This is a genomic window from Bacillus cereus group sp. Bce041 (genome assembly GCF_052646455.1).
Map to the genome: position 1 here is coordinate 1 of NZ_JBQXON010000021.1, position 50,564 is coordinate 50,564.

Sequence of the window (50,564 nt, forward strand, 5' to 3'; positions counted from 1 at the left end):
AGAGCTGAAAGGGAACGCTCCTAAACCCAAAGAGAGCGCTCCTATTAGAAAAAGGAACGCTCCTAAATCTAAAGGGGCTCAGCCAGGCAATAAAAATGCCGTGGGTAATAAGGGAGGTTCAGCTCCTTTAGGTAATAAAAATGCCGTGGGTAATAAAGGTGGTGCTGCTCCATTACGTAATGGTAATGCAGTAAGAACTGGAGAGTATCGCAGCCTATGGCAAGATGCCCTGGATGAAGATGAGAAGCAACTACTCCAAATCGAGGAGATTGATCCAATACAAGAGCTTGTTGATGCGATCCAGCTCTATACTTATCGAGAAATGTTTATCATGAAGCGTATAAAGGCAATACGTGAAGGTTTAACACCTGTTCAGAAACGCACTTTAACAGCGCGCACTCCTATAGAAAGAGAAATACAGGTAGAAAATCTATTAAGTGATGAATATAGAACAATGACTATTACGGATTACGAAATGGTTGAGCAATCTATAGAAGAGACTGAAGGTGACCGTATTGCTGCTGTTTTAGCACATGAAGAAGCTTTAACACGAATTCAGGATAAAAAATTAAAAGCAGTTGAAAAATTGGATTCAATGGCCAATATTACGCCTCGTAAATTGGAAATAGAAGAAAGAAAGCTTGCTATTTTAGAAGAAAAATGGGAAAAGGAAAAAGGCAGTACAGGAAATCAACAGCAACAGACAAAAGCATGGGCAGGAAGTTTGGAAAATATCTTTGCAAAAAGAAAAGCGAAAAGGAAAGAATCCTAGTCGCTTAATCACGCTCCCTATACAACGCTTCGATTGCGTTTTGCTTGTCTTCTGGTCTGACGCTACGATAACGAGTAATCATTGCAGGGCTTTCATGTCCTGTTAAGGTTTGAATAGTTTTATCATCAATACCAGCATCAACGAGATCAGTAACAAATGTATGTCTGAATTGGTGAGGATTTACTCCGTAATCATTGCAAATGTGCTGAACCCGTCTTTTACTAATTCTGGTTTGCCTGTTACTTAGGAAGAGAGCTTCTGCGGTACTTTCTCTAGACTTCAAGTAGTCTGCAATAGCATAACGTGCTTCTTTATGTAACGGGATGATGCGCTCTTTATTCCCTTTACCTTGACGTACTCGAATAGTTCCTTGTCTTTCAGAAAGTTTAACATCGTCTATATCCAGGGCAACTAACTCTGCAATTCGAATTCCTGCATAAATACAAGTTAGGAGAATGGCCTTATCGCGTTTGTTACCGCTACGGTCCACTTCTCTCATAATACGAAGTACTTCTTTTCGTTCTAATGCAACAGGAGCTTCACGGTATAAGTTAGGTGCTTTAACTATACGAATATCTTTAATACAATCTGTTTTCTTAGCGAACTGAGAGAATGCTCTAATTGCAGCATAATGGCCATTAATGGTAGATGCACTTTTCTTTTGTGAAGTAAGGTCATCTAAGTATTGCTGAACATCAGAACGAGAAAAATTATATAGATCAGTTTCAACTGCTCCTAGCCATTTTTCGAAGTGAAGCAGCTTGTAATGGTAGCCACGAATTGTTTCGGGGCTTTTTCCATGTTCTTTTTCGTAATTGATAAATGAATCTAGTATATGCATAAAAACACTCCTTTTAATTACACGCCATATTTTATGGTAGATAAATGCAGGCATATGATTGGTAAACCTGCATTGTTATGTCAGCTATTATCTATATTATAGCGTGTAATATAAATTACACGCAATTATAATTTTGAAAGGGATGATTTAATCATGAAGGTTAAAGTTTCAAGTATTAACGATAAAAGTAATTTATCGGATATATTTTTTGGGAAGCGGTACTCGGCAGATGTAACTTTGAAAGAAACGGTATTAGGACAAGAGAAAAGCCACAAAGAATATCTGGAGCTACCAGATGTTATTAATGTGAAAGTATCAGCCTTATTTAAGGAAATAGAAGAATATATCGATAATTCACGTGAAGGTGGAAGTTTAGAGGTTAGATTAGATTTTTGTAAAGATGAGACTGCGGTAGGATGTCATATTTATTACGGTGAAGATAAGATAACCACATATCACGTTGTAAATGGTTTATTTGAAAAAAGTAAATCGTCATTAGCGTATGGTATTCTAGATCAAATTAAACGTTGGTTCGGTTGGGGAAATGATTCGAAACAAAAGTTAATACTGTATATCAATCTGGATGACTGGGAAGAAGAAGTTATTGCGATTCTTAGAGCGTATTCGGATATTCAGGTTGTTGATATGGGTACTCCTGAAAAAGAATAGCAAGTGGGAGGTTCATAAAATGATTAAAGCAATAAGCATTGATACTTTAGTAAATCGTTACTATGAAAAGGTTAAAAGGTTCGTCATGCGCTCAAAAACGATTTCGCTTTATGAAATAGACCGGGAATTCCAAGTAGGACATGTAGTAGCAGCTTATATTATAGACCGCTTAGAAAACGAAGGTGTAATTGCTCCTTATGAAACTTGTATGCCAAGAAAAGTATTATTGAGGAAATAAACAGTGATAGATTTTAATGGTTTGGCTACAGAAGAGGAAGTACTGCAGGACATCATTACGCAGCTACTAGAAATATATGTAGATGATCCGGTGGCGTTTGTAGAAGATATTCTTGGAGTTGAACCTGATCCTTGGCAAAGAGAAGTGCTGTATGATATAGCAAATGATTCACATGTAAGTGTTCGTTCTGGCCAAGGGGTAGGAAAAACTGCAATGGAATCATGGATCTGTATTTGGTTTCTTTGTTGTAGGCCATATCCTAAAATAATATGCACTGCTCCTACAAAACAGCAATTATATGACGTTCTTTGGGCCGAAATTGCAAAATGGCTTAACAATTCTCAAGTGAAAGACTTGCTAAAATGGACGAAAACCAAGATTTATATGAAAGGTTATGAAGATCGTTGGTTTGCTACTGCAAAAACGGCTACACGTCCTGAAAATATGCAAGGTTTTCATGAAGATTACATGCTATTTATTGCAGATGAAGCTTCAGGTATAGCTGATGATATTATGGAAGCGATTCTCGGTACATTATCAGGTTCAGAAAATAAGCTTTTTATGTGTGGAAACCCGACTAAAACTAGTGGGGTATTTTTTGATTCTCATAATAAAGACAGAGCACTATATAAGTCACATAAAGTATCTAGTGAAGATTCTCCTAGAACAAGTAAGAAGAATATCGAAATGCTCAAGAAAAAATATGGAGAAGGTTCCGATGTATATCGTGTTCGTGTTGAAGGAGAATTCCCACGTGGTGAAGCAGATGCATTTATTTCATTAGAAACTGCAGAAGCAGCACGAATGAGAGAAGTATACAAGGTTGAAATTATTGAAGATGAGGAAGAGGAAGCTACGGTAAAAGAGCTAATCCCTGATACTGCAGTTATAGAAATTGGCTGTGACGTTGCTCGTTTTGGTTCAGATGAGACGATTATTGCAACAAGGCGAGGATGGAAAGTGCTACCGCTGCAAGTCCATCATCAAAGAGATACCATGTACGTTACCGGATTATTAATACAAGAAGCAAAGAAGTACTTTTCATGGTGTGAAAGAACCGGAAAACGTATTCCAATTCGTATAGATGATACTGGAGTGGGTGGCGGTGTTACAGACCGTTTAAAGGAAGTTGTAGCAGAAAATGATTATCCGATTGATGTCATACCTATTAACTTTGCGTCTAAGGGTAATGCGGAATATGCCTGTATTGTCAGTGTTATGTATGGCCATTTCAAAGATAATTGCCTTGAATTTGTATCTATACCGGATGATGAAGATTTAATTGCTCAATTATCTGTAAGGAAATATCAAATTAATAGTGATGGACGTATAAAAATAGAACCTAAAAAGGCTATGAAAGACCGAGGGTTAAAATCACCCGACCGAGCAGAAGCGGTAGTAATGGCGTTTGCACCGTTCTATCCAAAAATTAGAGATCGTTCGAAACGTCCTCAAAGAAAGAGAAAAGGAAGGGAGGGTAAAACAGCGTGAGTAAAGTAAGGGCGAAGGTAGTTAAGGTTGATGGAGCATCGACAACTACTAAACAGATATATGACGATGCATTTAGTGGTATGTACGATACAGATGGCATTGTACCACCGCCACACAATATTAAAGAGTTAAAGAAAATCGCCGAATATTCTAGTATTCTGCAGCAATGTGTAGAGGCGATGACTACTAATATATCTGGTTTTGGGTTATCACCAGAATATTCTTTTGACTATAGAGCGGCCAAAACTGAAATTCAAAAGAAAGCAGATGTAGAGTGGGAAAAACTAAGATTCTTCTTAAAATATCTTAGTTTTGATGAAACACCAGAAACAATCTTATCCTGGTCTTTATCAGACATGGAGAAGACAGGAACCGGTTATATGGAAGTATTGCGGAACGGAGCAGGAGAGCCTTGTTCTATTGTATATATGGAATGTGAGGATGTACGAGTAACAAAGTATACTGATCCTGTAGATGTTACGTTTGTTGTGATGCGTGAGAATAAGCCTGTAAAAATGAAAGTCCCTAAGAAGTTTCGTCGGTTTGTTCAGTTGAAAAACGGAAACAAAACATTCTTTAAAGAGTTTGGTGATCCACGTTTTATGAATTCGCAAACAGGTGAATTTACAACCGAACATAATGAGGGAGATGAGGCAACGGAAGTTTTACAGCTGAAGATAGGTCCTACTCCATACGGTAAGCCTAGATATTTGGGTCACCTCGTTTCTTTGTATGGAGCAAGAAAAGCAGAAGAATTGAATTACTACTATTTTAAGCAAGGACGTCACGTACCTGCTGCTATCGTTGTAGAAAATGGTCAATTATCAGCGGAGTCGTATGATGCTGTAGAGAAGTATATGAATGAAATACAAGGTGTAGAAAACTCGCATCAATTCTTATTGTTAGAAGCAGAAGGTTTAGATCAAGAAAAGATGCGCGGTGAAGAGGATATAACGCCTGTAAAAGTGCAAATAAAATCCTTGGCAGAAATGCTGCAGCAAGATGCATTGTTCTTAGAATACGACTCAAAGACGCGTGATAAGTTACGCTCTGCGTTTAGGTTGCCACCGCTATATACAGGTGAGTCCCAGGATTATAACAAATCAACTGCGCAGACTGCAAAACAAGTTACAGAAGAGCAAGTATTCGGACCACAACGGAATATAGTTGGCGGTAAGTTAACTACGTTATTCTGTCAAGCGTTAGAAATACATTACGTCTCTATTATATTAAAAGGGCCTAATACTTCTGATCCAATCGAAAAAGCAAAAGCGTTAATACCATTAATCAATAATGGGTCGCTAACTCCTAATGATCCACGCGATTTAGTTGGGGAAATTTTAGGTAAAGAATTAGAGCCACTTACTTATGAGGGAGCAGATGAAAAACCATTCCAATTAATAGCTGGAACAAATAAAGTGCCTAATCCGATCACTGTAGATCCCACGACAACTCCTATAATGAAATCATTTGATCCTACAGTTGTAGATTTGTTAAAAGGAGTAAGGGATGCATTAGAGGACGTGAGAGATAAATGGAGTCAATAAATCGCGCTTTGTACGTACTAAATACAATATTGAAAGAAGCGGATACTGATGGGGATATATCAGATGATTTACCGGATGATATGCCTGGTGCGGACAGTCTGCAGAGTTTCTATGAAGAGTACGAAAAGAAGTTGGCCAAGCTGCTCCGGAAGCAACTGAAGTATTATTGCAAAGCTTTAAACGCATATGGAGCAGAGGATATTGTTTCAGAGGAGATTCTGAATCTCTTTGAAGAAGATTTGTTTATAAATGATACATTTGAAAATGATATGGCCAATTTATCAAATGAGGTTCTGCTTCCTATTATCATTGCCTTATGTGAAATCATAATGGAATCCCTTGATCCGGATATTTTATTTGAAGAATTATCAGAGCAAACGGAAGCAGATGTTACAAACTGGGGAATAACGTTAGCTGCATTTCTCTTTCTTGCTACGAGGAATGGTATATTAGGTGCTATTTCAGTTGCAATAAAGGGGAATTTAACTATTTCTGCGCTTATAACTGCATTGCAGGACCTAATGGTATTTAGTAGAGGTAGGGCTTCCGGTGTAGCTAAAAGCGAAGTGTTAACAGCTCTGAGTTTTGCTCAACAAGAGAGTTATGGTCAAAGTCCAGCAGTTACAGGAAAGATGTGGGTACATACTGATCGGCAAGAAGGTAATCCGCGTGCAAATCATCAAAAAATGGACGGTGTTGAAGTCCCTGTTGATGAAGAGTTTGAAATAGAAGATTCAGATGAAACGTGTATGTTCCCGCGAGAACCGAAATTAAGCCCTGCTGAAAGAATGCACTGTCATTGCGTTATATTCCCAGTTATAGACGGTCTTACAATTGTATTAAGTAAAGAAGATAAAGAAGCTCTAAGACAGCAGTATATTGCTGAAAGGAGATTGGGAAATTGAGAAAAAGCATATTAAGTGAATATCAAAAAGAAGTTGTAACAGGTGCAGTGCTCTTTGTAGTAGCGTATACATTCGGGTTACTGACAGGTCTATTCATTACAGATTGAAGGGAGGTGAGAAAATGACAGTACGAGAATTGAAAAATGCGAAAATAACGCATGTTTCTTATGTAGATAAGGCAGCGAATAAAAAACAGTTTTTCTTAACTAAATCGGCGGATAAAAGACCTACATTCCAAAAGCAAGTAGACATTATAACGAAAAGTGAAGACGAACAGAAGTTGGTTTATGGTGTCGTATATGAACCTGGTGTAGCAGATGCCCATAATGATTTCATGACTGCGGAAGAAATTGAAAAAGCTGCTCATGAATTTATGAAAGAGGCTCAAAATATTGATACTCAACATGACTTTACAGCAGGAGCAGGTGAAATAGTGGAAAGTTATATAGCTCCGGATGATTTAGAAATCAACGGTACCACTATCCAAAAGGGATCATGGGTTATTGCTACTAAGGCTAGTGATGAAGTATGGGAGAAAATCCAAAAAGGTGAAATCACAGGTTATAGCATGGCTGGTACTGCTGAAGTGGAAGATCAGGAAGATGTATCGAAATCAGAAGATGGAATTTTCAAGTCCTTTATGAAACATATGGGGGCTTTTTTTAATGGGCAAAACACAGCTGCTATTGAAAAAGGTGAAGTAAGAGACAACTACGCTAGAAATCAACAATTACGTAATGTATGGGCTGCTTGGGACAGTATGGAGAGTGCTTATTACAGTTCTAGGTGGGATAACTATACAAATGAAGCGGTTGATTTTGAACGCTTACTGGAAGCCATTCAAGATTTCACAGAAATTATCCAAGAAATACGAGATGGTGGCGATGTGGCCATTGCGAAAGCACTAGAAATGAGACCTGCTACAACTCTTACAGAAGAAATTGAGAAGGCAGGAAGAAAAGTTAGTGCTGCTTCTATGGCAGATATCGAAACCGCTCAAACAGCATTACAAAACATTATTGACCGCGTAAGCGATAAGGAGGAAGACGAATTGAAATTAGAAGATATTACAAAGGCTATATCAGATGCTGTAGAGCCAATTAATCAACGATTACAGGCATTAGAGAAAGGGGATACAGAGGAAACGCCTGAAGAAGAAAAAAATGAGGAACTTACAAAGTCTATTACTGCAGCAATTCAAAAAGCTGTAGAGCCAATTGAGAAACGATTAGGCGATATTGAAGTTGCACGCGGTATTTCTAAACAAGAAGAACAGCATGAAGAAGAAATTCAAAAATCCAATTCTCTATGGGATGGCGTGCTTTAATACACAAATATAAGGAGGAATTCACTATATGTTAGACAATAATAAAATTATCGAAAAAGCAGCTATGACATTATCAGATTTAGCGACAGGAGGGCGACTAAATACAGAACAGTCAAGTGCTTTCTTGAAAATGGTTCAAGCAGCACCAACAATCATTAAAGATTCAAGATTTGTTCCTATGGAATCAGACTCTCGAAAAGTTGAGAAGTTAGGCTTTGGATCAAGAATTTTACGTCCTGGTGTTGAAGGAAAAGCGTTAGCGGATAAAGATCGTTCTGTACCTCAAACCAGCACAGTGAAATTAGAAGCAAAAGAAGTAATTGCAGAAGTTAATATTACGTATGATACATTGGAAAACAACATTGAAAAAGGTAAATTGAAGGAGACGCTTATGCAAATGATTGCAGAACGTGCTGCTCTTGACTGGGAAGAATTAATTGTGAATGGTGATGTTTCTTCAAGTGATCCGTATTTAGCTTTAATCAATGGTATTCGTAAACAAGCTACATCTCACATCGTGGATCATAAAGGAGCTGAGTTTGTAAAAGAAGTATTCAAACACGGTTATAAAGCTGTTCCTACTAAATATTTACGTAATAAGAAAGATTGGAGATTCTATACTTCACAAGGAATTGAAGTTGAATATTTAGATACTATGTCCAATCGTCAAACAGCATTAGGTGACGCAGCAATCAACGGTGGCTTACCTTCTGCTTACGGTGTACCGGTGCAGGGGATTGCTATGTTACAGCCTTACGTAGCTGCAGAAAAGACTGTATCTGACATCATTCTAACGCACCCGAAAAACATCTTAACAGGTATGAGTCGTCAAATTAGCATTGAAGTAGATAAAGATATTCGTGAGCGTAAGTTTATCATTGTATTAACTGCAAAAATCGATGCTAAATTTGAGGAAGAAGATGCGGTAGCGAAAATTATCAATGTAAAAGAGTGAGGTGATTAGTTTTGTATTTTGCTAAGTTAGTAGGTGGCAAGACATATATGATTGATGGCCATATATTTACCGATGGTGTCGAAAAGGTAGTTAAGAAAGAGACATACGAGTATTTAAAAAATAATGATCTGTTCGAAGTTAGGGAAGGTGAGAAAGAAGATGCGCCTTCCCTTTTATCTGGCGAAAAACACACTGAATCTACGTTAAAAAAGCTTTCTAAAGCGGATCAGGAAGAAATTATTCGTTCTTTAACTCAGGGCGATTTTATTCAAGATACAAAAAATGAAAATGAGCGTATCGCTTTAATTCTTGAGTTGCAGGAGCAGGAGGCTTGATATGGCCATTATTACACCGGAACAGCTTATTGATTACACTGAATTCGATGAAGTGAAGCAGAGAAATCCAAAGCTGCTTCGAATGGATATTGTAGAAGCTCAGATCGATATTTTTTCATTAACCTTTGTTGATTTTCAAGATAAAGAAAAGTTTCCGGGGATCCCCGAAGAAGTTGAAATTGCCTGTTTGAAATTAGCGCAATACTACGCTTTGGTTAATTCTGATGAAGCGTCAGTAGAAGGTGTGCAGTCCCAAAGGATGGGGAATTATTCAGAACAAACAATGGGTTATGTAAAACCAAATGTTAAAAAGTTGTTGAATGAATGGATTTCAGAAAAGAAACGTAATGGAACAGTATCGTTACGTTTAAGGAGCCTTTAATTATGAGTAGTAGAGCTTTTAAGCGGCTTCTTATCCATAGCTGTACATTAGTTAAAAAGGGCGTCATTGTCGGTAAAGATGAAAACGGGCGTAATCAATATGAAGATCAAGAAATAACTGATGTACCCTGTCGATTGGATACTATCCGTAAAAAGATGGAGAAAACCGATAAGAGTATAGATACAGTAGAAAAAAACATTCTATTCATGCTTCCGTCTGGTGATGTAGCAGCTGCTGTACAAGTGAAAAATATAAGGATGAGAAAAACCCCTAATGATATTGTTCTAGCAGGGGTTTTTAGCATTCCTGAAAAAAATCCTATATACGGTAGGAAATCTATACATCACTATGAAATCGAACTTGAGAAGGTGAAAAAGTGATGAAATTAAAAGTTACGCATTCTTTTAATATGGGGCTTATTGCAAATCAACTGAAAGAGGCACGTAAGGCGGGTGTAGAGGCTGCTAGAGAACCATTTGCAGCAGAAGCGAAGCGCATCACAGTGGATGAGGATCATGTAGATTCTTCTCGCTATGTCAACTCTATTAGTGTATTAACTGACTTCCCTGCTACAAATAAGACTGGCAGAGGGACAATTAAGCCTACTGGTGACGATATAGTAAACATTATTACAGAAACACGAGATGTTACTAAATTGGAAACCGGAACTGCCGTTCATTATGCTCCACACCTTGAGAGAAGATATAACATTATCGGTCGAGGGTTAGATAATGCAGAAACAGATATGCATGAAGCTGGAGCAGAAGGAATTATAAAAGTATTTTCTAAATAGGTGTGTGATAAAAATGAGCTCTTATGTAAATCCCATACCACCTGTTCGAAAATTATTAGAAAAACACGGCATGACTTGCTATGGAAATAAATTCCCTGAGGATGCTGAGTATCCATGCGTTTGTATTCGTTTGGCAGGTGGAAACGGATATACACGTTTACAGCTCATTGCTCGATCTGAGGATGATGATATAGAAGCGATGAATTTAGCTATAAAAGCAATGAATACATTAGAACGCTTTATATCAGATGTGCAGGAACTGCAGGTTATCTGGTGTGAACGTACCAGTAATCCCGTTCCTTTTACAGATAAAGAATCAAATAAAGAGGAAGCCTGGTGCTATTTAAATTTAGAGCATCTAGGATCTTAAAGGAGTGATAGTATGGCTCAAAAAGCTGTTGCTGAAGAAAAGAAAGAAACCGTAACAGAAAAAGGAGATACGAAAGAAAAAAAGCAGCGCATTTTACTCTGTGAAGGTCCAGCAGAGGGGAATGGAGCTGCTTATTTAATTTTTCGTGATGATTTACAAATTCATACGAATACGGAACTAACTATAGGAAAAGACATTACAGAACATGAAGCAAAGCTGCTTCTTAGTGAAAATACATGGAAATTCAAGGAGGTAACTAAATAATGGCTGAATTATTTAAAGTTGATTCTACAAAAATCGTAGGTGGACCAGGACGTCTTGTAACTGCTGCATATGGGACAAAATTACCAGAGTCAATTGAGGACTTAATTGATCCTACAACATACGTTCTTAAAGCCGGTTGGGAAGATGTAGGAGCCACTCAGGAAGGAATTAAAGTTACACGCTCTTACGATGAGGAAGAAACGGAAGTTGACCAAATTCAAGGGCCAGCAGAAACAACTATTACAAAATGGAGTCATGATGTAAGTACATTACTGGCGGAGAACTCTATTGAAAATAGAAAGTTGGCTTTAATCGGTGGTGCGATTATTCAAAGTTCACCTAAATTTGGAACACCGGTTAAAACTAAAGGTGCTCTCGGTATTGGTGCAACAATCATTACTTTAGAAGTAGCAGTTGGAGCTGATTTCAAAGTAGGAGGATTCCTGAAAATAGGCAATGAAACAAAGAAAATCGTTGCAACATCAGGTAGCTCTATTACTGTGGAAACAGGTATCTCAGCTGCTGCAGAAGAAGGGGCTGATGTAACGCCAATTATTGCACTAGGAACGAAAAGAATTGGATATGGTACGGTTTCCGATGCTCCTATGCGTTCTGCAGCGTTAATTAGTAAACACGAAAAAACAGGTGCATTAACAATTGTAGTATTACGTAAAGTAAAAGTTTCTGGTGAATCTAAAGAGCAAACGTGGGGAAAAGAAAAACGAACAATTCCTTTATCTCTTAAAGCCTTTGCAGAAAGTAACGTTGCTACAGAAGAAAATGTTTATTACGAAATCGAACAAGTAATTTAATAGTTATATAGATGCTAGGAGGAGTACGGTATGGAAAAGATTTTTAAAGCAATTGATACAAATAAAACGATTGGGGAAGTAACACTATCTGATGGTAGTGTTCTTTCTTTACCTAAAATTACATTGAGTAAACTCTTTGAGATTGCGGCATTTATCTGCAAGGATGGTAATAGCTTGTGGAAAGATATTAGGGAAATATTCGCCATGAATGAATTAGGAGTAATGGAGCGCTTGGGCGCAATATTAAGTGTAATGAAGCCAGAGCACTTAGTTAAAATTCATTCTATTCTATTGGAAATTAACGCTGAAGAAGCAATATCCCTAGATCATGATGAAATTCTAGAAATTACTGTTGAATATCTTGAGAGTATTAACATGGGAAAGACCTATTCGTCGATCCAAAGGTTGGCCAAAGTGTTCAACAAGACTCTTCCGGATTGGGATCAGCTAATGGCCAAGTTGGACAGCCTAGTACCAGAGGAGGAGACGTCGGCTGGGAAGGATTCTTAGAAGCAATAGTTGACCAAATTGAATTCGTGTCATCTTACTATGGTTACACTGAAGAGTATGTATTAGATCACACTCTTTACTGGTTAAGGAGAAAGGTAGAACAGGCGTTACAAGAAAAATATGATGCGCATACTAATTCAGTGCGTGGCCAATTCCAAAGCTATTTGCTGCTCCTGGATTCATTATTTAATAAAGGAGCAGAATTTAATAAAATTTTACCTCCTACCCATGAGCAAGCAATTGCAAATAGTCAGGAAAATATTGATGATACGGTAGCGAATGAACAAGAACAGTACGATAAAACACAATGGTGGTTAACTCCTAATGAGGGTTAGCCTCTTTTTTGTGTAGAAAGGAGTGTGAAGTATGAGTAATGTTGGGAAAACAACCATTGAGATAATTGCAGATTCGAAAAAAGCTAGACAAGCATTTTTTGAATTACAAAAAGTAATGGATAAGGGTACTGCAGATTTCGGTAGACGATTAAAACGTAATAATCCATTTAAAATTCTAGAGCAAACTATTAATACAGCTTCTAAAAATATTGAAACTGGATTGAATAAGGTTGAAAGAAAGTTTTCTAGATTAGAGGCAGTGGTTGAGAAGGCTCAGAATCGTTTTGAGGCGTTTAAACCAAGAATAGATATAAATGGTCTTCAACAAGATTTAGCGGCTGCGCAGGACGGTATTAATAGCTTATCTGATTCTGTTAAAAACTTTGATACCGCTATCAATCTGCAAGTAGGAATTGAAGGGCTAGAAACTACAAACAATACACTTAATGATCTGGAAGAGCGTGTTACGAATTCAGTTAATTCTATTTCTCAAAAAATTGAAAGTGTAGCTGCTAATACAAATGGATTAGATTTCTTATCACAATTACCTGGCCAAATCGAAGAGAAAATAAATTCATCTATCCAAGTACTATCTACATTAGAAAATAAAGTATCTGCAGTTGTGCAAAGTATAAATACGACGATACATTCCATTTCAGATCCAGTAACCGTTAATGTTAATACAAACCAATTAGATCAATTAGAAGCAAAAATACAACGTTTAGAACGATTACAAGCCCAATTCGCTAGTACGCAAAGTGATACATTCCATGATTATTATGATTATTTAGATCGTGCAGCAACTCGTATGAGTCAAACTGACCAGCAACAACGAAGACATATGCAACAGCCACGTCAATACACTCCTACTTCTTCCATGATACCAACAGCGGGAGCCGGAGTTGCCAGTATTTCAGCAAGCGCTGCAGCTGCCGCCGCCGTAGCCGCCGCTACTGCCGCAGGTGCAACTGCAACCGCCGCTGCAGCAGCTGGAGCAGCGGCCGCTAGAGCAGCTAAGGCAGCAAGAAAAATGCAGCAAATACTTGCTAATATGCCAGAACATTTAAAGGCTTGGCATACTGAATTTATGCAGATGGAAAGAGACTTAAAGGCACTAGGTCGAGCAGCTCATAGTTTAGATCAAATGGCGGATGCCGCTGTTAGGAATAGAGTAAGTTTGGATCGAATGATGAGTGCGAATTCGGCAGCTAAAGGTGCTGCTAAGGACATTCAGAACTTGAATTCCCACTTGAAAGAAACGCAATTCGCTATTTTAGGTCTGAATAAAGAGGGTAAAGTACGTATTAGCGCTGAAGAATCGCAGGCTCAGTTAGCTAAATTTAGACAAGAAGTTGCTCAAACGCGAGCTAAATTACGAGAATTACGTGATGCGGGTGACATTTCATCTTATGAAGCAGGTAATAAGGCACTCCAGAAACAACTGAGTGAAATCAGAAAAGCTATGAGTGCTGCTGCTATGGGTGGTAATGAGTATAATGCTATGCTCCAACGTTTAGGTGTCCATACGCAAGATGCCGCTAATAGAATGGTTATTATGGCAGAAACACAACGTAATTCGTTCATGCATTCCATTCAAATGATGAATGCAATGAAAACGCAAAGTCAAAAAATGATGGATGCACTTGGTGATACAAGTCATATCCAAAGAATCGATAGAGCATTTTTACAAGTCGGCCACCGTTTAGAGACAATGGCGAAACATGGTAGTGCTGCTCATATTGCATTAAGTCAATTGGGACCAAACGCAAGCATGAAGGCTTTGCAAGATCGTGTTGCATTAATCAATATGGGTATTTTACGAATGCAGCAGGTTGCCATGTATGCAGGAATAGCATTACTTGGATTTACTGCAATTATGGCGAAGGCCGCTGTTGGTCCAAGTCCGGATGAAGTTCGTAAACAACAAGGTGAAATACAAGATGCCTATAATGAAGCGTATAACAAACGTTTAGAGGAGCTTACTAATTGGGCTGGTTTATTTGAAAAAGTTGAATTAAATGCAGTCAAACCAAAAGCTTTAAAAGAAAATCTCCAAGCTCAAGTTAGTATTTTTGAAAAATGGGTCGATAATTTAAAAGATCTTACACGACGTGGTGTAGATAAAGGACTAATAGCAGAGTTAGAAAAAATGGGCCCTAAAGCACTTGGAGAAATCGAAGCGTTAAATTCCATGACAGATAAAGAGTTAACTAGTTATGTTGAGCTATGGCGCAGAAAAGGGCAACTAGCCCGTGAAAAAGTAACTGATGAGCTATCTTACTTAAAAGAATCAACTCAACGACAGATAAGGGAATTAGAAGAGTCCTTAAAACCACTTGGGCTTTCTTGGGAAAAATTCAAAAACACTTGGTCTAAAGCAGCGGAACCATTTGTAGAAGTATGGGGGCAAGCAGCTGCTAAAGTTTTAGATGTTGGAACAGCTATCGGTGAACTAATTGTAAAATTAAATGATCTGAATCCTAGTATTTCTGCTGCAGCGGGTAACTTTATGTACTTGATGACAGCAATGACGTTCCTTTTAGCTCCTATGGCAATAGGTATTGGTAGAGCGAATGGGATGAAAGCAGCCTTTGCAGCTTTATGGGTGGTTATTAGTGATCTAGCTCTTGGTTTACTTCGTGTAGTTGGAATGGCTTCTGTCATATCGGCATCAATCGTTATTGTTGTCGGTTCTTTAATGAAAATGTGGGATGCTTCAGAAAAACTCCGGAATTCAGTCACAAACGGATGGGATGCAATAAAGTCTTCTTTCTCTGAAGGGTTTAATTCAGTTCAAAGTGACTCGGATAAAACTATAAGTGTTTGGCGTCAAATGGGAGATGCACTTGCTGGTGCAGTTGATTTTATGGTGATGTGTATTAAACCATTTGCAGAGATTTTTGGTGGTATGGTTGCTTCTACCATTGAATGGGCAGGAAAGTTATCTGGGACATTCTCTAAAGTCCCAGAAGGCGCTCAACACTACCAAGATTTAAAAGATAAAGCTATTCTGCACATGATGGAACTAAGAACAAAAACCGGTGAAGAAGCGGAAAAAGCGAAGAGTGAAACCATCCAAGCATTCCAGGAGATGACGAACGAGGTTATAAAAGAATTGGACGGGAAAAAAGGACAATTCGAAACAATGTTTGCTCAATTAATGGGTGTAGTGCCTGAGAGTGCTCAGAAAACGCTTGAAACAGTTAAAAATAACATTGTAGATTCCATAAACAAACAAATTGAAGCAGCAAAAACTGCAAATAAAGTTCTTATGGAAGGTGTGCAGAAGTACCAGGGCGACATCTCTAAGATGCCAAAAGACTTTGCTGAACAATATCGTCAGGCAATGGCAGTAGCAGATAATAATATAAAGTTATTCTACGATAAAGCAAGTCAATTAACTGGATTAGCCGATAGTATAAATAAAGGCGGACTTTTAAGCGTAGAAGCAGGTAAAAAGAAGTTCGGGGAAATAATGACCACCTTCAAAGAGGGTATGGATGGTTTAACAAAACAAACGGATGAAATGCGTGAACGAATCGAAAAAGAATACAATTTAGGAAAAATAAATGATGGTGACCGCAAAGCAACTTTAGATGCTATTGATCTATACGAAAAGAAACACGTTATGGATTTAATCGGTATCCGTAATGAGGGCACAAAAGCTCTAGAAAATAATTTGAAAGCTGAAGATGCTGCTCTTGTATTAGCTAATCCTCGTAAAAAAGAATTAGAAAAAGCTGCTTGGTACGAAAAATATAAAGAATTGTTATTCGGAGCAGAAACTTATGGTGAGGCCATGAGTCGCTTTAACAGTGAGCAAGACAAAGCGGAAAAATCACATAAAGAAGCCTTAGCTAATTATGAAAAACAGTATGGTCGAGAAAAAATCGAAAATATAAATCAATATACTGCTGAGTTATCTAAAGGTACTAAATCCTCAATTATGCTTGCTGAAACTATGGCAAAAGAAATTGATGGGAAGATGAAGGTTGATTTAGGACCTGCAGGAACATTCACGGTCAAATCCTTTGTTGATAAGCTGAAAAACGGTGAGTTACAGGCGAATGATGTAGCAGTAGCGAACGCTAATAAACTAAAAGATGTTTACAAAGTGGATTTATCCGAAAGTGGAATGTCTTCTATGCAGACCTTTACACAAGGACTTATAGGAAAAGACACTTCTGAAATTAAACAGGCATTAGGTGTAAAACTTGCTAATGATACTAATATCGATCTTGGAATTTATGGCCAAATGACAATTGGCACCTGGATGCAAGGGCTACAAAACGGAACTTTATCTTTTGATACGGTATTTCAGTATTTTCAGCAGCAAGTTAAGAATGGCGTAAAAGTAGATGCTACTGCAGAAGGACAAGCAAATATACAAACGCTTGTAAACGGAATGAATATCGGAGCCTTATCTGTAAGTCAGGTAGCGCAATTGATTGGTTTAGATATTAAAAGTAATGCAAGTGTTGATCTTGGAGCAGAAGGCACATTTACAGTCCAATCTTTAATACAAGGTATGCAAAGTAAGCAAATCGATGCCCAAACAGCTGCGATGATTATCAAAGAATTAATCGCTAACGGTGCGAAATTAGATGCTACGCAAATTGGTTCTGATATCTCTAATACGCTTGGTTATGGATTAGGTTCCAACCCTTCTCCTGTTAATGCAGCTAATCAACAACGAGGCGGAGTTGAAGGTGCGCTAGCCGGTACATCTGATGGTGGAGGCGGAGCAAAAAGCGGTACGAACCTTGGAGATGGAATACTATCTAAACGTGGTTACATAAAAGGTAGTGCTTTAGATGTTGTAGCTGCAGCCCAGGAAGGTATGAATACAATAAATGGTAATCCATCTGGTCAAAAAGGTGGAATTGATTTTGCACAAGGTATCGGTTCTCAAAAAGGTAATGCGCAGAATAATGCCCAACAAAACGTGAATGCTGCTCATGGAGGATTCGGAAATATTAACGGTGATCCGTTCGGTTTAAAGGGTGGTAGTGGATTTGCTAATGGTTTAATGTCTACTCGCGGTCAAGCACAAAATGCAGGTAGCGATGTTGCATCAGCGGGAGAACGAGGGTTAAAAAGTACTAATACAGAAAGTCTAGGTTCTCACTTTGCATCTGGTTTTTCTAGTGGTATCCGTAGTGGTAAAAGCCTTGCACAAAGCGCCGGAGAAGCTCTAGCTTCAACAGCGTTTGAGGCTGCAAGAAGATGGTTAGAAGTTCGATCTCCATCTCGTAAGGTTAAACGTGAGATAGGTTTTCATTTCGGAACAGGATTTGCAGCAGGTATTGGAGAGTCCACAAAAACTGTTGTAACTGCATCGCGCAATCTAGCGCAATCTGCATTTTCTATGCTAGATAGCTTTACGGGCGCTACAGATGGATCTTCTTTTGTAGAACCTTTTGTAAATAATGTAACGAATATGACCGACAGGGTTATGACACATGTCCAAACATTCGGAAATAAAATTACTGATGTAATGGACAGTGTAAAAGATACACTGAGTCAAAATATTAGTGGGAATATAAACTTTGATTTAGCTTCAGAAAGTATTAAGAAAACGTTACAAAATGCGCAGATGAATTTATCGGATCAGTTTATGCATAATCTTGACGGTAAAATTCCTTCTTTATCAGCAAGTAGCATACCGAATTTAAATGAAATTATCACTGCAGTGCAACCTGCAACTTCTCATAATAAAGAGATTAATCTAACGGTTAATCTTACATCTCTAATGGATGGCAGAGAGGTTGCGAAAATAACGGCTCCATATACTACTGAAATTCAAGAACGAGAAAAACAGCAAAGAGATCGATTTAAGGGGTGAGAATATGAGTGAATACCAAAGTTTCACCTTTAACAATCAACGAAAAGATTATATTGTAATGCCTGTCGGTCGAAAACGTCCTGCATGGGCACCAGTCAAACGTAATTTTTTAAATATTCCAGGTCATCCTGGATCTATATTACTAAATACTGAAATTGAGGCACGTCAAATAGACGTGCCTCTTATTGTTAAGGGAGAAAACATAGGAGATTTACAAAAAGTTAAAGAGGATTTAGCGGATTGGTTAGTCACTGAACGCGAATGCGAATTAGTGTTTGACGATGAGCCGGATCGTACTTATTTAGTTGTTGTAGACGGTTCGTTTGATGCTGAAGAGTTGGTTAATAGAGGGAAAGGAACAGTTACCTTTATTGCGCCTATGCCTTATAAGTTAGGAAAGGTAAAAAAACATAAATTTGCTAAAGAAGGGGTCGCAGAATTAACATCTTCTTTCGAAAATACTGGCACTGAGGAAACGCCGCCTCGTATTGAAATAAATGTTAAACAACCTGCTACATTTTTAGATGTATTCTTTGACGAATCTCCAGGAAATCGTAACTATTTTAGACTTGGACATCCTCTAACTGTAATGCAAAAGCCAGCTCAGCAAAGGGAGCGCGTCATGTGGGATGATATGTCTACTGTTATTGGTTGGACACCAATTAAGGGCACATTTGATGATATGCAAGGTACAGGAGAATTAAAAGTAAAAGATGGGACTGGCCTATATTGTCCTTATTATGGCGAAGAAGGAACAGCAGGTTTTCATGGTGGACTTGCTAAAAAAAATATCCCTGGTGGTCCACTACAAGATTTCGAATTAGAAGCCTGGGTACATTTACAATCTAGAAATGCAGATCAAATGGGACGTGTGGAAATCATTCTACTCGATGAAACGAGCAATATGGTAGCCCAGATTAATATGAACGATTTATATTGGGAGGCTGAAATTACTAAGGCGCATATGACGCTTGGTGATAATGCAGTACCTGGAAGTAGACGTCTTTTAGTTGAGACCACTGGTGCGTATTCTAATACATTTAATCAATTTTATGGTCGGCTGCGTATCGCTAGGAGAGGCAGAGAATGGTCTGTTTATGTAGCGCGTTTTAGAGACGGTACAGAGATTGATGATGCATCTTTAGTAGAGCGTTGGACGGATTCTGAGACTAATCCAAATCCTATGACGTCACGAAAAGTTGCACAAGTCATGATTGCAATTTGTCGTTGGGATAGAAATACACCGGTTTATACAATGCAAATTGACGACCTTAAAATTTGGAAGTTAAACAACATTGATACTAATGCTGTGCCGTACATTTTCGACACAGGAGATAAAGTGGTTATTGATTCAGAATATGGACATGTAACGATCAATGGTAAAAATGCTATTGATTTAAAAGAAGTAGTTTCTGAGTTTCCGCTGATAGTTCGAGGAGAAAATCGTATTGATATTAGACCTACGGAATTAGATGCAACAATTAGTTATAGGGAGCGATTTAAATGAAAAAGGTCAGTGGGCTATTTCATATCGTGGATTTTAAAACAGAAAAGATCATTGCAGTTTTACAACCAAAAGATTATTACGATGATTTAAGACATTGGGAATTAAAAAGTAATATTGATACCCTGACATTTAAAGTATTAATAGACAATCCTAATGCAGATGCCCTAATTCAGCAAAATTTAATTTTAAGACAAACTAGAGACGGTCGTTTTATTCCGTATGTTATCGAGGAAGCTATTCAAACAAAAGATGGAAGATTTATAGAAATCTTTTCATCTGCTGTATGGGTAGAAATTGCTCAATCAGGAATTATACGGCCGCAGCGTATCGAAGGTAAAACAGTCAATGAATTTATTGATATGGCTCTTATAGGTATGAAGTGGAAACGTGGAAAAACTGATTATGCAGGATTCCATACAATGACTATCGATGAATTCATTGATCCACTTACCTTTTTAGGAAAAATAGCTTCTTTATTTAAATTTGAAATACAGTACCGTGTAGAAGTTTTTGCTAATAAAATTGTCAATTGGTATGTCGATATGATAGCAAAACGAGGACGGTATACAGGTAAAGAAATTAACCTGGGAAAAGACTTAATTAATGTCCGAAGAATTGAAAATACCCGAAATATATGTACAGCTCTTGTAGGTTTTGTAAGGGGCGAGGGTGACAGTGTAATTACCATCGAAAGTATAAATAATGGACTTCCTTATATTGTAGATAACGAAGCCTTTCAGCGTTGGAATGTAAAAGGATTTCACAGGTTCGGATTTTACACACCCGAAACAGATAACCTGAATATGACACCACAACGTTTACTTACTTTAATGGAAATGGAAATAAAAAAAAGAAAAGCTGCATCTGTTTCATATGAAGTAGATGCACAAAACTTAGAACGTGTAAAAGGATTTGAGCATGAGCAAGTAGGTGAAGGAGACACGATAATTATTAAAGATCCAGGGTTCAAGCCTAAGCTTTATTTGGAAGCAAGGGTGATTGCTGGGGACGAGTCTTTTAAAGATCCTACTGCAGAGAAATATCTGTTTGGTAATTACAGAGAAATTACAGATCCGAACGAAGAAATGCGAAAATTATACAATAGACTCCTGGGGCAATTAAGTGGTAAGGCAAACAAAGAGTTGTTGGATCAACTAGAAAAATTGGTTGAAGAAAACGGAGAAACCATCGAAACCATACGAAAAGAATCTGAAGCAGTTAAAAAGTTGGCAGAAAAGGTTCAAGAAAACTTGAAGAATAATACTGTTAATATTATTGAATCTAAGCAGCAGCCTACAGAGAATCTTCAAATTGGTAAGACGATATGGCGAGATATTAGTAACGGTAAACCTGGTGTTTTAAAAGTATGGAACGGGAAAGATTGGGAGCTCCTTATTCCTGATGTGGAATCAATTAAAAAAGATACACTGGAGCAGGTTAATAAGGATATTAAACTTGCAAAAGAAGAATTAAATAAGAAAGTGGAAGAAGCGCAACAAGAAACCACTGGCCAATTTAATACAGTAACAGAGGATCTTTCAAAAGTTACAAGAACTATTTCTGATGTACAAAGAGAACAAGGTGAAATCGATAAAAAAGTAACCCAGTTTGTACAGGATTCTGAGGGATTTAAAACTTCTATTGAATCGTTAACGAAAAATAATACTGAGACTACAAATAAAATCAACACCTTAGAAAGTGATGTGGATGGAAATACGAAAGTTATTTCACAAGTTAAAGAAAGTGTAGCAAACATTAATGACGATGTAAGAAACTTGTTAATCGGTTCTAAATCTTTTGATGGTGCTTTGACCTTTGCACAAGCAGACAATCGTTGGTGGTTTAAATCAGCAGATAAAGTTAAAATTTCGAAGGATGTTTTTCAAGGTAATGCAGTTGTTGAAACCCAATCATCATGGACTGCTTTAGCTTATAACTTCAAGGATTTAGTAGATCGAAAAGTTGTAAAAGTAGGAGATAAAGTAACCTATTCAATTTTTACTCGTGTAAAAGGTTTACCGGATGGCCAAGATTTACAACACACTTTCTATTTTGCACCAGGTGCTACTGGAATTCGTCCAAATAAATCTACTAATCAATGGCAAAGAGTAAGCGTTTCGTTCACAGTGACAGCAAGTATGATGTCATCACCGGGAACAGATAACGAGAGTCATTTTCGTGTAGAGCCTGATGCAAATCCTCCTGCTGGTTGTTGGTATCAGCAGAGTTCACCACAATTGACTATAGGCAGTAAAGATTATTCGTGGCGACCTGCTCCTGAAGATATTGCAGATGGTAATGTTTTCACCAAGATAACAACCGAGATCAAAGAAGAAGCTGGGAGAATCTCTAAAAAATTGGAGCAGGTTGAATCGCGTACAGTGGGTGTTGAAAACTGGCTAATCAATACTGGGCGAAATCAAAAGCCACAAACACTTGGAATGTCTGGAGGCGCACTAGTCAACAAAGCTGCTCAATCGTTCACTGAGGATTACATGATCGTAGAATGTACAGATCATACCGACTCTTTCTACCAATTCCATCTAGATAATACTAAGATGGGTGACTACGAAAAAGAGAAAGATATGACATTTAGTATCGATATGCAAAACGATGTTCCTATTGATTTACTTGTATTCCAATTTATTAATGGAGTTTGGGCAGAAAACTTGTACAATAGATTCCCTGTCGCTAATTGGTCTAGAAGATCATTTACATTTAAAATTGATGCGCGGGCAACTGGATGGGGATTACGATTAAGATTTGAAAGAAACGAAAATTCAAAGGGTAAGAAATTTCGTTTCAAGAAACCTAAACTAGAAAAAGGTTCTGTTCCTACAGGTTTTACAAAATCGACTTATGAGTTGGATCAAAGTTTCGAGGGTGTAAAAGAGCGTATTGAAAAAACGGAATCTATCCTTAATGATGCTGGTGATCGTAACTATGTACGTAACGGAGATTTCACACACTATTGGGCCGATAATGAGCTGCAATGGGATAAGAACCTAAACGGTAATTTGCGCGCTGGTAATTGGGCAACAGGTTATAACGCTGGAACAACAGATCCTACAAAGGGTTATCATATGCACGTTAATGACCAAAAGTTTGGGTATCCCGTAGTTGCTGTTATTAACAAAAATGGTCAATTCGGTCAAGCTAAAAGGTGGCTTGGAATGCCTCAAGAAATGCCAGCTAGTTTTCGAAATGATTTCCAGCCAGGTGATACGTACACAATCGCCTTAGATGTATGGTCAGAAACAGCAAACAACAGACTAGCGGTAGGATTACACCACTTTATTGAGGGTAACAATTCAATGGGCTTTCATAGCGGGGGTACGCCAGAATTGACGATTGAACCTGTTAAAAAGTGGGTTCGAGTTCATGTAACAATGAAATTACATGATAAATCAGATATGAAAAAAGGCTTTAGTTTGTATATTTATGGTGATCGTTCTGCTGATGGTAGTGAGTGCTACTTCAAAAATGTATCCGTGTTAAAAGGATCTATGCCAAAAGCATTCGCTCCGTCTCCGGAAGATGGGGTAAAAGAAAATGTATTCAGCCAGAAAGTAACGGAGATTACGCGGAACGCCGAAGGGATAACAAGTGATGTAAAAAAAATACAGGAAATACAAACTCAGCAAGGGCAAACACTGACTCAAGCTACTACAACGATCCTGCAACAATCTGAAGAATTGAAGCTAGCAATGAAAAAGAAAGATGTTGAAGCTTATGTAGGTGGTTTAGGTACTGTCAACGAGTTGCGTGATGCTAATTTTACGTTAGGACCGAAATATTGGTTTTGGAATAGCGGTAATGGAGCTACTGGTGCTGTTGATACGAATTTAAAATACAAAGGTATGAATACATTTGCAATTACCGTTACTGGCCAGTCCCAAGATCGTTGGTGGGGACTTACAAGTCAATTTATTGAGTGTCAAGTTAACGAAGACTTTGTTGCATCAGGTTATTTCAATACTGACGGGAAAACACCTATTGATAGTGTCGGTGCATTTATTGAAATTGAATGGTGGACTGCTGACAAAAAAACTCGCATTAAGACAGCTAGAACGAATATCACTGTTGTAAATCATACATGGGTTCGTGCTGTATGCACAGATAAAGCACCAGCCAATGCAGCGTTTGTGAGATGGCGTTATTACGTTACAAGAAATGGGCGTTTATGGTGTGCTGCTCCTATGTTACAACGTGGCACTATAGCTACAGAATTTTGGCTACATCCGAAAGATCAAACGGATGCTGACAAAATGCTAGAAGATATAGCCAATAGAATAGCTACTGAAGATTACAATAAAAAAGTTACAGAATTAGAAAGAAGTATTAGTACTAATAAAGAGGGCGTTTCAATCATTTCCGAAAAACAAGAAACGTTTATAAATGAGACTTACGCCGCTTATGTAAAAGAAACGGGTTCTAAACTTAAGGTTCTTGATGAAGGAATCCTTGCAGAAGTTAAAAAAGGTAATATCATCGCAGCTATTAACTTTTCATCGGAAAAATTAGAAATTGATGTTTCGAAGGTAGCTATTAATGCCGATACAATGGTGAAATGGTTAACGGCAAAAGGTATTGATACGAATCTTATTAGAATTGATGGTGATAAGATAACCATTGATAAAGATGGTGTAACTGTTAAAATGCTAGACTTCCTATTCCAAGACGAATGGGGAACGAAAACAACTGCGGTATCAAGACGAAACCTAATAGCAGATCCTGACTTTTCTAGTGTTACAAAGAAAAACATCGGACATAACGATTATTATGGGTTTGAAGGTGGATACGGCCTTACTTGGAAGTCATGGGGAAATGTTGTAATAGAAAAGAATACGCATATATTCGATTACGAGCAAATGGTAAATGCTGCAAGGGTAGATATGTATAACTATCCCGAAACAGTCGTGAATAATGGGATACATCCTGGTAACGAATATACAGTTTCTGCTCACTTTAGAACAGCTATGATAAATGGTGTACGTAAAACAGGGAAACCTCGTTTACAAGTATGCTGCGTTAAATTCCGAGACAATGTAAGTTACGATATATGGAATGAACAAAAAATGGATTTTCCTGAACCGTCTACATTTTATGGAGAAATCAGAAGATACTCTTTCACTTTCAAAGTGCCAACAAACTATATTCCGCAACAGCACGCATTAATTATTAAAGTTTGTTCTGGAAATGCTGACATGAGACAAGGGACAGCAATTTGTGTAAGTGGTGTAACGTTATACAGTGGCAAATATGCATCTATGTATAATTGGGATCGTGCTGCAGCAGAAAGAGCAGATGGTATTCAGCCGTTTAACGCGCTTGCTGTAGGTGGTGTGAATAATAATATAGCTCCAGCAGCAGACGGACAAACATTTGATATAAGCACTGAAAAAGAAGTTAAAATCTATAGAAATATCCGAGCGATGCAGGGAATTAACTTAGGTGGCGGTGGATTCCAACAATGGGGGCATATACGTTTTACAGACGGTAATGCTGGAGCAGGTTTTTATACGAGTACTCCAAGTGGTTGGAAATTTAACGCACTTGGATAGAAAGGAGAAATAAGAATGAATGAGAATCAAATGATGCCACTTCAAGCAGGTGAAGGCTTTCCTTTTGTGGGGAGGCTGGTGGATGCAGAGCGCACAGAGACAGGGATTTTTGTTCAAATACCTGCTGATATGTTAAATAATGCAGGTCTTCTAAAAGGTGTTAGCAGGGTTGAAGTATGGAGAGAGATGGATGGGACAGTAAAGTTTCGAATTGCCACGCTGTGTGAAATATGTAAACGAGGGGCGCGTTTGTACCCGCTAGATATGGGATTTGCGAAAAAGAACATTTGTTTAGAGTGTTATGCATCAATTACAGGGAATTACCCATCTCAAGAACCGCCAACACCAGCTAGTGAAAATAACACAGAAACAGAGCAGGAGCAGCAATAGCTGGTCTTTTTTATTTTGCTTGAAAGGAGGTGAAATATGGATAGAATACAAGCTCTTATTAAAAGCATAAATATTAGTGATATCATCACCTCGACCGATTTTAGAGCTGCTTCAGTAGTAAGTGGTGGAATAGGCACGTTTTTAAGTCTGGTTTACGGAAAGACAAACTTGATTTGGATCTTCATCTTAATGATGGTTGTAGGTTTAGACTGGATTACTGGTAGTAAGGCATCTAAATTAGATGGAACATACTCATCACAATATGGCATTGAAGGCATCGCGCGTACCGTGGTGCTTTTTTTATTGCCGTGTTTAGCGCATATGTTTGATATCGCTTTTAAGCTACCTGATTTTTTCTTTTTTATGGTCACAGGTGGCTTGATTTATCACATTTTTAATAGTTTTACAGCAAACTGTGTAAGAGTCGGTTGGGATAAATGGATTCCGACCTGGTTGTTAGAAAGCGTTGCGAGTGAAATTCAAGCGAAAATACAACGTTCTGATGCGAGAAAAGATAAGGGAGGAAATGTAAATGAAACAGAAATTAAATAACCGTGGCTTATGGGTGGCACTCTTCGCGCTGCTAGGAATGGTTTTAATGGATACTGTTCCACATTTTAATGCAGGACGTTATCAGGAATACGTGGACATAATTCTAGTAGTCTTAATCGCTTTAGGGGTTATTTCTAATCCTGAGAGCGGGAAATGGTTCAGTGATACAAAAGAACCTCAAGACAATTAAAAACGTTGTACGAGTCTAAGAGAGACGTTAAAACACGTCTCTTTTTTCGATAAATAAAAAAAGAAAGAGGTAATTATTATGGGATATATTGTAGATATTTCAAAATGGAACGGTAATATTAATTGGGATGTAGCAGCACCACAATTAGATTTAGTTATTGCTAGGGTACAAGATGGTTCTAATGTTGTTGACCATATGTATCAAAAGTATGTAAGTGAAATGAAAAAGCGTGGTGTTCCGTTTGGAAATTATGCTTTTTGTCGTTTTGTATCTATTGCTGATGCAAGGAAGGAAGCGCAAGACTTTTGGGCACGTGGTGATAAAAGTGCAAAGTTCTGGGTTGCTGATGTAGAAGTACAAACGATGGATGATATGCAAGGCGGTACACAAGCATTTATCAATGAATTGCGTCGTTTAGGTGCTAAAAAGGTCGGTTTATATGTAGGTCATCATACGTATGTGTCATTTGGAGCAAGAAATATACAAGCAGATTTTGTGTGGATTCCTCGCTATGGAGAGAATAAGCCTGCATATCCATGTGATATTTGGCAATATACAGAGACAGGAAATATTTCTGGTATCGGGAAATGTGATATTAATAAATTAATTGGTGATAAACCATTGTCTTGGTTTGTGGGTAGTGCTGTATCAAACATCATTGCTAATAGCTCCGTAAAAGTGGAAGGCATTGGTATTGCAACATCAAAATACCCTGATGGATATGGTGTTAATTTATATGAGAACCCTGCTGATCCGCAGTATACAGGAAATATCACTCAAAAAATTCCATACCTTATTTTTAAAGGATATTGGGGTGGTGGAGATAAGGATATGATTTGCTTAGGTTCTGAGAAGCAGTGGGCAAAATTAGAGCATTTTGATGTAGAATGGTTCCATGCTTACTCAAAATATCCTCCTGGGTACGGAATTGCGGTACACAGTGAACCTGAGTGTATTAATCATATTGATGACATCGACGGAACGGTTCCATACCGTGTTTGGGGTAAACATTTAGATGCTATTGATATTGGTGGTAATAGATGGATTAAAGCGGAACATATAATGATAAAATAAGAGAAGCCGTCCTGAATGGGACGGCTTTTTTACTCTATTTTTGTTAGGTCGTCCTAACAAAAATAGAACAATGAATTATACATATAATAGACAGTTAAACATGTACGCTGAAGTTGGGATTTGTTTTGGTGTCCTGCAATGTTTAAAAGAAGCTTATATATCAAAGTATAAAGTCTATTTTTTATTTGTTAGGTCGGGATGACATTACATACCTAACAAATAAAAAATAGAAAAGTGATACGAAATATATAGTTATAAAAAAGTAATTTACCCCTACCTTTTTTCATTATTTTTTTGTTATAACTGTTGTCAGTTAGCAACTGTTATGGTATAATTATAAATGTAAAGGAGGTGACAACATGAAAGAGTGGTTGGAAAATATAAAAACAGTCCTCGAAATCATCACATTATCTTATGGCATCTACCAAATGACAAAAAAAGATAAGAAAGATGATAACGAAGACCAGTAAGAAAAGCGACTGACTGGTGTTACAGCACCAGTTGGTCATCTAAATTATAACACAAACTCTTTCGTGGATGAAAATGACAAAAACATCCAAAATAATCTTATTACTAGTAACCATGATTATAATTAACTCCGTTTTAAGTTGGATTGGAAGTACACTAACAATTGCAGCAGCGATTATTGTATCTTTATTTACACTATTGGCAATCGTCCGTTTGCGATGATTGCCAAATCAAAAAGCAGGTGAATGTATGGCAACGTACCATTTTAACAGTAGAGAAGAATTAATGCAGTTCATGGAAAATGATATTTTGACGGTTACAGAAGCAAGTGAGTTGATGGGTTTTTCACGTCAACGTTTTAATAAACTAGTATCAGAAGGACGGTTAATTCCAATTATGAAAGCCAAAAGTATGAAATCCCCTAATTTGTTCCTTCGATCTGATGTAGAGCAGTTGCACCAGGAGCTAAAAGCATTGAGAGGAAAATATAGACCGCACGAAGAAAAAGGAGCAAAATGATTTGCTCCTTTTTCATTTGAATTCTACATAAAATGTATTCTCAATTATTCCAAAAGCAACCTTACAAGGAAATGGATTTTTCCCTGCAGAAGCTGCCTGCATACAAGCAAGAACCCATTCTTCTAACTCTAAAGGTAGTCGGTATGCTTGGACAGTACTATCGTCATTTTTAATCGTGATAATAGGGGTGTTTACCCTCGTTGTGGTAAAACCATCTGTTGTTACCATCGCTAAAGCATCTCTAGCATGGAAGCCCGCACTTAAAACCTCATACACTATCCCATGCTGTTCATCTATAACCATAGGAATATTTAAAAAAGCATGGTTATTTATATCATCATGAATAACTGCTCCTGCACCATTTTTCCTTAATTGATTTCCTGACATTTTGTACACTTCCTTTACAACCAATCTAATGTAATTGTTTAAATCTATTCTATTTCAAATCTGTAAATTCATCTATCTTAAAACTGGTATTTAAGTTATAAGCATCTGTACAATATACAGTTCTACTATGGATATCTATACCTGTGACTGTTATGTATTGTTCATGTAAGAACCCGTTACGATAGTATTCAATATTAATTTCTTTATTGCAGTGTAGAGACTCATTTAATGCTCGTTCGATTTGCTGCTTTGTATCATCAGTAATAGTAGGTTTGGATACCTTGTATTGTTCTTCTAACATGCGATCAATTCCTTCAAACTGCTCCGTAATACTTGCAAACGGAAGCCACTTTACCATACCTCTTCCACGAATCTTTGGTGCTCCCCAGTTTTCCATGCCAAATCCCTCAATTCTTGTTATTTGTATACATTTTACACGAATGTATGTTCGATTTAAAGTGTGAAAAAGTTATTTGAAAAGATTTATTAAAACTCTTGTGATACTTGCAGCATGTTATTTGCGAGTTTGAAAAATCCTTGTGAAAAAACAAGGATTTCCCTCTTATTTTGGTTATATAAGAAGAGTAGAGACAAAAAAATTGTCTAAAAAGTTATAAAAATGTGATCAAAAACTTCATTTTTGTCGAAAATAAAAGAAGAGAGAGTTGCAAAAAAAATACTTTTTTTCTTTTCTTGTAAGGGTTATATGTGAACTGTAAGTAGATGAGATTTTGAAAGGGGTGTTGCCATTGCTCGTATTTAGAGTTTAGTAACAAGGAAGAAACATATTTTATAAGGGGGAAAAGAAATGAAAAAAATTGATTCAAATATTTTAACACAACTATATATTCTTTATGACATCTTAGCGAAATTAGCTCCGCTACATAGTTACGTAAATTGGTACATGCCAAAAGAGTTTGGTACTTATACCAATTCAATTGGTAGTCTAATTTCAACAAATTTGTTCACAGCAGTTTTAGTACTGGTTATCGTCTTTTTAATAGCAACAATATGTCGATTAAAAAAAGAGATTCGAAGCGTTGATAAACCAAAAGCGAAAACGCGATGTGAAAGGTATCAACGCTCCGTAAAGTGACTGGCATCACTTTAAACATATTGTTAACAACAATAACTTAACATAACCCTAAAAAATAAAAAAGGGAATTACACAGAAGTTAGCCTGCTGCGGGACGACTTCTGTGTAAATATATTAGATTAAAAACAATTTCTTCTCTTTAATAAACCAATCGGGAATTTCTTTCTTTTGGTTTAGAATGCTTTTTGGAATCCAATGTACTGCAACTGCAGTATTTTTCACTTCTACCACGTACCTAGTAGCTTTTTGGGTAGTTCGTAGTAGTTTTATATCAGCTAATAAATAATAGGATTCTAAAGAGTAGCGCTTTGTGTATCGAATAATTGATTTAGTACCAGGATCGATATTATTTTTAAAGCCGATTACTTTATAAATTGCATTTAGCAGTTTTCTAGTAATAGGTTGGCCATCTTTTGCAAAAGGAAGCAGCACATTATGTACATATGCTGCATACTCCCGTTTAGTAGACTTCAAAGAGTCTAACATTTCTTCCATTGCTGCTAATTCAGCATTTAATTTCATTACTTTACGAACCTGCTCCCAAACAATTTTTAGAGAAGCAGATAGATATTCTTTAGCCTTTCCACCAAAACGAACAGCACCTCTTTTTGCCATATACCATGCTTCTTGCATAAGTTCTTTATGGTTTATCGTGTCCATGTCTTATACCTCGCCTTAAAAGCCGAATACGAGGCCAGATACAAGATAAGTGAACGTTACTAGGAAAATAGCAAAGGAAATAGTTCCGTAAAACCAAAGGCGATCTGAAGCAGCCTCATCTATACCGAACCATTCGTTAACCGCATTGTATTTGTCAGATACAAAGTGATAGAACATTCCGAAAAATTCACTTTTATCTTTGCGTTGTGGTACAATAACCTCATTATTTGTGATTTTGTATAGGGTGTTTGCCATTGTAAATCATCCTTCCATTTCATAGATAATGTGTAGGGAAAGCTCTTTCGATGCCGCCAAGCTGGGAAGAGCTTTCCCTTTTTATTTAATTAGAAATCCATATCTTCTTTATCAGATGGATCAATACCACCTTCAACTACTTCTGCTTCAATAATTGTTCCCTCTGATAAAAATGCTTCTTCACTCTCTTTTTCATTTTGGAGATCCGTGTTTGGTTTTACCATAATCGAACCATTCTTTATTTCTTCTAAAGAAGATTCTATATTACTTAACTTATCCATGAGCATACGGATAAGTTGTTGATCTCTGTTTTGATTCTGGACTAAATCCACCACATATTCAGTTAAATTACGTTTAGAAGACTTTTCATCCAAAATTTCATAAACATCATCGGGCATATTCTTGCAGATTAACTGCATTTTTTTGCGTTTTTCCATTTAAAACACACCTTATGCTTCTACTTTTTTTGTTTCATCAATACTGCGTAACTCCAAAGCATTTAAATTTATTGTACGAGCTGTTGGAGCGAAGACTTCGTTATCTTCTTCCTCAATAATGTCACTTAAAAAGAAATGGTTATTTTGAGCAGCTTCTTCATTCATATGCTTTAATAGATTTTCCTTAATGTAAGGCTCTAAAATCGGTGCTTCTCCACCAAAGTATATGAATTTCAATACTTCATCACTAGATGCTGGGATGAATTCGTTTAAAACTTGAGTCACAAGTAAGCTAGCATACTCATTTAGCATTTCTGTAATCTTATCTGTTAAATCAGTTTCGTCCCCAGTATTTTCATTTTTCAACTTATAGGTCTTTTTGTTGTAATTTTTCACAATGAAGTTTTCGAATGTACGTAGGCTGCTAAATTGTTCTAATAATTTTTCTGTACGAAACTCTTCAATATGTCCTAAATACGGCTTAATATCTATTACTTTGAATGAGTCACGACTTGTTGGATTTGTTAGTCCAACACCTAATCCTACTGCATCAGTTGAACCACCACCGATATCGATTAAAACTACTTTTGCATTTTCGAATTGAGCTGCAGATTTTCGCTTTTCAATAGCAATTGCTTTTGCATTATCATCTTTTTTAACCATTCTATATTTAATGGAATGACGAGCAATTTCAGATTCAATTCTACATTTCGCTTCTTTTACATTAATTTTTAATGTTCGTTCCATTCCTGGTGTATGTACTGTTACAACGTGCTCTTTTAGGAAGCGATCCGCCATTTTATTTTGAGCAACACTGAATTTAGACTCTCTTTTTAACAGCCAAATCGGTAGCATCATGCTCATGTATTCTATTTCAATCTCATTACTTTCCTTGTTTCCTTTTAAAGCGTGGTAATAAGCTACAGCACTTAAAAATGATACATAAGGAATTGGGCTTTTTATTTTGTCATGCATACGTTTTACATGTACGTTGGATAGTGTTTGTGATACTGCTGCTTCCCCTACCAAGAAATACTGCTCTTCTCCATCAATCGTTGTAGAAATAAGCATTTTCTTTAAAAGGTCTTTTGGATCAGTGATAGAGTCCACGAAATGCGTTTCGGCTTTTTGTTTACTAATCGGCGAAACATTTGTTGGCATTTCAAAATAGTAACCTTCTAGCATGAAGTTGTTAGTACTATTACCGAAATCACCATTAAATCTTGAGATATTCATTTTTTCTCCTCCTAATTTTAAACAAGTAGGGTTTTAACACCACTTATAAGGTAATTTTACCATAATTAACCGTGAATGCAAGAATAAAATAAAATTAACACCACTTAAACACCACTTGATAAAAACATCATTTGATAGAATACTACGATTGAAATCATGACAAACTAAGAAGAATATATATTGTTAATGGAGGATTGGATATGACTAGGGATAAAGTAGAGGAAGTTGGACAAAGGTCCAAGTTAGAAGTAATAAATAATACTAATTTCGAACCGAATCCAGAATCAGGGAAAGGTGAAGGGTCAGAACTACACTTGAAATGGGGAGGGGATACACGTCCAGAAAATCAAGAAACAGATCTTCCGGTTGGACAGTCTGATACCAAAGAGTCAAAGTATGTACATAATGGTGGTAATATTAGAACTTTTATTGTAGGAGTTTCGAAAGGCGATATACCAATTGGAGGGTTTATTCATTCTGTTAAGAATCCTCCTGGAGGTGCAGGTAGCGAAAATACGACATTACACGTTCAATACGTAGGTGATGAAGTTGTTGTTTATAGAAATTATTTTAATACTACTACTGACGAAGTTATGCGAGAAGATATTGGAACAATCAGTTTAGAAGATTGGAAAAGCTAATTAGGTTTATATGAAAAAGAATCCATTTTAATAATGGATTCTTTTAATTATGACCATAACTGTTGGTAATTATCTTTTAATGTGTGAGAACGCCAAAAAACAATATAACGATGCATCGCTTCAATACTCTTCATTCCAAGTAAAACTTTTATTTCAGCAGCACTAACACCATTTCTAAGCGAATCCAATATGTGACGATTACGTAGTGTGGTGGGGGAGAGGTGGTGAACATCAGCACGCTTAATCTCTTTTTGGAACATACGTTGAATGGCGATTTTTGTTAGTTTTTTTGGGGATTCCGTACTGTAATCCCATTGAAACGTACTTGTTGCATGGTGGAATGTTACGAAAAATGGATCATTTGTATTTTGGCGCGGCCGCACGGATTCCGGTATGTCCTTGTAGGTGGAAACGAGCAATTGACGATCTGTATTATTTAATGGGATTGCTCTTTTAATTCCACTTGCAGATACAGGCATTAATGTACCCTGGCCAAAATTAATATCTTGCATAGTTAATGTGGTGAGGTCATGAATAGAAAAGCCGTAGTAAATCATTAAGCGGACCAAGAATAGATTTCTGTTCATAATATATTTTCGTCCTGCTACCTGGTAATTGGTTAAGCCATCAAAACTACTCATAGTGCATAGTAACTTTTCAATCTCGTTATCTGGAGCAAAGTTATCTAATTTTAGCAACACCTCTTTGCCACGATCTACAGATTCTAAAAACACACCATGATAATCTAAAAAGTTAATAATCACGCTCATTATTCGTTTTAATGATGCAGTAGAGCGGTTTTGCATGTGTTCTGCCGATTTGCAGTATTCCTTAAATTGCTCCGTTGTTATTTCACGATAAAAGGGCGATTTTAATGCATCCTCACTGTTTTCAGTCCATATAGCTAATTGTACTAAGTCATAATGATAACGACGCATGGTAGAAAGTTTACGCCCGTTTCCTTGCATATATAACAGATATTCGTGTATAGCTTCTTCCCAGGTCATAATAAAAGTCTCCATTCTGTATAAATATCGTGTACCACTATTGGTGAAAGAAAAACAACAAGGCGTCCACAAGGGATTCCTGCTGCTTCACTTATTTTAGTATTCGTTTGTACCACGGTTGTTTTTCTGCCGTGGCTGCTGCTTCCTGGAACTTTATGAGTGTATCCATTTTTTCTGTAAGTTCCTGGAGTTGTCCCTGGAGTTCCTGATTCCGCTTATCCGATTGTTGCAATTGCTCGTGAATTTTCTCTGCGCGTTGATCAGATTTGATAACTTGTTCAGCTAATAGAGCATTTTGTTCGTATAAACTGCTTTGCTGACTAATTATAGTTTCTAAATTTTTCAGAAATGGCTCTATCTGTGCTACTGAAAAATTATTCACCACTTCACCAGCATTCTCTGCATCATGGTAAACGGGCATAGATCCTTGCAGCTGTTCTAATATCTCGTGTGTTTGTACACCACTTGCATATAAATCTTTTATCTTTTTTAGTATTGGTAGTCCTTCACTAAAGATCATTTTCTTTCTACCTACTAATTTCACTTTAAAAAAATCCGGATACGTGTGTAAATACCTTGAAATCGAAGTATGACTAATCCCTAGCGTATCAGCTGCATCTTGTATGGAATACCATTCTTTCACCACCACACCATCACCTCACCAGTACTAATTCGACGTGCGCGGCCAATGTCTTGCTAAAAAGTTGCAATTAGTTAACAAAAACACAAAAATAAAGCCCTACTGTAATAAATACAATAGGGCTATCGTAGTACGCTAATACTACGAATTAATACAGTCTGTATTATAGTTATGGATGCAATCACCATTAATTAAAAATATACTATAACGGCTATAAACGTACAATTGCCCTAGAATAAATTCAGTTTTTCTAATAACCAGTCTTGAACTTCTTCTTTTAAATCAAGCCCTACAGCAATAGATCCCAGCACTACACCTTTTCCAATAAGATTTATATCTACTGACATTGCTACTTTCCCAGTTTTAATTTCATATGTAACTGTTTCAATGTGTTTTTTAGGAACACGAACAAAATTAATTAGACCTGAGGATTCTACATACCTATCTGTAATTTTAATTTTATTATCTTTCCAAGAAAACTCCGTATCTGTTATTGTTTTAGGATTTTTAGTTCCGAATAAGCCCATAAGTAATAGACCTCCCATATAGTATTATTACAATCTTAGCATATGGGTAGAGATACTTATAGTCTGCTTTAGGCATACAAAATAAACATATTACCTGGCCTATTTTTTAGATAATACTTTTATTTTACGAGTTCATTAAAGGAGATTCTTTTAAAATATTTGCTGCTTCTTGTAAGGTAAACCCCATTTTTGTATAAATTCCTAGTGTATTAAAGTTATCTAGGGTCAACTCCGATACATTAATTTCCTTTTGCAAATAATTAGCTTTTTGCAATAAGAATTCTTTTAATACATCGATATCTTTTTGTTCTACTTTACCTTTCTGTTCGATACTAGCAGCTGTTTCCTCAGCTGCTTTTTGTTCATGAACCCATTCTGGTACCATTTCAGAACGTTTAAGATTTTTAGTTTTTGGTGCTGTTTTTTTACTTTGGTGCTGCTGTTTCTTTTTGATATCTGTATACTCCGATTCTACACGCTTAATATCATCGAAAGTTTTCATACCTTGTTTTTCCCAACGACTTATAATTCCTTTAATAGTAGCAATATATTTATTGGTATTTAAATCTGCTAATCGTTTAATAGATTCATTTACAATATCTTTTCCGTATTGATCAGTAAGAGACTCTAATTCTATTTGCACATATTTTGTTGGTTTACTAGAAATAGATTCCTTAAAAAAATCAATAGGAGACATATTGATACTTACATACTTACTAAATAAAGATAAAGGATTCTTTGGTAATGAATTCTTTGGTATTGGTTGGGACATTTTGTCCAAATGCATTATCCCATTTTGTCCAAATGTATTAGAATGCTGTTTTGTGGGTTCAGTCCCATTTGAATCATTGCTATTATACATTTGGACATTTTGTCCTAATGGTTCTGTTTTTCCTTTTTCTGATTCTACTATTCTAGCAAGCTGTTCTTTTTTCTTTTTCGCTTTTTCTTTTTTTTCTGCATCCTTTTTGCACTCGATTTCATAGTAGTTTTTTTCAGGTAAACTTAATAACACTTCGTAATCAATTCTATACCAAAGTGTGCGATCTTCTTTCATTTGGTTGAGTGTATCAGCAACCAAGACACCCATTTCTCGTAGCTTAGTGAATTTTCGAGTCAGGGTTTTTCTAGGAATCCATGTAAACTGTTCTTGCCATTTTGCGATGCTATTATAAACCCACATATGGCCATTTTTAAAAGTTCTATCATCAGAGAGTTGTTGTTTTGTGGTAATCCAATAATGGACCTGCTGAACGATAAGTGCCATATCACTATCATTAAGTTTTCTAGCAAGTGCAGGTCTAACTAAAAGAGGGGTTTCATCAAATAGAATTTGATGAATACTATTTGAAGTATTTGAGTTTGACATAATAAAAAACCTCCAGTTTGTTCCCCGGTAAAAATGGGTGCAGCAAACTAAAGGTTATATCTAGACGATTTTTTCAAAATGTGATAATATCGTTATAGATAGCATCACATTTGAATACGTAAGACATAACCTCTGCTGTTCCGAGTTTTCTCTGGTGTTTTGAGTTGGCCGCTCTACCATCGAAAACTGTATGCCGGGGTTTTTTTCTTTTTTATATTAATATTTTGTTTGATTTTTATATGTATCTAGCATCAATCATAGCAGAATTATGTAGAAAAAAGAAGGGTGAACCAATTGGTAACACTCACTTATCTATTAAATCTGATCAATAATGCTAAGAATTTTATATCAACAGTATATAGCAAGATGTATGCTTTTAGCAACGTCAATAACTCGAAAAGAGAGGATGATCTATTAGATCGGCCTCTCTTTTTTTCTTTTTCTATAAAATAATATCATAAAACAAAGAACAGGTGTTCTCTTTTTTGATTTATTTTGGTAAAATGAAGAAAGTTAATCAACATAAGTAAAAACGTCGTTAACATTAAAATTTCGTGAGGAACCACGTTCGGCAGCTATTTTATTGAGCGCAGAAATGATTAATTCTAATGTATTGATATTAATACGACTACTTTGATTACTTACCATATCAGCAATAGTATTACTTCTAACCGTAGAAATGACCGAAAGGCGGTATGGTGATATATCTAATTCGTTTAGCGTTTGTTCTAACGTAAAGTGAATTCGTCCCATTCTATACTTCTCCTTACCCTCGTTTTGTTAAATAAATTATACTATACATGTTTAGTGTTTTTCATATTTTGTTTGAAATTTAGCAAATATAGGGTATACTTTCCTTAGGAGTTTAACGCTAGGAGTAAGTGTATAGGAGAGTGAGGTTTGCCGTGAATACTTTATCTCTTTTAAGTGAAATACATGCAGATATGAAGAAAAAAGGGATTAACGATATTCAAATATCAGATAAGTTACAAGTAACGAAAGGTTTAGTAAGTCAGTATTTTAAAGGTAAGACGAAAATCAGTTTTATGAATTTCGTTAAACTGGTTCGTCATGTATATGAAGATAGCGCATTAGTTCAAAAATATATTCTACGTTTTTGTGCAGATACAACAAAACCTTTGAATTTATGTATTGCAATGGAATTTGCTAGTGCAAATAGGAACATTGAGTTATTAACCTTCTTAGTTCAAAAAGGAAAAACATTTAATAATAAAATGGTTAAGGAATGGGCATCTCATTATGATTTTCTTTGTGAGCGTTCGAAAGGGAATTTGATAGGAGAAAAATTATTTAAAAAGATTTCCAAAAGCTCTATAAAGACAACAAAGGATGAAATGAAAGTTTTAAAATCGATCATATTAATGTATTCATTTTCCGATATGCAGGAGTTCACAAGTTTAATAAAAACTGTTCCTGAGATAACTGTAAAAGAAGGAATACAAAATGCGCAGAAAGAAGAAACGGAGAATGAAGATGTAACTGTAGAAAATCTGAAAGAGAGCTATTTTAAAGATGCCTATGACATCCGAATGAAAGAATTACAACTAGTGGCAAACCTCATGGATAATAATATAACTGCAGCAAGAAAGATAGGGGAATCAATCATTCAAAATGATATCTCAAAAGAATTCCCAAGATTTTTAGCATCTACATACGAATTTCTCGGTATTTCTTATTTGTTTGAAGACACGTATAAAAGTCAAATATTAGTGCAAAAAGCGATAGAAGTTTTAAAAACTGAAAATACAGATATTTACAATGATAAAATAGCAGAGTGCCAACAAACATTAGATTTTATAAGAATAGATTGTGGAGTAGATTTAGATAAAATCAATCCTGTAGACATAGGAGAAAAGGCACATTTAGCAATTAAGAGAGGTCTCGTCGAAGAAGGCATTCGTATTCTAGAGGAAATTAAAAGAGAAAACGGAACATGGACAGCTTTCCAATGGTACTATATGGGACTAGCAACTGGTGAAGAATACTATTTCCGTCAGTCCACCTCATGCTTTGAGCAACATGGTAATAAGTTTTATGTGCAGTTGCCGAACCGTTTTATAAGGGAAAATCGATAAAATGGTAATAAATCTGTTGAAAACTGGAATTTCGATGTTACAATAAGAATATATTCAACGCAATATTTTATATTTTCCAGTCTTGGGCAGAGGTGAACATAATGAAAAAGATACTAGCAGCGCTTATTGCTTTATCAGTCGCTTTAGGAGTAATTGGTAGTACAAGTGCAGAACATGCTTCAAAACAAGAAGGTAAAAAACAAGCCTCTTATATGGCGGCTGATCCAGGCGGAAGCGTGGGTTAAGTTAAATAGCAATTCTTTGAATGACACCGTGAAATGCGGTGTCATTCAGTGTTTTAAGGGATGTTTAAGTTTTTTACAAATGGAAAAACACTAAACTTTTTTGGATAACAACAAGGGGGATTCAAATGGAAAAGATAATAGAAGCGTTAAAAAAAGCAGCTGCTACTCAAGAAGGATTGAAGCAAGAGATAGATTTACATAACGTTTTATCTGAATGTGCGGGAAAAGGGGATATACCTTTGGGATTATATAAGCAAATTGAAGAATATATGAAAGAAACCGCATAAAAAATTATGCGGTTTCTTTCATTCTGGATGGATTGCTTGGAAATATCCATTTATTATATTAGCAATTTGCTCTTTCTGTTGAGGAGTTAGTTTCTTTCCGTCCCAATTTAAATTAGTAGCAGACAAAATAGCACGTAAATTATCGTTCAATGGTTCTTCAATATCAGAATATCCACTTAAATAATTTGGAGTTGTCTGCAAAATTTCAGCTAATTTGGCCATTTTCTCCGGAGGCGGCGTTCTATGGCCTTGTTCGTAATTTGTATATGTGCTTCTTGCAACTTCTACATATCTGCAAATTTCATCGACTTTTAATTTATGTTTTTTTCTTAAATATCGTACTCTCGAAGGTATGAAACCTTTTTCTTTTTCCGCTTTTCTCGCTTCATTAAAATCAACGTGTTGATCGGAGTTTTGAGAGATTGAGTGTTTATCTTTGTCTGTATTGTTCACATCCACATCTCCTTTCACTGTATATGCCATAAACTCATTATCTTCTTTTTGTCTACTAATTGCAACATTACGTTAAATTTTCCAAGAAAAAATATGCAAAAATGCATAAAGTGGTTGTTATATTCCATAACATGGTATATAATCAGTTTGAAAATGTTGCTTATAGCATACAAAAAGTGAGGGAGATAGATGGACAAGAGAGATAAGGTTCTCCTCATAAAAGACGCGAGGAAAAAGAAGGGTTTAAAACAGTGGGAAATAGCTGAAATGGTTGGTATTAACAGGGCTTACTATGCTGGTGTAGAAGGGTTAAAGAAAACACCTAGCTTAAAGGTTGCGGCGGCCATATCAGATGTTTTGGGGATAGATATAAAATTTTTTTTGAAATAAATTTATGCTTAAAGCAACATACTCTATTTGAATACATAGGAGGCGTTTAAGTGGAGAAAGCGACACTAATGCAGTTGTATCAGATTATACGCTTTGAGTCTTGTGGAAGTAACACTAAAGTAGCAGCGATTAAAGAATTGGAAAGAAGGTTGTGGCATGCTCGATGCGGTTCAATGGGATATATGTGACTATATTCCAAAGTCTGATCTTGGGGGAGATGTTCATATGACCAGAGAGGAAATGATTATCCTACTTTCTTTGAATGGTAACTATAGTGAGCAGTATTTAAATTCATGCTCCGATGAACAATTAGTAAATTTATATAATGATAAATTCAATTATGGTAAGTAGGTGGTGAGATGGTGAAAAAAGCAACGAATTATGCAAATAGAGGAAATGCTTTAGAAATAGCAATTGAAACGGCCAATGCACAGTACGATGCCAGGGAAGTCGCCTTAATCGATAAAGTGGCTACTCCTGTAAAAGTTAAGAAATTGGATCAGCGTGGACAAATAGAGAGTGGTTGGTACGCTCATAAAAGTACTGTCGATTACAAAGGGCTTACAAATGGAGTGTCAATTGCATTTGATGCCAAAAGTACGATGAGTAAAACGAATTTTCCACTGAAAAATGTGAAAAGTCATCAAATATCATATTTACGAAAGCACCAACAGCAAAAAGGAGTCAGTTTTCTATTGATCGAGTTTTCGGTACATCAAGAGCATTACATATTAATGTTTGACCAACTGGCAGAATGGTGGTCGGAATCGATGCAAAGTGGTAGAAAGAGTATTCCTTATCAATATTTTGTAGAAAATTGCATCCGATGTGGACCGGGGCGAGGTATTGCGTTAGATTATCTTGCTTCACTACCACAAGTTAATTAGGAGGAATTTACATGATAGCTAAAGGGGACCGAGTTTTTGTTGAAGATTTGCTTTTTAGTGGATGGGGATCGGTTAAATTTATTATTCCTGGTGAGATGTTTGGTATTCAATTGCAGATGGAGCAGCCAGATTCAGACGGGCATTACATTAAAAGAGTAGGCATTGAACATATAAAGCAAATCCCTAATGGCATTACTGCTTCTTCTCAAATTGAATTACAAGATGGTGCAGTTGTATTAGCAGAAAGTACAGCTGAGACTCTTAATTTGAAAGTGGGACAAAGTTATCTACTGAGTAGAAGTGCATATTCGAATAGCAAATCCAGTAATACTTGCTATGTATATCGAGTTGATGATGGGAAGCTTTTGGGATGCCATCCTAAGACGTATTTTATAAATTGGCGGCAGTTTGAAGGTGAATTGCCAGTAGTATCTGAGGAAAAGGCAGATCCCGCAGTTTTAGAAATAATGAAGAGTGCTATAGAAAATGAATCAATAGAACAACTATCTCTATTTGATTTTTAAGCTTGGTGAGATGGTGGTGAAGTGAAGAATACAAAAATATAAGTTAAGGGAGAAATGAAAATGAGAACAACAGGTATTGTAAGAAGTATGGATAGATTAGGGCGAATAGTTATTCCTAAGGAACTAAGACGTACACTTGAAATTCCAGATGGAGATTATGTAGAAGTATTTAGAGATGGAGAAAACGTGATTGTTAGAAAGCTACAAGATACAGGTGTTGCACGAAAAGTTGATAAGTTAGGACGCCTGGTTATACCTATGGAACTTCGTATTGCTCTAGAAATAGATAATACTGAGCCAATTGAATTTTTACTAAATGAAGATGAGATTGTTTTAAGAAAGTATAGACCTGCGTACGCATGCCATTTAACAGGCGAGATTAGTCAGGAAAATTATATTTTGGCTGGAGGAAAGTTAGTTTTAAGTCCAAAGGCATTGCAAGAAGTGGCTGCTGAGATTAATAAGTTAGCAATGTAATAGTGTTGTTGAATAGGTGGTGATGTGGTGAATAAGCAGCTGAATATTTTCGATGTAGAACCGGAAATTGTGAAATTTGATGCTCGTAAAGCTCATGTGAAGCAACGGAAAGGGAAAGCTAGCTACGCTGATATTTTAGCGAAGATACCCAAAAACGCCAAAGACATAGATGAACTTCCTGAAAAGGTAGTAAAAAAAGCAGGACCTGACAATAGATTCGATTTGTTTGTAGATTATACAACTGCTTTGTGGCGATATCAGAGAGCAAAAGTAAAAGGTTTTAGTTGGGAAAAAGCAGTGGAACTGTGCAAGAAGATGCGTGATGAAGGAACTCCAGTAGAGTTACGGATTTACTTAAATAGCGGGTTCGCACCATTAAGAGTAGATCAATATCTTAAATAACGAGAGGGGAAAATAAAATGAATAAATTTGAATTTAAACAAGAAGTTAAATGTACTTGTGGATGTAATAGATTAGGAATTGTACTTGGGAAAACGAAAGTTCCTGGTATATGGGTAGTTGCTAGGGAAGAAGGTGTAGCTTTTATGCATGAAAAAAATATGGATGTAGTTAAAGAGCCACCTGTAAAAATACCGAAAGAAATTGCTGATATTCTTGGCTTGAAACAATATTCAAGTGCTCCAAATGCTATGTGGGAGATATTGAATAAGCAAGCGCATGAATTGTTTAAAACAAGCTGGTTATTTGAAAAAGGTAATCTTATAAAACTTGCAAGAGCAATTGAATATGGCTATGAAGCTGAAGCGCCAGTTATCCGGAAAAATGATTATGTTGTATTCGAGAATAAAGATGTGAAATGGATCGCTAAATGCAGCGGAGTAGAAGGAAATGAAATTGAATACGCTTATGCCATTGAGTTCAAGTTAGGTAAGTATGATCATGATGATGGTGGCGGGAAGGTGACAATGGACCTGTTTGATGTACGAGTTGCAACGGAAGATGAGGCGAAAGCGTTGCGACGTGCTGCGACATTCATTAAAAATAACAGAAAATTCAATAAATTTATGCCGTTTGACATAGCGATAGACAAAGATGGATCTGTAGTTCGAGTGGAAAAAGAAACAAATGGGGATGGGAATGTAGTTGTTCTTTATGGGAATGAGGAGGATGGATATTTGGCCACATCTCGACCTGCATCGGAATTAACTCTTCGTTATTTAGCAGAAAACAGGGTTGATCTAGAAGGTTAATGGACAAGCAATGCATCATAGAACGGCTCATAAATATAGGTGTTTTTAAAAAAGGAAATCGTCAACTTTGGGAACTAAACGTTCCTGAGTTGATGCTCCTTTTAAACGAAAACGATCCAGAAAATAAGGGGGAGACGTAGATGACTGTACAGTATCGCTATCGACTATCTATTCAATTAAATGGTAAGCATCATAAAACGGAGGTTGCGGCCCATTCGGAGGCGCAAGCAGTATCGATGTTCTATAAAGAGTTCAAGTTACATAAGACAAACATGCCGTACTCAGATTTTAAAAGAATAGTAAATTGTGAATACATTGGGTTAGATAACCTGGAACAGTTCTATAGCAAGGAAAAAGACTTTTTGAGAATGTGTAAGTTTAGAAAAATTGAATTTGCTTATATGGGAATGCGAGTCGAAATAGCAGGGAAGATGGCCACAATTGTAGGGAATCACAAAACAGATTTGCTAGTTGTGTATGATGGGATGTCGCATGAATCTAAAGCTGATCCACGTTGGGAAATTATCTATTTTGGTGAAAATGGTGAGGTTGTAAGGGATTGGCGTAAAGCGAAGGAAGGTCGTGCTGTATGTATCCATTCATAATTGAATATGAGCTGCCGCCAATGCAAGGGACGCTTAGTGTTATCGAAAACGCAAAAGATGAACATGAGGCGCGCTATATCGCATGCAGCTTATTAATACCAGTGGCAAAAATTAAGAGTGTAAGGAGAGGTTGACATATGAACATTGCCAAGTTGTTTAAAATGCAAAAAGAGTTTGATGTAAGAGTTTTAGAAGATAAAGAGCTTAGTTGGGCAGGAACGTTTCAATCAAGAATTTTAGCATTCATTGATGAAGTAGCAGAATGTATGAAGGAATGGCGGGGGTTTAAGTTTTGGAGTGAAAATACAAAACCTAGAACTTATGTGAGAGAAAGTTGTCCCGATTGCGCGAAAAAAGGATACACAAGAGGGAATCCACCAGTTGATGAAAAGTTAGGTACACACGGGTTAGGAAACCATTGGTATTATTGCGAAAAATGCGCGGGGTATCTAGTAGTTGATAAAAATCCTCTTCTTGAAGAATACGTTGATGGGTTACATTTTGCGATTAGTTTATGTATCCATACTGGAGCGGAGGTAAATCTACCAGTAGCGATTTATTGTGACAATGTAACAGAGCAGTTTTTAGAAATATACTCATTAGCAGTTCGGCTAAAAGAAGAGCCTACGTCATTAAATGCAGATGTCTTGCTAAGCCATTATTTAGGGTTAGGAGAAATGCTAGGCTTCAAATTAGAAGAGATTGAACGTGCATATATAGAGAAAAATCAAGTGAATCATGAACGTCAAAATAATGGATATTAAACTCTTTTTTTAAAGTGGAGCAGCAAAGGAGCGAGAACAATGGATATATATTCCGGATTTAGATGGAATCCATATGATGCAAGAGTTGCAAAAGAGATTGTTGCAAGGGAAGGTACACCAGAGGCAATTAAATATTTCTCTGGTGTTTGTGAAGGACTAACTGATTATGCATATTGGTTTTTCCTTTCAACATTATGGGTGAGTTATTCGGGCCATTCAGATATCAATCTGTGGAAGCAACTTTTTAGTAGTAATAGGCCAAAAAGAAAGAAATGTATTATGAAGCCTAGTGAATTTAAAGCCTTTGAACAATTACCTTATTTTATTTCGGTATATAGGGCGCACAGAAATAATGAAAATGATTGGATTGCATATACTCTTGATCCGTTAATTGCAGCGAGGTTCGCAAATGAGCGAGGGGTTAAAACAATAAAAGAATACAAGGTGAAGAAGAGAGAGGTCATTTCTTTGTTTTTAAGGCGTGGGGAGCGAGAAGTGATAATTCTTGATAAAACGAAAATACAATTTGTTTCGGAAATTTTATTGAGAAGCGAGGTGTAGTGAATGGAAACGAACTTTGAAGTTAAGGTAGTTGGTGTTAAGTACACTTGCGATAAGTGCAAAGAAGGAGAAATGATTTATCAAGCAGGAATCGGAACAATGTTACTCACGAGTCCACCTCAATTCGAACATACCTGCACTAATTGTGAGTTTAAACAAAACCTTTCTAAAAAGTATCCAACGATTGAATATAAGGGAGTTTAAAAGAAAATAGTTGTTTGAAAAAACGAACGAAAAGTATTAGAGGATCCAAAGAACGTTCGAGATTTAATGTGAAATCTCTATTTAAATAGAAACGCAGGTGACAAAATGGCTAAAACTAGGGTTACTACTGAAATGGAGCAACAAATATACGCAGCAACAAAGAAACAAGGTGTATTTGGTTGCTTTGAAGTTACGATTGGATGGTTTGGAAAAGAACGTGTGGACTATCTAACGTTGGATACTAAGGGTATATGGCGCTGCTACGAAGTTAAAGTATCTGTTTCGGATTTTAGGAGTAAGGCAAGTAAAACTTTTTGTGGTCATTATAACTATTATGTTATGCCAAGAGAATTATATGAAAAAGTTAAAGATGAGATACCTAGTCATATAGGTGTATACATCGGTGGTTGGCTAGAGAAACGTGCAAAGAAGCAAGAGTTAGCAGTTGAAGAAGAAATTTTAAAAGCATCCTTAATTAGATCCTTATCTCGTGAAGCAGATAAGTTAATTAAAAGCGCTAATCCTTCTACTGTTGAATCTATGCAAAGGCAGATAAGGTATGAAAGAAAACAAAAAGAAGAATATCGGAGAAGATATCAAGAAGAACGAAGAAAGCAGCAACCAAGGAGTAAGGCAAATAGCTAAGTTTTATAACAAAATAGTTATTTGGGAGAAAAGTAGGTGGTGCTGTGGGGTATACATTCATATTTTTATTAGGTTGGATTATGGGATTAATAACAGGATTATTAGAAAAAGTGGATAGAAAAATAAAAGGGAGTAGGAATGGAGTGAAACATATGAATAAGCGATTAAAAGAAGTGAAAGAGAATATCACCAACATTGCAGATCATGCAATTTGCATGACAAAGTTCGATTACGATTGGTTAATTGGGCAAGTGGAAGAAAAAGAAGTGAAAAACTTTCAAGTTGAAGATATAGATGGATGCGAGTTTGTCAAAGTAAAAGGTTTGGGAAATGCGTTAATTTCATACGATCATGATTGTGATGGCTTCATGACAGGGAAGATTCAAGTTGTTTATTCTGATGGTTCTGGCAGCGCAATTAGCATGGAAGAAGCTCAAGGGCGTATCGATTCAGGAGAATGGACAGTTATTAAACCATAATTGAACAAAATTCTTATTTTAAAAGGAAAGGGAGAATGGAAAATGGATAAAGCAAAAGTAATTGAGTTAATAGCACAAGTGATTTTTGATGCTTCTGAGAGTGGTAAGAATCACGGATGGATGTGCGGACCGGATAACTCTTTAGATAAGTTAGGCGAAGAACTGGACGTTAGTAATGAAGAAATTTATGACACTGTATTAAAACTAAATGGTCCTGATCCAGTTGCGATCAGTAAAACGGAAGAAGGTACTTATAAAAGGATTTTAGTAGAAATGCATTATCCGTGGGATATGATTAAAGATTGGTCAGAAGAGAAGTGTGAAGCTGAAATAGAGGCAATCGATGGTGCAGATGTAATTTAATAAAATCTTTATTTGAATTAAAGGGGGATGAATATGGTGGATGACAAACGAAAAATGACAAAATGTGATTATTGGATTGCATACATGTTTATCCGAGAAGAAGGCGGTCATTGGGAATGGGGGAATGGCCATGTAAACATTGCAGAAGTATATAGTGGCATTGAGTGGGTAAGAGAAATCGAAGCTCGTATTAGTAGAAGATATAAATACAATACAGTTAAAATAATGAACTTTATTCCAGTGTTAAGAGGTGAATGAAAAATGGCAGAGAGCGCATTTGAAGGAACGGTTTTAGAAGGTCGTGAGAGGAGATACACTGTGTTAAATGAAAAGGATTTGGAGAGATATGTTAATGAAGAAAAGCGTGAGGAATTTCGTCAAATTTTAAACGAGGTGTTAGGCGAAATTGAGGATGGCCGATTATGCGATGATAAGAAGCCGTACAACAGTTATATCGTTATTAATACAGATGAACCATATATAAACGAAATAATCGAAGTAATGAAACGGCATGGCTATTTTAAATAAAATCTTTATTTGATTGGGGGGAGACAAAATGGGCTGGGAAAAAATAATTGAGCAAACGGAAATGACAACAAAAGAAAAGTTATAACTGATATGTGACGCTAGTTTGGTACAAGCGAAATCCGTATTAGTTGAAGCGAACAGTTTTGCTTGGATGGTTCGGACTATCAAGGAACTTAGCGAGGAGGAAAACAAGTGATTTATGAAGTCATAGATTATTGCTCTAGATGTGATGAAAAATTAGAAAACTGTGAATGTGAATGTAAAAAGTGTGACGAGTGGCTACACGATTGTAAATGTAAAGAAAACTAAATCAGAACGCTATGTTATTAGAAAAGGAGAAAGGGCATGGAATTTATCTTTAAATGTGCCGAATGTGGTCATAACAATACCGAAGAAGATATTGATTATACGAATACGATTTGTGGAGAATGTTGTGGTTGTGAGGGTTATGAATACGAATTAATTTGTAGTTCCTGTGGCGATAAAATATATAGAGGTAGTGGATTTGGAGAATTCAACAGAAAAGAAGTTGCTGAGGATATTCAAGAAGAAATACTTGAGATAAATGAAAGAGCAGCTAGTAAAGGCTAACTGCTCTTCAGAAAAACGTTAAGAAGGAAGTTCAGAACTAAAGTGTATTTATAGTATGAACAAGGTTTATGGATTTATTCAAGGGTGGTAGAGAAGATGGGAAGAAGTGAAGAAGGGGGGATATGTAATGTCGCTTTTTTATAAAAGTTCCAGATCTACACGTCAATTAGGTCCTATGCGCTTTGCTAAAGATATAAATCGAATTTCTAGTGAAGTAATTGAGTACAAGCTAGGTAAGGAAGAGTTAAATAAAATTAGACAAGAGCGGCCAGCTCATACCGGAGAAGAATTTGAAACATTAATTGCAGCAGGACATAGCGAAAATAGCATTAGAGAGATGTGGGGCTGGGATTATAGGCAATTAAGTCTTTTTAAAAGAAGATGCGGAATTAAAAGAAGATACAGCAGCACTACGTAATTAAAAATTCCATAAGGGGAAAGAGGTAAGCTGTATGAAATCAGGAGTGATTAGTAAAAAGAGAACGAAATATAAAAAGAAGAATCAACAAGAAAAGCTAACGTTACATGATATTAAGTATCTCATGGGAGCTTATAATCAGAGATGTAGCGGGAAAACAATTAGAGTAATTAGATAGATAGTAAGAAAGGGGCAATATTACAATATGAGCGTAAAAGAACCTGGGAAAATAGGACGAACAAGAAAGAAGAAATCAATCTCCTCAGCGTTAAAAGAGGTTGATAGAGATGCCACAAAAGAAGCAGTAGAAGCTAAACTATATCAATACAAAGAATATATGTATGAAATGGAAGAAGAAAATTTACCCAAGATTACGCCAAGTTATAATATTGCTCCACCGACGTTTACGAATTCGTTTCATAGTAGCACGGAAGATACGGTTATTCGTAACATGGAGATAAATGAGAAACGTACAGCTTTTATGGGTAAAATAATGCGTGCGGTAAATAGACTTAATAAAAGGGAAAGAACATTAATTGTGAAAAAATACCTCGATTTTGAGGATTACATAGATAAAGAGATTTGTGAGGAGTTTCTGGATGTATCAGAAAGAACATTTTATAATATACAATCCGATGCGTTTTATAAATTAGCAATACATTTGCGTGAATTAAAGTATCTAAATAAGGATAAAAACACTCCAGAATAGACGGGGTGTTTTTTATTTGCAGTAAAGAAGCAGATAAATTGCATAAAATATGCTTAAAGAATACATTGAGGATGTGGTATTATGTTATTGTAGAGAAAAATATCTTAAGCAGACAAAGTGTTTTAGACTTGTTACCCTCCGGAAACTCTGAGGATGTGGCGTTTAGTTTAATTGAGCGCTCACATGCCTCTCCATATATCCTTTTATCTAATGTATTCTAAAAGAGTATATGGAGGGTGCGTCAGCCTGTACCCTCAACTCCATCTGGTCCCTATATTATGCGAAGGTACGAAAAACAGGTGAGGAGCTTCATAACGAGGCTCCTTTTTCAAAAAGGGATTTTTATTTTGTATCCTATTGAGAGCAAGAGTGTCCCCTTCTTGCTCTCACATGATACAAAATGCCATTGTAGTATTTCTCTCTATCGCTATATCAGCATCCACTCTGATATAGCGATAGGAAATCCCATTCAGGAATGTATATTGGACTTTACGAATTATATGGATCAAAATGGTGGTTGTGATTTGAATGAATTTACGTTCTTGATTTCTAATAAAGAGTGTATAAGGTAAATTCGAATTCATTATCGCTTTCACCTGTTGATTTATATGTAACTACTCACAGAGTTATTTCGTCTTTAACAACGTTTCTGGCGCAAGATCTTCAACTAACAGGGAGAGGCTTTTGTCTCTCTTTGAATTAATATCCGGTTTGAGTGATTAAATGATATTTATTCAAAGAGGTACAAAATCTCAAATTAATAAAATAAGAATGAAAAAAAGGAGCTCTAATTGATAGGGCTCTTTTTTATTTACGAAATCAAAGTAATAACAATATAAAATGAGAGACCAGAGATAAGATTAGTACGTTCTGTTGAATAAATTCGAGGAAACAAACTCAAACTCGAATGCCGGTGAGGAGGTGGTGAGATGAGAGATGGCTAGAAAAAGAGATCCTAGACGGAATCAGGCTAAAAAAATCTGGTTAGATAATGAAAAAAGCGGTAAGGAAAACAAATTAGTAGATATTGCAAAACAAATTGGAGTACCTGCTAATACAATTCGAAAATGGAAATCCCAAGATAATTGGGAAGAAGAATTAGAGGGAGAGCTGAAAGGGAACGCTCCTAAACCCAAAGAGAGCGCTCCTATTAGAAAAAGGAACGCTCCTAAATCTAAAGGGGCTCAGCCAGGCAATAAAAATGCCGTGGGTAATAA

General features: G+C 36.4%; 67 protein-coding genes. 54 read left to right on the forward strand and 13 right to left on the reverse strand.

Going from position 1 to position 50,564, the window contains the following annotated elements:
- Positions 1 to 772: hypothetical protein (locus ACUN13_RS29300; protein WP_445424082.1), on the forward strand; the 772-nt coding region annotated here is incomplete at its 5' end.
- A gap of 4 nt (positions 773 to 776) precedes the next feature.
- Here the strand turns inward: ACUN13_RS29300 and ACUN13_RS29305 are convergent.
- Entirely contained in the window at positions 777 to 1,613 is an 837-nt protein-coding gene (locus ACUN13_RS29305; protein WP_445424083.1) for a tyrosine-type recombinase/integrase, read from the reverse strand.
- 153 nt (positions 1,614 to 1,766) lie between these two features.
- On the opposite strand from ACUN13_RS29305, the gene ACUN13_RS29310 reads away from it, so the two are divergent.
- The 25 genes from ACUN13_RS29310 to ACUN13_RS29430 all read left to right on the forward strand — a co-directional run bounded on the left by ACUN13_RS29310 (position 1,767) and on the right by ACUN13_RS29430 (position 28,655).
- Positions 1,767 to 2,282: a hypothetical protein gene (locus tag ACUN13_RS29310; protein WP_043935967.1), complete on the forward strand. Its 516-nt coding sequence runs from the start codon at positions 1,767 to 1,769 to the stop codon at positions 2,280 to 2,282.
- Positions 2,283 to 2,301: 19 nt separating this feature from the next.
- Positions 2,302 to 2,520 carry a DNA translocase FtsK gene (locus ACUN13_RS29315; protein ID WP_445424084.1) on the forward strand — a complete coding sequence of 73 codons (219 nt, stop codon included), beginning with the start codon at positions 2,302 to 2,304 and terminating at the stop codon, positions 2,518 to 2,520.
- A gap of 21 nt (positions 2,521 to 2,541) precedes the next feature.
- Positions 2,542 to 4,011 carry a DEAD/DEAH box helicase family protein gene (locus ACUN13_RS29320; RefSeq protein WP_445424139.1) on the forward strand — a complete coding sequence of 490 codons (1,470 nt, stop codon included), beginning with the start codon at positions 2,542 to 2,544 and terminating at the stop codon, positions 4,009 to 4,011.
- Positions 4,008 to 5,558, forward strand: a complete 1,551-nt coding sequence (locus tag ACUN13_RS29325; RefSeq protein WP_445424085.1) for a phage portal protein — start codon at positions 4,008 to 4,010, stop codon at positions 5,556 to 5,558. Before ACUN13_RS29320 ends, ACUN13_RS29325 begins: the two co-directional genes overlap by 4 nt.
- Positions 5,546 to 6,463: a phage minor head protein gene (locus ACUN13_RS29330; protein ID WP_445424086.1), complete on the forward strand. Its 918-nt coding sequence runs from the start codon at positions 5,546 to 5,548 to the stop codon at positions 6,461 to 6,463. The genes ACUN13_RS29325 and ACUN13_RS29330 overlap by 13 nt, the downstream gene beginning before the upstream one ends.
- A 121-nt stretch (positions 6,464 to 6,584) precedes the next feature.
- Positions 6,585 to 7,790 carry an XkdF-like putative serine protease domain-containing protein gene (locus tag ACUN13_RS29335; protein WP_445424087.1) on the forward strand — a complete coding sequence of 402 codons (1,206 nt, stop codon included), beginning with the start codon at positions 6,585 to 6,587 and terminating at the stop codon, positions 7,788 to 7,790.
- A 28-nt stretch (positions 7,791 to 7,818) separates the two neighbouring features.
- A complete protein-coding gene (locus tag ACUN13_RS29340) occupies positions 7,819 to 8,745 on the forward strand; it encodes a phage major capsid protein (protein ID WP_445424088.1) in 927 nt (308 codons plus the stop codon).
- 11 nt (positions 8,746 to 8,756) lie between these two features.
- Positions 8,757 to 9,080 carry a YqbF domain-containing protein gene (locus ACUN13_RS29345; protein WP_445424089.1) on the forward strand — a complete coding sequence of 108 codons (324 nt, stop codon included), beginning with the start codon at positions 8,757 to 8,759 and terminating at the stop codon, positions 9,078 to 9,080.
- Between the two features lies 1 nt (position 9,081).
- Positions 9,082 to 9,462 (forward strand): protein YqbG, encoded by a 381-nt coding sequence (gene yqbG, locus ACUN13_RS29350; protein WP_445424090.1) that lies wholly within the window; start codon positions 9,082 to 9,084, stop codon positions 9,460 to 9,462.
- Positions 9,463 to 9,464: 2 nt separating this feature from the next.
- Positions 9,465 to 9,842, forward strand: a complete 378-nt coding sequence (locus ACUN13_RS29355; protein ID WP_445424091.1) for a hypothetical protein — start codon at positions 9,465 to 9,467, stop codon at positions 9,840 to 9,842.
- The gene (locus ACUN13_RS29360; RefSeq protein WP_445424092.1) at positions 9,842 to 10,255 is read left to right on the forward strand and encodes a hypothetical protein; all 414 of its coding nucleotides are present in this window, start codon (positions 9,842 to 9,844) and stop codon (positions 10,253 to 10,255) included. The genes ACUN13_RS29355 and ACUN13_RS29360 overlap by 1 nt, the downstream gene beginning before the upstream one ends.
- Positions 10,256 to 10,268: 13 nt before the next feature.
- A complete protein-coding gene (locus ACUN13_RS29365) occupies positions 10,269 to 10,625 on the forward strand; it encodes a hypothetical protein (RefSeq protein ID WP_043935953.1) in 357 nt (118 codons plus the stop codon).
- A gap of 12 nt (positions 10,626 to 10,637) precedes the next feature.
- The gene (locus ACUN13_RS29370; RefSeq protein WP_445424093.1) at positions 10,638 to 10,889 is read left to right on the forward strand and encodes a hypothetical protein; all 252 of its coding nucleotides are present in this window, start codon (positions 10,638 to 10,640) and stop codon (positions 10,887 to 10,889) included.
- Positions 10,889 to 11,701, forward strand: coding sequence for a phage tail tube protein (locus tag ACUN13_RS29375; RefSeq protein ID WP_445424094.1), 813 nt, complete (start codon positions 10,889 to 10,891; stop codon positions 11,699 to 11,701). Before ACUN13_RS29370 ends, ACUN13_RS29375 begins: the two co-directional genes overlap by 1 nt.
- 30 nt (positions 11,702 to 11,731) lie before the next feature.
- Complete coding sequence (locus ACUN13_RS29380) at positions 11,732 to 12,211, forward strand: hypothetical protein (RefSeq protein WP_043935947.1); 480 nt, start codon at positions 11,732 to 11,734, stop codon at positions 12,209 to 12,211.
- Positions 12,139 to 12,546: a hypothetical protein gene (locus ACUN13_RS29385; protein WP_445424095.1), complete on the forward strand. Its 408-nt coding sequence runs from the start codon at positions 12,139 to 12,141 to the stop codon at positions 12,544 to 12,546. The genes ACUN13_RS29380 and ACUN13_RS29385 overlap by 73 nt, the downstream gene beginning before the upstream one ends.
- A 31-nt stretch (positions 12,547 to 12,577) precedes the next feature.
- A complete protein-coding gene (locus ACUN13_RS29390) occupies positions 12,578 to 18,391 on the forward strand; it encodes a phage tail protein (protein WP_445424096.1) in 5,814 nt (1,937 codons plus the stop codon).
- 4 nt (positions 18,392 to 18,395) lie between these two features.
- The gene (locus ACUN13_RS29395) at positions 18,396 to 19,898 is read left to right on the forward strand and encodes a distal tail protein Dit (RefSeq protein ID WP_445424097.1); all 1,503 of its coding nucleotides are present in this window, start codon (positions 18,396 to 18,398) and stop codon (positions 19,896 to 19,898) included.
- A complete protein-coding gene (locus tag ACUN13_RS29400) occupies positions 19,895 to 25,462 on the forward strand; it encodes a phage tail spike protein (protein ID WP_445424098.1) in 5,568 nt (1,855 codons plus the stop codon). Before ACUN13_RS29395 ends, ACUN13_RS29400 begins: the two co-directional genes overlap by 4 nt.
- Before the next feature lie 15 nt (positions 25,463 to 25,477).
- Positions 25,478 to 25,852, forward strand: a complete 375-nt coding sequence (locus ACUN13_RS29405) for a hypothetical protein (protein ID WP_445424099.1) — start codon at positions 25,478 to 25,480, stop codon at positions 25,850 to 25,852.
- Between the two features lie 36 nt (positions 25,853 to 25,888).
- Positions 25,889 to 26,404 (forward strand): phage holin family protein, encoded by a 516-nt coding sequence (locus ACUN13_RS29410; RefSeq protein WP_043936010.1) that lies wholly within the window; start codon positions 25,889 to 25,891, stop codon positions 26,402 to 26,404.
- Positions 26,385 to 26,594, forward strand: coding sequence for a hypothetical protein (locus ACUN13_RS29415; RefSeq protein ID WP_445424100.1), 210 nt, complete (start codon positions 26,385 to 26,387; stop codon positions 26,592 to 26,594). The genes ACUN13_RS29410 and ACUN13_RS29415 overlap by 20 nt, the downstream gene beginning before the upstream one ends.
- 78 nt (positions 26,595 to 26,672) lie before the next feature.
- A complete protein-coding gene (locus tag ACUN13_RS29420) occupies positions 26,673 to 27,668 on the forward strand; it encodes a glycoside hydrolase family 25 protein (RefSeq protein ID WP_445424101.1) in 996 nt (331 codons plus the stop codon).
- Positions 27,669 to 28,211: 543 nt separating this feature from the next.
- Complete coding sequence (locus ACUN13_RS29425; RefSeq protein ID WP_156137706.1) at positions 28,212 to 28,358, forward strand: hypothetical protein; 147 nt, start codon at positions 28,212 to 28,214, stop codon at positions 28,356 to 28,358.
- 27 nt (positions 28,359 to 28,385) lie between these two features.
- Positions 28,386 to 28,655, forward strand: a complete 270-nt coding sequence (locus ACUN13_RS29430) for a helix-turn-helix domain-containing protein (RefSeq protein ID WP_043936007.1) — start codon at positions 28,386 to 28,388, stop codon at positions 28,653 to 28,655.
- Positions 28,656 to 28,667: 12 nt separating this feature from the next.
- Here ACUN13_RS29430 and ACUN13_RS29435 read toward each other — a convergent pair whose 3' ends face one another.
- Positions 28,668 to 29,042, reverse strand: coding sequence for a hypothetical protein (locus ACUN13_RS29435; protein WP_043936006.1), 375 nt, complete (start codon positions 29,040 to 29,042; stop codon positions 28,668 to 28,670).
- Positions 29,043 to 29,091: 49 nt separating this feature from the next.
- Complete coding sequence (locus ACUN13_RS29440) at positions 29,092 to 29,439, reverse strand: YolD-like family protein (RefSeq protein WP_445424102.1); 348 nt, start codon at positions 29,437 to 29,439, stop codon at positions 29,092 to 29,094.
- A gap of 411 nt (positions 29,440 to 29,850) precedes the next feature.
- On the opposite strand from ACUN13_RS29440, the gene ACUN13_RS29445 reads away from it, so the two are divergent.
- Positions 29,851 to 30,138: a hypothetical protein gene (locus ACUN13_RS29445; RefSeq protein WP_445424103.1), complete on the forward strand. Its 288-nt coding sequence runs from the start codon at positions 29,851 to 29,853 to the stop codon at positions 30,136 to 30,138.
- Positions 30,139 to 30,252: 114 nt separating this feature from the next.
- Here the strand turns inward: ACUN13_RS29445 and ACUN13_RS29450 are convergent, their stop codons facing one another.
- The 4 genes from ACUN13_RS29450 to ACUN13_RS29465 form a co-directional block, all read right to left on the reverse strand.
- The gene (locus ACUN13_RS29450) at positions 30,253 to 30,798 is read right to left on the reverse strand and encodes a hypothetical protein (protein WP_043936003.1); all 546 of its coding nucleotides are present in this window, start codon (positions 30,796 to 30,798) and stop codon (positions 30,253 to 30,255) included.
- 15 nt (positions 30,799 to 30,813) lie between these two features.
- A complete protein-coding gene (locus ACUN13_RS29455; RefSeq protein ID WP_445424104.1) occupies positions 30,814 to 31,053 on the reverse strand; it encodes a hypothetical protein in 240 nt (79 codons plus the stop codon).
- Between the two features lie 89 nt (positions 31,054 to 31,142).
- The gene (locus ACUN13_RS29460) at positions 31,143 to 31,490 is read right to left on the reverse strand and encodes a hypothetical protein (RefSeq protein ID WP_445424105.1); all 348 of its coding nucleotides are present in this window, start codon (positions 31,488 to 31,490) and stop codon (positions 31,143 to 31,145) included.
- 12 nt (positions 31,491 to 31,502) lie between these two features.
- Complete coding sequence (locus ACUN13_RS29465) at positions 31,503 to 32,726, reverse strand: Alp7A family actin-like protein (protein WP_445424106.1); 1,224 nt, start codon at positions 32,724 to 32,726, stop codon at positions 31,503 to 31,505.
- A 200-nt stretch (positions 32,727 to 32,926) separates the two neighbouring features.
- Between ACUN13_RS29465 and ACUN13_RS29470 the strand changes: the two genes are divergently transcribed.
- Positions 32,927 to 33,367 carry a hypothetical protein gene (locus ACUN13_RS29470; protein ID WP_445424107.1) on the forward strand — a complete coding sequence of 147 codons (441 nt, stop codon included), beginning with the start codon at positions 32,927 to 32,929 and terminating at the stop codon, positions 33,365 to 33,367.
- Positions 33,368 to 33,414: 47 nt separating this feature from the next.
- On the opposite strand, the gene ACUN13_RS29475 is transcribed toward ACUN13_RS29470, so the two are convergent.
- From ACUN13_RS29475 to ACUN13_RS29495, 5 genes are all read right to left on the reverse strand, one after another.
- Positions 33,415 to 34,374, reverse strand: a complete 960-nt coding sequence (locus tag ACUN13_RS29475; RefSeq protein ID WP_445424108.1) for a tyrosine-type recombinase/integrase — start codon at positions 34,372 to 34,374, stop codon at positions 33,415 to 33,417.
- A gap of 91 nt (positions 34,375 to 34,465) precedes the next feature.
- Entirely contained in the window at positions 34,466 to 35,020 is a 555-nt protein-coding gene (locus ACUN13_RS29480; protein ID WP_445424109.1) for a hypothetical protein, read from the reverse strand.
- 224 nt (positions 35,021 to 35,244) lie between these two features.
- Complete coding sequence (locus tag ACUN13_RS29485; RefSeq protein WP_445424110.1) at positions 35,245 to 35,541, reverse strand: hypothetical protein; 297 nt, start codon at positions 35,539 to 35,541, stop codon at positions 35,245 to 35,247.
- Between the two features lie 124 nt (positions 35,542 to 35,665).
- A complete protein-coding gene (locus tag ACUN13_RS29490; protein WP_445424111.1) occupies positions 35,666 to 36,910 on the reverse strand; it encodes a DnaD domain protein in 1,245 nt (414 codons plus the stop codon).
- 513 nt (positions 36,911 to 37,423) lie between these two features.
- Positions 37,424 to 37,663 (reverse strand): hypothetical protein, encoded by a 240-nt coding sequence (locus ACUN13_RS29495; RefSeq protein ID WP_445424112.1) that lies wholly within the window; start codon positions 37,661 to 37,663, stop codon positions 37,424 to 37,426.
- Between the two features lie 152 nt (positions 37,664 to 37,815).
- Here ACUN13_RS29495 and ACUN13_RS29500 point away from each other — a divergent pair, with 152 nt between their 5' ends.
- The 3 genes from ACUN13_RS29500 (at position 37,816) to ACUN13_RS29510 (ending at position 39,538) form a co-directional block, all read left to right on the forward strand.
- On the forward strand, positions 37,816 to 39,006 hold the full coding sequence (locus ACUN13_RS29500; protein ID WP_445424113.1) for an AimR family lysis-lysogeny pheromone receptor: 1,191 nt from the start codon (positions 37,816 to 37,818) through the stop codon (positions 39,004 to 39,006).
- A 101-nt stretch (positions 39,007 to 39,107) separates the two neighbouring features.
- Positions 39,108 to 39,251: a hypothetical protein gene (locus ACUN13_RS29505; RefSeq protein ID WP_445424114.1), complete on the forward strand. Its 144-nt coding sequence runs from the start codon at positions 39,108 to 39,110 to the stop codon at positions 39,249 to 39,251.
- A gap of 125 nt (positions 39,252 to 39,376) precedes the next feature.
- Entirely contained in the window at positions 39,377 to 39,538 is a 162-nt protein-coding gene (locus tag ACUN13_RS29510; RefSeq protein ID WP_445424115.1) for a hypothetical protein, read from the forward strand.
- An 18-nt stretch (positions 39,539 to 39,556) separates the two neighbouring features.
- Here ACUN13_RS29510 and ACUN13_RS29515 read toward each other — a convergent pair whose 3' ends face one another.
- Positions 39,557 to 39,991, reverse strand: coding sequence for a helix-turn-helix domain-containing protein (locus tag ACUN13_RS29515; protein WP_445424116.1), 435 nt, complete (start codon positions 39,989 to 39,991; stop codon positions 39,557 to 39,559).
- Positions 39,992 to 40,180: 189 nt separating this feature from the next.
- Between ACUN13_RS29515 and ACUN13_RS29520 the strand changes: the two genes are divergently transcribed.
- From ACUN13_RS29520 to ACUN13_RS29630, 23 genes are all read left to right on the forward strand, one after another.
- Entirely contained in the window at positions 40,181 to 40,381 is a 201-nt protein-coding gene (locus ACUN13_RS29520) for a helix-turn-helix domain-containing protein (protein WP_445424117.1), read from the forward strand.
- A 156-nt stretch (positions 40,382 to 40,537) separates the two neighbouring features.
- A complete protein-coding gene (locus ACUN13_RS29525) occupies positions 40,538 to 40,732 on the forward strand; it encodes a hypothetical protein (RefSeq protein ID WP_445424118.1) in 195 nt (64 codons plus the stop codon).
- A gap of 8 nt (positions 40,733 to 40,740) precedes the next feature.
- Positions 40,741 to 41,268, forward strand: coding sequence for a Holliday junction resolvase RecU (locus ACUN13_RS29530; protein ID WP_445424119.1), 528 nt, complete (start codon positions 40,741 to 40,743; stop codon positions 41,266 to 41,268).
- A gap of 11 nt (positions 41,269 to 41,279) precedes the next feature.
- Positions 41,280 to 41,792: a hypothetical protein gene (locus ACUN13_RS29535; protein ID WP_445424120.1), complete on the forward strand. Its 513-nt coding sequence runs from the start codon at positions 41,280 to 41,282 to the stop codon at positions 41,790 to 41,792.
- A gap of 60 nt (positions 41,793 to 41,852) precedes the next feature.
- Positions 41,853 to 42,269 (forward strand): AbrB/MazE/SpoVT family DNA-binding domain-containing protein, encoded by a 417-nt coding sequence (locus ACUN13_RS29540; protein WP_445424121.1) that lies wholly within the window; start codon positions 41,853 to 41,855, stop codon positions 42,267 to 42,269.
- Between the two features lie 27 nt (positions 42,270 to 42,296).
- Entirely contained in the window at positions 42,297 to 42,671 is a 375-nt protein-coding gene (locus tag ACUN13_RS29545; protein WP_445424122.1) for a cell division protein SepF, read from the forward strand.
- 17 nt (positions 42,672 to 42,688) lie between these two features.
- Positions 42,689 to 43,480: a hypothetical protein gene (locus ACUN13_RS29550; RefSeq protein ID WP_445424123.1), complete on the forward strand. Its 792-nt coding sequence runs from the start codon at positions 42,689 to 42,691 to the stop codon at positions 43,478 to 43,480.
- Positions 43,480 to 43,620 (forward strand): Fur-regulated basic protein FbpA, encoded by a 141-nt coding sequence (locus ACUN13_RS29555; protein WP_445424124.1) that lies wholly within the window; start codon positions 43,480 to 43,482, stop codon positions 43,618 to 43,620. The genes ACUN13_RS29550 and ACUN13_RS29555 overlap by 1 nt, the downstream gene beginning before the upstream one ends.
- Positions 43,621 to 44,085 (forward strand): hypothetical protein, encoded by a 465-nt coding sequence (locus ACUN13_RS29560; RefSeq protein ID WP_445424125.1) that lies wholly within the window; start codon positions 43,621 to 43,623, stop codon positions 44,083 to 44,085.
- Positions 44,070 to 44,219: a hypothetical protein gene (locus ACUN13_RS29565; RefSeq protein WP_445424126.1), complete on the forward strand. Its 150-nt coding sequence runs from the start codon at positions 44,070 to 44,072 to the stop codon at positions 44,217 to 44,219. Before ACUN13_RS29560 ends, ACUN13_RS29565 begins: the two co-directional genes overlap by 16 nt.
- A 3-nt stretch (positions 44,220 to 44,222) precedes the next feature.
- Positions 44,223 to 44,849 (forward strand): dUTP diphosphatase, encoded by a 627-nt coding sequence (locus ACUN13_RS29570; RefSeq protein WP_445424127.1) that lies wholly within the window; start codon positions 44,223 to 44,225, stop codon positions 44,847 to 44,849.
- A 39-nt stretch (positions 44,850 to 44,888) separates the two neighbouring features.
- The gene (locus tag ACUN13_RS29575) at positions 44,889 to 45,410 is read left to right on the forward strand and encodes a hypothetical protein (protein ID WP_445424128.1); all 522 of its coding nucleotides are present in this window, start codon (positions 44,889 to 44,891) and stop codon (positions 45,408 to 45,410) included.
- 3 nt (positions 45,411 to 45,413) lie between these two features.
- Positions 45,414 to 45,614, forward strand: a complete 201-nt coding sequence (locus ACUN13_RS29580) for a hypothetical protein (protein ID WP_445424129.1) — start codon at positions 45,414 to 45,416, stop codon at positions 45,612 to 45,614.
- A gap of 105 nt (positions 45,615 to 45,719) precedes the next feature.
- The gene (locus ACUN13_RS29585) at positions 45,720 to 46,259 is read left to right on the forward strand and encodes a hypothetical protein (protein ID WP_445424130.1); all 540 of its coding nucleotides are present in this window, start codon (positions 45,720 to 45,722) and stop codon (positions 46,257 to 46,259) included.
- 44 nt (positions 46,260 to 46,303) lie between these two features.
- Positions 46,304 to 46,738 carry a hypothetical protein gene (locus ACUN13_RS29590; RefSeq protein ID WP_445424131.1) on the forward strand — a complete coding sequence of 145 codons (435 nt, stop codon included), beginning with the start codon at positions 46,304 to 46,306 and terminating at the stop codon, positions 46,736 to 46,738.
- A gap of 42 nt (positions 46,739 to 46,780) precedes the next feature.
- The gene (locus ACUN13_RS29595; RefSeq protein WP_445424132.1) at positions 46,781 to 47,101 is read left to right on the forward strand and encodes a hypothetical protein; all 321 of its coding nucleotides are present in this window, start codon (positions 46,781 to 46,783) and stop codon (positions 47,099 to 47,101) included.
- 36 nt (positions 47,102 to 47,137) lie between these two features.
- Positions 47,138 to 47,359, forward strand: coding sequence for a hypothetical protein (locus ACUN13_RS29600; RefSeq protein WP_445424133.1), 222 nt, complete (start codon positions 47,138 to 47,140; stop codon positions 47,357 to 47,359).
- A gap of 3 nt (positions 47,360 to 47,362) precedes the next feature.
- On the forward strand, positions 47,363 to 47,629 hold the full coding sequence (locus ACUN13_RS29605) for a hypothetical protein (RefSeq protein ID WP_445424134.1): 267 nt from the start codon (positions 47,363 to 47,365) through the stop codon (positions 47,627 to 47,629).
- Between the two features lie 345 nt (positions 47,630 to 47,974).
- Positions 47,975 to 48,220, forward strand: coding sequence for a transcription initiation factor TFIIIB (locus tag ACUN13_RS29610; RefSeq protein ID WP_445424135.1), 246 nt, complete (start codon positions 47,975 to 47,977; stop codon positions 48,218 to 48,220).
- Between the two features lie 127 nt (positions 48,221 to 48,347).
- Positions 48,348 to 48,638 (forward strand): hypothetical protein, encoded by a 291-nt coding sequence (locus tag ACUN13_RS29615; RefSeq protein ID WP_445424136.1) that lies wholly within the window; start codon positions 48,348 to 48,350, stop codon positions 48,636 to 48,638.
- A 34-nt stretch (positions 48,639 to 48,672) separates the two neighbouring features.
- Complete coding sequence (locus tag ACUN13_RS29620; RefSeq protein WP_445424137.1) at positions 48,673 to 48,816, forward strand: hypothetical protein; 144 nt, start codon at positions 48,673 to 48,675, stop codon at positions 48,814 to 48,816.
- A gap of 27 nt (positions 48,817 to 48,843) precedes the next feature.
- Positions 48,844 to 49,347 (forward strand): ArpU family phage packaging/lysis transcriptional regulator, encoded by a 504-nt coding sequence (locus ACUN13_RS29625; protein WP_043935973.1) that lies wholly within the window; start codon positions 48,844 to 48,846, stop codon positions 49,345 to 49,347.
- 936 nt (positions 49,348 to 50,283) lie between these two features.
- Positions 50,284 to 50,564, forward strand: a 281-nt coding sequence (locus tag ACUN13_RS29630; protein WP_445424138.1) for a phage terminase small subunit-related protein, incomplete at its 3' end; no start/stop codon positions are given.

Bases quoted from the DNA above. Each gene is read 5' to 3' on its own strand.
- ACUN13_RS29550 (WP_445424123.1), top strand. From the start codon at position 42,689: ATGAATAAATTTGAATTTAAACAAGAAGTTAAATGTACTTGTGGATGT.
- ACUN13_RS29375 (WP_445424094.1), top strand. From the start codon at position 10,889: ATGGCTGAATTATTTAAAGTTGATTCTACAAAAATCGTAGGTGGACCA.
- ACUN13_RS29530 (WP_445424119.1), top strand. From the start codon at position 40,741: ATGGTGAAAAAAGCAACGAATTATGCAAATAGAGGAAATGCTTTAGAA.
- ACUN13_RS29315 (WP_445424084.1), top strand. From the start codon at position 2,302: ATGATTAAAGCAATAAGCATTGATACTTTAGTAAATCGTTACTATGAA.
- ACUN13_RS29460 (WP_445424105.1), bottom strand. From the start codon at position 31,490: ATGGAAAAACGCAAAAAAATGCAGTTAATCTGCAAGAATATGCCCGAT.
- ACUN13_RS29565 (WP_445424126.1), top strand. From the start codon at position 44,070: ATGTATCCATTCATAATTGAATATGAGCTGCCGCCAATGCAAGGGACG.
- ACUN13_RS29435 (WP_043936006.1), bottom strand. From the start codon at position 29,042: ATGTCAGGAAATCAATTAAGGAAAAATGGTGCAGGAGCAGTTATTCAT.
- ACUN13_RS29450 (WP_043936003.1), bottom strand. From the start codon at position 30,798: ATGGACACGATAAACCATAAAGAACTTATGCAAGAAGCATGGTATATG.
- ACUN13_RS29510 (WP_445424115.1), top strand. From the start codon at position 39,377: ATGGAAAAGATAATAGAAGCGTTAAAAAAAGCAGCTGCTACTCAAGAA.
- ACUN13_RS29330 (WP_445424086.1), top strand. From the start codon at position 5,546: ATGGAGTCAATAAATCGCGCTTTGTACGTACTAAATACAATATTGAAA.
- ACUN13_RS29390 (WP_445424096.1), top strand. From the start codon at position 12,578: ATGAGTAATGTTGGGAAAACAACCATTGAGATAATTGCAGATTCGAAA.
- ACUN13_RS29490 (WP_445424111.1), bottom strand. From the start codon at position 36,910: ATGTCAAACTCAAATACTTCAAATAGTATTCATCAAATTCTATTTGAT.
- ACUN13_RS29570 (WP_445424127.1), top strand. From the start codon at position 44,223: ATGAACATTGCCAAGTTGTTTAAAATGCAAAAAGAGTTTGATGTAAGA.
- ACUN13_RS29485 (WP_445424110.1), bottom strand. From the start codon at position 35,541: ATGGGCTTATTCGGAACTAAAAATCCTAAAACAATAACAGATACGGAG.
- ACUN13_RS29470 (WP_445424107.1), top strand. From the start codon at position 32,927: ATGACTAGGGATAAAGTAGAGGAAGTTGGACAAAGGTCCAAGTTAGAA.
- ACUN13_RS29395 (WP_445424097.1), top strand. From the start codon at position 18,396: ATGAGTGAATACCAAAGTTTCACCTTTAACAATCAACGAAAAGATTAT.
- ACUN13_RS29620 (WP_445424137.1), top strand. From the start codon at position 48,673: ATGAAATCAGGAGTGATTAGTAAAAAGAGAACGAAATATAAAAAGAAG.
- ACUN13_RS29455 (WP_445424104.1), bottom strand. From the start codon at position 31,053: ATGGCAAACACCCTATACAAAATCACAAATAATGAGGTTATTGTACCA.
- ACUN13_RS29505 (WP_445424114.1), top strand. From the start codon at position 39,108: ATGAAAAAGATACTAGCAGCGCTTATTGCTTTATCAGTCGCTTTAGGA.
- ACUN13_RS29585 (WP_445424130.1), top strand. From the start codon at position 45,720: ATGGCTAAAACTAGGGTTACTACTGAAATGGAGCAACAAATATACGCA.
- ACUN13_RS29535 (WP_445424120.1), top strand. From the start codon at position 41,280: ATGATAGCTAAAGGGGACCGAGTTTTTGTTGAAGATTTGCTTTTTAGT.
- ACUN13_RS29360 (WP_445424092.1), top strand. From the start codon at position 9,842: ATGAAATTAAAAGTTACGCATTCTTTTAATATGGGGCTTATTGCAAAT.
- ACUN13_RS29475 (WP_445424108.1), bottom strand. From the start codon at position 34,374: ATGACCTGGGAAGAAGCTATACACGAATATCTGTTATATATGCAAGGA.
- ACUN13_RS29400 (WP_445424098.1), top strand. From the start codon at position 19,895: ATGAAAAAGGTCAGTGGGCTATTTCATATCGTGGATTTTAAAACAGAA.
- ACUN13_RS29560 (WP_445424125.1), top strand. From the start codon at position 43,621: ATGACTGTACAGTATCGCTATCGACTATCTATTCAATTAAATGGTAAG.
- ACUN13_RS29540 (WP_445424121.1), top strand. From the start codon at position 41,853: ATGAGAACAACAGGTATTGTAAGAAGTATGGATAGATTAGGGCGAATA.
- ACUN13_RS29520 (WP_445424117.1), top strand. From the start codon at position 40,181: ATGGACAAGAGAGATAAGGTTCTCCTCATAAAAGACGCGAGGAAAAAG.
- ACUN13_RS29605 (WP_445424134.1), top strand. From the start codon at position 47,363: ATGGCAGAGAGCGCATTTGAAGGAACGGTTTTAGAAGGTCGTGAGAGG.
- ACUN13_RS29405 (WP_445424099.1), top strand. From the start codon at position 25,478: ATGAATGAGAATCAAATGATGCCACTTCAAGCAGGTGAAGGCTTTCCT.
- ACUN13_RS29335 (WP_445424087.1), top strand. From the start codon at position 6,585: ATGACAGTACGAGAATTGAAAAATGCGAAAATAACGCATGTTTCTTAT.
- ACUN13_RS29575 (WP_445424128.1), top strand. From the start codon at position 44,889: ATGGATATATATTCCGGATTTAGATGGAATCCATATGATGCAAGAGTT.
- ACUN13_RS29340 (WP_445424088.1), top strand. From the start codon at position 7,819: ATGTTAGACAATAATAAAATTATCGAAAAAGCAGCTATGACATTATCA.
- ACUN13_RS29440 (WP_445424102.1), bottom strand. From the start codon at position 29,439: ATGGAAAACTGGGGAGCACCAAAGATTCGTGGAAGAGGTATGGTAAAG.
- ACUN13_RS29430 (WP_043936007.1), top strand. From the start codon at position 28,386: ATGGCAACGTACCATTTTAACAGTAGAGAAGAATTAATGCAGTTCATG.
- ACUN13_RS29370 (WP_445424093.1), top strand. From the start codon at position 10,638: ATGGCTCAAAAAGCTGTTGCTGAAGAAAAGAAAGAAACCGTAACAGAA.
- ACUN13_RS29625 (WP_043935973.1), top strand. From the start codon at position 48,844: ATGAGCGTAAAAGAACCTGGGAAAATAGGACGAACAAGAAAGAAGAAA.
- ACUN13_RS29425 (WP_156137706.1), top strand. From the start codon at position 28,212: ATGACAAAAACATCCAAAATAATCTTATTACTAGTAACCATGATTATA.
- ACUN13_RS29615 (WP_445424136.1), top strand. From the start codon at position 48,348: ATGTCGCTTTTTTATAAAAGTTCCAGATCTACACGTCAATTAGGTCCT.
- ACUN13_RS29305 (WP_445424083.1), bottom strand. From the start codon at position 1,613: ATGCATATACTAGATTCATTTATCAATTACGAAAAAGAACATGGAAAA.
- ACUN13_RS29310 (WP_043935967.1), top strand. From the start codon at position 1,767: ATGAAGGTTAAAGTTTCAAGTATTAACGATAAAAGTAATTTATCGGAT.
- ACUN13_RS29495 (WP_445424112.1), bottom strand. From the start codon at position 37,663: ATGGGACGAATTCACTTTACGTTAGAACAAACGCTAAACGAATTAGAT.
- ACUN13_RS29415 (WP_445424100.1), top strand. From the start codon at position 26,385: ATGAAACAGAAATTAAATAACCGTGGCTTATGGGTGGCACTCTTCGCG.
- yqbG (WP_445424090.1), top strand. From the start codon at position 9,082: ATGGCCATTATTACACCGGAACAGCTTATTGATTACACTGAATTCGAT.
- ACUN13_RS29380 (WP_043935947.1), top strand. From the start codon at position 11,732: ATGGAAAAGATTTTTAAAGCAATTGATACAAATAAAACGATTGGGGAA.
- ACUN13_RS29355 (WP_445424091.1), top strand. From the start codon at position 9,465: ATGAGTAGTAGAGCTTTTAAGCGGCTTCTTATCCATAGCTGTACATTA.
- ACUN13_RS29420 (WP_445424101.1), top strand. From the start codon at position 26,673: ATGGGATATATTGTAGATATTTCAAAATGGAACGGTAATATTAATTGG.
- ACUN13_RS29610 (WP_445424135.1), top strand. From the start codon at position 47,975: ATGGAATTTATCTTTAAATGTGCCGAATGTGGTCATAACAATACCGAA.
- ACUN13_RS29525 (WP_445424118.1), top strand. From the start codon at position 40,538: ATGCTCGATGCGGTTCAATGGGATATATGTGACTATATTCCAAAGTCT.
- ACUN13_RS29365 (WP_043935953.1), top strand. From the start codon at position 10,269: ATGAGCTCTTATGTAAATCCCATACCACCTGTTCGAAAATTATTAGAA.
- ACUN13_RS29445 (WP_445424103.1), top strand. From the start codon at position 29,851: ATGAAAAAAATTGATTCAAATATTTTAACACAACTATATATTCTTTAT.
- ACUN13_RS29580 (WP_445424129.1), top strand. From the start codon at position 45,414: ATGGAAACGAACTTTGAAGTTAAGGTAGTTGGTGTTAAGTACACTTGC.
- ACUN13_RS29555 (WP_445424124.1), top strand. From the start codon at position 43,480: ATGGACAAGCAATGCATCATAGAACGGCTCATAAATATAGGTGTTTTT.
- ACUN13_RS29465 (WP_445424106.1), bottom strand. From the start codon at position 32,726: ATGAATATCTCAAGATTTAATGGTGATTTCGGTAATAGTACTAACAAC.
- ACUN13_RS29595 (WP_445424132.1), top strand. From the start codon at position 46,781: ATGGATAAAGCAAAAGTAATTGAGTTAATAGCACAAGTGATTTTTGAT.
- ACUN13_RS29410 (WP_043936010.1), top strand. From the start codon at position 25,889: ATGGATAGAATACAAGCTCTTATTAAAAGCATAAATATTAGTGATATC.